Source organism: Streptomyces sp. NPDC044921 (assembly GCF_056432865.1).
Map to the genome: position 1 here is coordinate 115,344 of NZ_JBWKIF010000010.1, position 56,989 is coordinate 172,332.

The following is a 56,989-nucleotide window of genomic DNA, read 5'->3' on the forward strand; positions in this document are numbered from 1 at the left end:
ATCGCGGACGAACCACCGCCGCTGCCCTCGGCCACCTCGGCGATCTCGGTGCGCGACAGCGTGAGGACGTCCACGGCCATCTTGCCGAGGGCACCCGCGGTGAAGGCCAGGCACCCGGCCAGGTCCGCGACCGGCGTCCGCAGCGTGTGCCAGGGCAGGTCCGGCGCCCGCAGGCCGAGTTCGCGGGCGTACGCCGCCGGCAGCGCGGCCGGGTCGGCCGCGCCGTACGCGCCGAAGGCCGCCAACGTACCCGCCGCGCCCCCGAGTTGCACCGGCAGCGCGTCCCGCACCGCCCGCACCCGGTCCCGCGCGTCGAGCACCAGCGACCGCCATCCCGCGGCCTTGAGCCCGAACGTGGTCGGCACGGCGTGCTGCGTGAGCGTCCGCCCGGGCAGCGCCGTGTCACGGTGCTCGGCGGCCAGCCGGGCCAGGGCCTCGGCGGTGCGGCCGAGATCGGCCAGGACGAGCTCCAGGGCGCGCGCCGCCACCAGCATGGCCGCGGTGTCCAGGACGTCCTGGCTGGTCGCACCCCGGTGGACGTACGGGCCGTACGGTTCGCCGACGGCCTTGGTGAGATCGGCGACGAGGGGGATGACCGGGTTGCCGCCGGCCCGTGCCCGCACGGCCAGCGACCGGGCGTCGAAGGCGCCGGAGCGCGCCGCCCCGGTCACCGCCGCGGCCGCCTCGGCCGGAGCCAGGCCCAGCGCCGCCTGGGCCCGGGTCAGCGCGGCCTCCGCGTCGAGCAGGGCCCGCAGGTACGCGTCGTCGCCGGTCGCGGCCGCGACCGGCGAGTCGGCCCACCCGGGGGCGAGCAGGCCGGGATCGCCGGAGGGAGATGTCACTGGAACTCCAGGAAGACCGTCTCGCCTTCGCCCTGAAGGCGGATGTCGAAACGGTACGTGCCGTCCGGTTCCCGCGCGGCGATCAGCGTGTCGCGCCGCCCGTCGGGCACCCGGGACAGCAGCGGATCGGCCGCGAGGACGGCGGCGTCGCCCGGCAGGTAGATCCGGGTGTACAGGTGCACCAGGAGTCCGCGCGCGAAGACGCACACGCTGAGGTACGGGGCGTGCCGTCCACGCGCTCCGGGCCGCAGCGTCCGCGCGTACCAGTGGCCGTTCGCGTCGGTCTGGACGCGGCCCCACCCCGTGAACTCCACGCCGTTGCGGCCCAGGAAGCCGCCCGAGGCCGGGTCGCGCCGCATCGAGCCGTCGGCCGTGGGCAGGTCGCCCCGCGGGTGAGGACCCCACAACTCGATCAGCGCGTCCGGCAGCGGCGCGCCCGCGCCGTCGGTGACGTACCCGTGCACGGTGATCGTGTCCGGGTGCCCGGCGGGCGCGATGTCCTCGCCGCCGCGGAACGGCAGGGCGTGGCCGTAGAAGGGCCCGACGGTGTGCGAGGGGGTGGGCAGCACGCTCTTGGGGCGGCTCGTGTCGGTCCTCGTCACGGCAGCTCAGCGCCCCTCTTCGAGCCAGGTGGCTCGCGGGCCGTCCAGCACGATGTCCCAGTGGTAGCCCATCGAGAACTCCGGCACCGACAGGCTGTGGTCGTACGTCGCGACCAGCCGCTGCCGGGCCGCGTCGTCCGTCACCGACTGGATGATCGGGTCGTAGGGGAACAGTGGGTCGCTCGGGAAGTACATCTGCGTCACCAGGCGCTGGGTGAAGGCCGTGCCGAAGAGCGAGAAGTGGATGTGCGCCGGCCGCCAGGCGTTGAGGTGCTGGCGCCACGGGTAGGGGCCGGGCTGGATGGTGGTGAAGTGGTAGCGGCCCTGGTCGTCGGTGAGGGTGCGGCCCACACCGGTGAAGTTCGGGTCCAGCGGGGCGTCGTGCTGCTCGCGCTGATGGACGTAGCGGCCCGCCGCGTTGGCCTGCCAGATCTCCACGAGCTGACCGCGCACCGGGCGGCCGTCCCGGTCGAGCACCCGGCCGGAGACGGTGATGCGCTCACCGATCGGCTCGCCGGTGTGCTGCCGGGTGAGGTCGTTGTCGGTCTCGGTGATGTCCCGTTCACCGAAGGCCGGGGAGCCCAGTTCCACCATCTCCGGGTCCTCGCTCACGTCGATGGTGACCGGCGGCTGCTTGGGGTGGCGGAGTACCGAGGAGCGGTACGGCGCGTAGTCGCGGCGCGGCTGGTGCTCGACGGGGCCTCCGTCGGCGAGCCGCTTGGCGTAGGCGGCGCGTTCGGCCGCGATCTCCTGGTCGATGTCGTGCTGGGTGAGAGTCATGAGGTCCCCTGGAAGGTTCTTTCGGAGGGCCGCCCGAAGGGGCGCGGGGAACGGCGCGACCGGCCGCGGACGGCCCGCGGCCGCGCGGATCGCCGCGTGCGGACCGCGTCGGCGACGTGGACGTCCTTCACGTCAGGCCCTCCGGGACGGTGAGTGCGGCGGAGGTCCGGGCGGCGACGTCGCCGGCGCTCACCCCCGGCGCGGTCTCGGCCAGGACGAGCCCTTCGGCGGTGACGTCGAGGACGCCGAGGTCGGTGATGATCCGGTTCACGCAGCCCTTGCCGGTCAGCGGCAGCGTGCACTCGGGCAGGATCTTGGGCGAGCCGTCCTTCGCGGTGTGCGTCATGACGACCACGACCGTCCGCGCGCCGTGCACCAGGTCCATCGCCCCGCCGATGCCGGTGACCAGCTTGCCGGGCACGGCCCAGTTGGCGAGGTCGCCCCGCTCCGACACCTGCATCGCGCCCAGCACGGCGACGTCGATGTGCCCGCCCCGGATCATCGAGAAGGACAGCGCGGAGTCGAAGAAGGAGGCACCCGGCAGGACCGTCACCGTCTCCTTCCCGGCGTTGATCAGGTCCGGGTCGACGGCGTCCTCGGTGGGATAGGGCCCGGTGCCGAGGATGCCGTTCTCCGATTCGAGGACGACCTCGACGCCCTCGGGCAGGTGGTTGGGGATCAGCGTGGGCAGGCCGATGCCGAGATTGACGTACTGGCCGTCCCGCAGCTCGCGCGCCGCCCGCGCGGCCATCTCCGCACGCGTCCAGGCCATCAGGACCTCACCGTCCGCTGCTCGATCCTCTTGTCCGCCGCCTGCTCCGGGGTGAGCGCCAGCACCCGCTGCACGAAGATGCCCGGCAGGTGCACGGCGTCCGGGTCGATCGCGCCGACCTCCACGAGCTCCTCCACCTCGGCGATCGTCACCCGCCCGGCCATCGCGGCCAGCGGGTTGAAGTTCCGGGCGGACTTGTTGAAGACCAGGTTGCCGTGCCGGTCGCCCCGGGCGGCGCGGACCAGGGCGAAGTCGGTGCGGATGCCGCGCTCCAGCACGTACTCCGTGCCGTCGAACTCGCGGACCTCCTTGGGCGGTGACGCCAGCGCGATGCCGCCCTGCCCGTCGTAGCGCCACGGCAGCCCGCCGTCGGCGACCTGGGTGCCCACCCCGGCGGGCGTGTAGAAGGCGGGGATCCCGGCGCCTCCGGCCCGCAGCCGCTCGGCGAGCGTCCCCTGCGGGATCAGCTCGACCTCCAGCTCCCCGGCGAGGTACTGCCGGGCGAACTCCTTGTTCGCGCCGATGTAGGAGCCCGTCACCCGGGCGATCCGGCCGGCGGCCAGCAGGACGGCGAGCCCGGACTCCATGGCCCCGCAGTTGTTGGAGACCACCGACAGGCCGGACACCTGACGCTCGTACAGCGCCTGGATCAGCACGTTCGGCACCCCGCTGAGCCCGAAACCGCCCACCGCGAGCGACGCGCCGTCCGGCACGTCGGCCACCGCCTCCCGGGCCGTGGCGACCACCTTGTCCATCCGGAAAGCCCCATCTCTTCCGCGCGCACCCGACCCCGTTAGTCAGGGCACTGAGCATTTCGGCGAGCCGGCCCTCACGCTGCCACCGGAACGCGAAGGGCGTCAAGACCTCGAAGTACGGCCCACCGTCCCCCTCGTGGGCGGCAGACGGCTCTGCGGTCGTCGACTATCGTTCAGTGCACCAACGAATCGACCGAGGGGTGCACTATGGCGGCGGCGGACCTCACCACCCACCCCGGGCACCTGGCCCGGCGGCTGCAGCAGGCGCACTACCTGCTGTGGAACACGATGGTCTCGGAGGAGATCACCTCGCCCCAGTACGCGGTCCTCAACACGCTCGTCGACGAGCCCGGCCTGGACCAGCGCACGGTGGGGGAGCGGGTGGGGCTCGACCGGTCCACGGTCGCCGAGGTGGTCAGCCGGCTCAGCCGGCGCGGACTGCTCGACAAGGTCCGCGACCCCCAGGACGGCCGCCGCGCCCTGCTGCGCCTGACGGAGGCGGGGGCGCGCACGCACCGCAGGCTGACCGTGCGCACCGCCCGGATGAACCAGGTCTTCCTCGCCCCGCTCACCGCCGACGAGCGGACGGTGTTCCTCGACCTCATCCGGCGGGTGGCGGACGCGGCCGAGGGCCTGCGCCACCCGGAGGAGCCCCTGGCCGTGCCCCGCTGAGGGCGGCCGGTCAGGAGGCGTTGGCGTACACCACCCAGACCTGGCCCCGCGCGAAGTTCACCGGGAAGCCGTCGCCGTCGGCGAACGCGGTCCCGTCCGTGGCCTTCGCGCGCTTCCAGGCCACGTCCCAGGCCCGTCCGTCGCGCAGCACGGTCGCCTTCCCGGAGCCGACCGTCTCGGTGTACGGCGAGTTGTTGCCGAGGAAGTCCCGGAAGCCGGACTCGCGGACCTTCACGTACTGCACGACGACGGTCGCCGCCGTCATCCGCGCGCCGTCCGCCGTCGTGGCGGGGGCGCCGTCCATGCCGACCAGCCAGCGGTCGCGGGCGTCGGACCAGGTGAAGGTGAAGCGGGCCGCCGGGTAGCGCACGGTCCGCGAGGCCGTCGCCGTGCCGCCGGCCGGGGCGGGGCCGTAGCGGAAGCCGGTGGTCAGGGCCGCCCGGCCCGGGGCCTCGGGGGCGAGCCGCCCGGGCCGCACGTAGAGGTTGTGCGGGGCGGTCCGGTCACTGCCGCGGTAGAACGCCCCGGGGGCGTCGGACGGGGTCACCGCCCGCAGCGGCGCACGGTCGATCAGCGGCAGGAGCTTCCTCTGCGCGCCGGAGAACACCAGCGTGGGCCGGTGGAACTGGCGCAGCAGCTCCAGGTCGGACTCGCGGGCGCTGCGCACCGGGCCGACGGCCTCCGGCAGCCGCGTCGCGTACACCGCCATCAGCCGGCTCAGACCGCCCTCGACCTGCTCCACGTACACCACGTCCGCGGCGTCGACGCCCGTGTGCGGACGGGCGGAGCCGGCGTTGTCGAGCTTGACGGCGAGCGCGGAGGGCCCGGCCGCCGACGGCGAGGTCCCCCGCTGCGAGGCGCTGGAGGACCCCCGCCCGTCGTCGGGGGTGGCGCCCCCGCCGGTGCATCCCGACGCCAGGGCGGCCGTCACCGTGACGGCCAGCAGCGTCGCCGTCGTCGTGGCGCGCCGTCCGCGCGCCCCTCGTCCCATGCCCACCGTCGCCACCGCGCCCCTGTCGTCGATGTGTCTCGATTGTGCGCTTATCTGACCATCTACGGCCAGACCTGATCCTTGTTGACGGGCTGGTGTCCGCTCCCGTCCGTCGATCGGCGCAAAGGTTCAGCGCGGGGCGCCCGGGTACCCGGACCCCGCCGACCGACCGACGCGCACGCCGACGGAGGGAGCGCGCAGCGATGAGGGCAGTGACCTGGCAGGGCAAACGGGACGTGCGGGTGGAGAACGTGCCCGATCCGAGCATCCGGGAACCCACGGACGCGATCATCCGCATCACCTCCAGCGGTCTGTGCGGATCCGACCTGCACCTGTACGAGGTGCTCACGCCGTTCATGACCCCGGGCGACATCCTCGGCCACGAACCGATGGGCATCGTCGAGGAGGTCGGCGCGGGCGTCCCGGACCTCCAGGTCGGGGACCGGGTCGTCGTCCCGTTCCAGATCGCCTGCGGCACCTGCTGGATGTGCCTGACCGGCCTGCCCACCCAGTGCGAGACCACCCAGGTGCACGGCGAGGGCATGGGCGCCGCCCTGTTCGGCTACACCCGCCTGTACGGCGCGGTGCCGGGCGCCCAGGCCGAGTACCTGCGCGTGCCGCAGGCCCAGTTCGGCCCGATCAAGGTCCCCGAGGGCCCGCCCGACGACCGCTTCGTCTACCTCTCCGACGTGCTGCCCACCGCCTGGCAGGCCGTCGCCTACGCCGACGTCCCGCAGGGCGGCAGCATCGCCGTGCTCGGCCTCGGACCCATCGGCGACATGGCCTGCCGGGTCGCCCAGGTGAAGGGCGCCGGGCGGGTGTTCGGCGTCGACCTCGTCCCGGAGCGGCTGGCCCGGGCCCGCGCGCGGGGCGTGGAGACCTACGACCTGCGGTCCTTCGACAACGAGAAGGAACTCGTCGCCGCGATCCGCGACGAGACCGACGGCCGCGGCCCCGACGCCGTGATCGACGCGGTCGGCACCGAGGCCCACGGCAGCGCGGCGGCCCGTCTGATGCAGAACACCGCCGCGGTGCTGCCGCGCAAGCTGAGCGGCCCGATGTCCGAGCGCTTCAGCGTCGACCGGCTCGCCGCGCTCTACACGGCCATCGACCTGGTACGCCGCGGCGGCACCATCTCGCTCTCCGGCGTCTACGGCGGCATGGCCGACCCGATGCCGATGCTCACGCTGTTCGACAAGCAGGTGCAGATGCGGATGGGCCAGGCCAACGTCCGCCGCTGGACCGACGAGATCATCCCGTACCTGACCGACGAGGACCCCCTCGGCGTGGACGACTTCGCCACCCACCGGGTGCCGCTGTCCCAGGCGCCGCAGGCGTACGAGATGTTCCAGCGCAAGCAGGACGGCGCGGTCAAGGTCCTCATGCAGCCCTGAGCGGCCCCGACCGCCGCGGGGCCCGTCGTCAGGCGCCGAGGATCTCCGCCAGGTCGTAGCGGACCGGCTCCTCCAGCTGCGCGTACGTGCAACTGGAGGGGATCCGGTCCGGGCGCCAGCGGCGGAAGCGGGCCGTGTGCCGGAAGCGCTGCCCGTTCTCCATGTGGTCGTACGCCACCTCGGCCACCCGCTCCGGCCTGAGCGGCACCCACGACAGGTCCTTCCGGCCCGACCAGCGGCTCGGTGCCCCCGGCAGCCGCGCCGACTCGTGGGCGGCCTCCTCCGACCAGGCCGCCCAGGGGTGCCCGGAGACGTCGTCCATGCGCAGCGGCTCCAGCTCCTCGACCAGCTCCGCCCGCCGCCTCATCGTGAAGGCGGCGGACACGCCCACGTGCTGCAGCGTGCCCCGGTCGTCGTACAGGCCGAGCAGGAGGGAGCCCACGACGGGGCCGCTCTTGTGCAGCCGGTACCCGGCCACGACGACGTCCGCCGTCCGCTCGTGCTTGATCTTGAACATGGCCCGTTCGTCCGGACGGTAGCGCCCCGTGGGCGGCTTGGCGACGACCCCGTCCAGACCCGCCCCCTCGTACTGCTCGAACCACTGCCGCGCCACGTCGATGTCCGTGGTCGCCGGCGCGAGGTGCACCGGCGCCGTCACCCCGGACAGCGCCTCACTCAGCCGCTCGCGCCGCTCGGTCAGCGGGGCGTTCATCAGCGACTCGTCCCCGAGCGCCAGCAGGTCGAACACGACGAGCGAGGCCGGTGTCCGCTCGGCCAGGGTCCGTACCCGTGAGTCCGCCGGGTGGATCCGCTCCGTCAGCGCGTCGAAGTCCAGGTGCCCCTCGCGCGCGATCACGATCTCCCCGTCCACCACGCACCGCTCGGGCAGCCGCTCCCGCGCGGCCCCCACGAGCTCGGGGAAGTACCTGGTCAACGGCTTGCCGTTCCGGCTCCCGAGCTCCACCTCGTCCCCGTCGCGGAACACGATCGCCCGGAAGCCGTCCCACTTCGCCTCGTAGTGCATGCCCGCGGGGATCGCCGCCACGGACTTGGCGAGCATCGGCAGGACAGGGGGCATCACCGGCAGATCCATGGCTCGATTCTGCGCCCCTACGGTCCGGTGCGCCCGATATGCGAGGTGCGCGGGCTACGCCTACCGTGACGGACATGGGTGACGCGGTGGAACTGGAGGTGGACGGCCGGACCGTGCGGCTGTCCAGCCCGGACAAGGTCTTCTTCCCGGAGCGCGGTTTCACCAAGCTGGACCTCGCCCGCTACTACATCGCCGTCGGCCCCGGCATCCTGCGCGCCCTGCGCGACCGGCCGACCACCCTGGAGCGCTACCCCGAGGGCGTGGCCGGTGAGAACTTCTTCCAGAAGCGGGCGCCGAAGAACATGCCCGACTGGATCCCGACCGCGCACATCACCTTCCCCAGCGGCCGCAGCGCCGACGAGATGTGCCCCACCGAGGTCGGCGCGGTGGTGTGGGCCGCCCAGTTCGGCACGCTCACCTTCCACCCCTGGCCGGTCCGCCGCGACGACGTCGACCGCCCCGACGAACTGCGCATCGACCTCGACCCGCAGCCCGGCACCGACTACGACGACGCCGCCCGCGCCGCCCACGAACTACGGGCCGTGCTGGACGAGTTCGGCGGACTGCGCGGCTTCCCCAAGACCTCGGGCGGCCGGGGCCTGCACGTGTTCGTGCCCATCGAGCCGCGCTGGACCTTCACCCAGGTCCGGCGCGCCGCCATCGCCGTCGGCCGGGAGATGGAGCGGCGGATGCCGGAGCGGGTCACCATCAAGTGGTGGAAGGAGGAGCGCGGCGAGCGCATCTTCCTCGACTACAACCAGACGGCCCGCGACCGCACCATCGCCTCCGCCTACTCGGTACGGCCCCGCCCGCACGCCCCCGTCTCCGCGCCCCTGCGCTGGGAGGAGGTCGGGGTCGCGCACCCGCGGGACTTCGACCTCGCGACCATGCCCGCGCGCTTCGCCGAACTGGGCGATGTGCACGCGGACATGGACGACCATCGCTATTCCCTGGAAGCCCTGCTCGACCTCGCCCGCCGCGACGAGCACGACCACGGTCTTGGCGACCTGCCGTACCCGCCCGAGTATCCGAAGATGCCGGGGGAGCCCAGACGGGTACAGCCGAGCAGGGCCCGCAAACAGGCGCCTCCTACAACTCCTTGATCCGGATGTCGCGGAACGAGACCACGTCCGTCGTGCCGTGCACCTGGAGCCCGATGTAGCCGGAGGCGAAGCGCCGCCCGTCCGTGCCCGGGTCGTCCGAGCGCGGGGGAGTGAACTCCTGGCCGCCGGTGTTGTCGAACTCGTTGATCAGCACGCCGTTGCGGAAGACCGAGTAGTGCTGGCCCTCCACCCGGATCTCGTAGTCGTTCCAGGTGCCCTTCTGCGTCACGCCCGCACCGGCCAGGCCCACGCGGTCGAAACCGTAGATCGAGCCCGTCTTGTACATGTCGCCGTCGGGCCGGTCGAGCACCTGCACCTCGTGCCCGTACTTGATGGCGACCCACTCGGGCCGGGACTCCTCGGGGTGGTCGTGGACCCACGGGAAGCGGACGAAGACGCCCGAGTTGGCGTTGCCCGTGCCGGGCGCGTCGTCACGCCACTGGAGCTTCAGCGAGAAGTCGCCGTACTTGCGCTGCGGGAACCACAGCATGCCCATGCCCGGCGTCGTGGTGCTGGAGGTGATCGTCCCGTCCGGGTTCAGCCCGAACGAACCGCCGCCCACGTGCTGCCACTTGGCCAGGGACTCCGCGCTGCCGTCGAAGATCGCCCGGTAGCCCTCGGTCTGCCCCGGCCTGCCGATGCCCGACTGGCGGGCGGCCTTGCGGACGGCGTTGTACTCGCGCTGGTCGATCACGCCTTCCTTCAGCAGGGCGTCCAGGACGGACGTGACGTGCTTGAGGAACAGCGCGTGGGACGTCCACTCCTTCTCGTCCTCGATCAGCTCGCCGATCCGGCACCGGTTGTCGGTCACCCGGTTGCGCACCCCTGAGTCGACCGTGCCGACGAACACCGTCAGCCGCTCGTCGTACTCCGGGCAGTCGGGCGCCGGCACCCCGCCGGAGACGACCGTGAAGGTCACCGTGCGGGCCGCCGAGGTGTTGCCGGCCTTGTCGGTCGCCCGGTACGCCACGGTGTGCGCACCGGCCCGGTCCACCACCACCGGCGCCGAGTAGGCCAGGTACGGCCCGCCGTCGAGCGAGTACTCGATCCGCTCGACGCCCGAACCGTGCGCGTCGGTCGCCGTGACGGTCACCCGGGCGCTGTTGACGTACGCCCCGTCGGAGTTCCTCGTGCCCTCCACGGTCACGCCCGTCACCGGCGGGGTGGTGTCCTGCGGCGGCGCCGCGGCGACCGTGAACCGCACGTTCTTCTCCGCCGCCACGTTGCCCGCCTTGTCGGTGGCGCGGTAGCGGATGGTGTGCTCGCCCACCTGGTGCACCATCACGGGCGCGGTGTACGGCTGCCAGGCACCGGAGCCGATCGCGTACTCGATCGTGTTGACCCCGGAGCCGGTGTCGGACGCGGAGACGGTGACCGTCGCCATGTCGATGTACGCCCCGTCCGCGTTCCGCTCGCCGGTCACCGTCGCCGAGGTCTCCGGCGCGGTGGTGTCGTCCGACTGCGGTGCCACGACCGTGAACCGGGTGCTCTTCTCGGCGGAGACGTTGCCCGCCTTGTCGAACGCCCGGTAGCGGACCGTGTGGTCACCGACCTGGTCGACCACCACGGGCGTGGTATAGGGCTGCCAGGCACCCGCGTCGCCGAGCGCGTACTCGATCCGGTCCAGACCCGAGCCGCCCTCGTCGGTGGCGTGCAGCGCCACGCTCGCGGAGCCGACGTACTGGCCCTGCGTGTTCTGCGTGCCGCTGACGTGCGCCGACGCCTCGGGCGCCGTGGTGTCCTCACCCGTGCCCTCGGTCACCGTGAGGATGCCCTGCATCTGGCCGTGGCCGGGGATGGTGCAGTGGTAGAAGTACCGGCCCGGCGTGAGCGTGACCTGGGCGGTGTGCTTGCCGCCCTGGGCGTCGTTCGGGTTGGCCAGGATGTTGAGCTGCACGTCGCTGTTGAACTCGGGGTCGCTGGTCACGAACGTCAGCGTGTGCGGCATGCCCGTGGTGTTGCCGGTGGCCGCGCTGTTCTCGAAGACGATGGTGGCCTGGCCGGCGACCGCCGTCTTCGGCGCCGACAGGTACTTGTCGATGTCGTTGCCGGCCGTCCAGGTGAGCACCTGTTCGGCGGCCGGCGCCTGTGCCTGCCCGGCGGCGGGCATCGCCTGCACGCCGAGCATCACGAGCAGGGCGGCCAGCAGGGCGGCCCAGATTCTTCGGTGCGCCAGATGCCGTGTCACTCGGTCCCCCTCGCCAGCTGACCGGCGGCCGGGGTCGGCCCGCCGCCCTTGTAGACGACCCGCCACAGGGCCGACTTGGAGTCCGAGGTGAAGAAGCCGCGGCCGTAGTCGAGGACGTACAGCGCGCCGTCGGGGCCGAACTTCCAGTCCATCAGGTTCCTGATGCCGTCGTTGCCGATCGGCACGATCTTCTTCAGCGACTCCGCGTGCACCGGCAGACCGCCGTCTCCTTGCGTCTTCGGGTCCATCAGCACCGCGTGGCGCGGCTGGTCGGCGTCGTAGAAGTCGCCGACGAACCACTTGCCGTCCCAGTAGGCCGGCCACTTGACGGTGCTGTCGGCCGCGACCGCGTCGGACCGGTACACCGGCCCGTTCATGGCCGCCTGGCCGCCGCCCTTGAGCCAGGGCAGCTTGTACGTGGCCTCCTCCGGCTTGTAGGAGGGGACCCCGTTCGCGTTCCGCGGGTAGTCCGGCGCGCCGCCCGAGGGCGAGTACCAGATGTTGTTGCCGGTCACCGGCGGCAGGTTGACCAGGCCGTCGTTGTTCGGCGACTCGTTCTTCGGGTGGTCGCAGTCGTACCAGCCCAGCGGCTTGGACGGGTCCGGCAGGTTGCGGTCCCGGTAGGGCTGCTTGTTGCCCATGCAGTACGGCCAGCCGCGGTTGCCCGCCTTCGTGATGGCGGCGAACGTGTCGTACTTGGCCGGGCCCCAGGTCGTCGAGGGCGAGCCCGCGTCCGGTCCGACCCAGCCCGCGTAGAGCACGTCGGTCGACTTGTCGACGAAGATGCGCGCCGGGTTGCGCACGCCCATCACATAGATCTCGCCGCGCGTCTTGCCGCCGCCCTCGTCGGTCTCCTTGCCCGTGAAGAGGTTGCCCTCGGGCAGCGTGTACGTGCCGTCCGGCTCCGGGTGGATGCGCAGGATCTTGCCGTTGAGGTTGTTGGTGTTGCCGGCCGTGCGACGCGCGTCCGCGAACGAGACGCCCTTGTAGTTCGGTTCGGGGTTGTTGCCCGAGTAACCGCCGCTGAAGCCGCTGGAGTTGTTGTCCCCGGTGGCGATGTACAGGTTGCCCTTGGAGTCCCAGGCCATCCCGCCGCCCGCGTGGCAGCAACTGTGGATCTGCACCGGCCACTTCAGCAGGACCTTCTCACTGGCGAGGTCCAGCTTGTCGGTGGCCTGGTCGAGCGTGAACCGGGAGACCCGCCGCTCCGCCATGCGCGTCTCGCGGTTGATCCGCTCGTGCGGCGTGTAGTGCAGGTACACCCACCCGTTCCGGGCGAACTCCGGGTCGAGTTCGATGCCGAGCAGGCCCTCCTCGACCTTGACCAGTTCGTCGCCGCCGCCCTTGTTGCCGAAGACGGTCAGCGCGCCGGCCAGGGTGACCTGTTTGGTCTTCGGGTCGTAGACGTGGATCTCGCCCTTGCCCTTGCCGATGTCGGGGTTGTTCCAGTCGGTGATCACCGGCTGCGAGGAGTCGGCTCCGCCCCGGCCGATGTAGAAGACCCGGCCGTCGGGCGCGGTGACCAGCCCGTGCGGCTCACCGATCTGGTCGTTCCGCCCCGGCTGGTTGGGCTTGGTCAGCCGCTCCGCCGCGTAGTTGGCGTTGATGGCCGCCTTGCAGTCGGCCTGCTCCAGCCGCGTCGTCCACATGAGCGCGCCGCGCAGGTGGGCCCGGAAGTCGGTCTCGTCGTACGACGACACCGTGCCGCCCATGCCCGTGTAGAAGGAACGGCCGCCGTCGTAGTCCCGGCACCAGCTGACCGGGTGGTCCCAGCCGTTGGCGCCCGCGCCCGGCTGGTACGTCGACTCCCGCACCCGGGCCACGGTGTGGACCTCGCCCGACGGGTTCTTCACCCAGTTCAGCCACCTGTCCGGGCGCTTCCACTGCACCGGCAGGTCCTTGGTCGCCGGGTGCCGGCGGTCGCCGACCTCCACGGTCGCCCGCTGCACGGCCGTGGGGCTCGACGCGGCAGGACGGGCCCCGACCAGACCGGTGAACCAGTCCGAGTACGGCTCCGCCCGCGCCGCGTCGTGGATGCCGAGGAACCCGCCGCCGGCCTCCATGTACGCCTCCAGGCCCGCCTCCTGCTCCGGGTCCAGGACGTCGCCACCGCCGGTCAGGAACACGACCGCGTTGAAGCGGCCGAGCCGCGTGCCGTCGGTGAACACCGAGGCGTCGCCCGTCGCCTGCACCTTGAAGCGGCGGTTCGCCGGGCCGGTCAGCCCGATGTCCTCGATGGCCTCGATCGCGGCGTTCACGACCGGGGACTCCTCCCCGGCGGCGGAACCGTGGAAGACCAGCACCCGCACGTTCGCGCCACCCGGCGGCGACTTGATCGACATCGTTGTCAGGGATGGATCCGGATAGGGACGCGCACTCGCGGCGGGGCCCGACAGCAACCCGGCGGTCACGGCACCGGCGGCCAAGGAGGCCGCCCAGACGCGTCTTCTCTTGCTCAGCCCTCGTAAGTGCATGGGCACCTCCTCGGTCGCGGCAACACCGCCAAGGAAGCTAAACCCCTTTGCCCATCCCGCCAATACCTATGACCGGGATGGCACCAACTTTGTCTTGAGTGTGGATAAACGGGAGCGCGGCCGGTACCGTCTCACCGGTTCATCACAGGTACGCCTCCGTGAAAGCCTTACCAGGGTGGGGAGTTCCGCATGGACAGACGCAGCTTCAACCGGCGCGTGCTGCTGGGCGGCGCGGCCGTCGCGACATCGTTGTCCGTGGCGCCGGAGGCCATCAGCGCCGACGGGCCGGCCAAGACGGCACCCGCCGGGGGCGAGGTGAAGCGCATCAGGATGTACGCCGAGAAGCTGGCGGACGGTCAGATGGGCTACGGCCTGGAGAAGGGCAAGGCCACCGTCCCCGGCCCGCTGATCGAACTCAACGAAGGGGACACCCTGCACGTCGAGTTCGAGAACACCATGGACGTGCCGGTCAGCCTGCACGTGCACGGACTGGACTACGAGATCACCAGCGACGGCACGAAGATGAACCGCAGTCACGTCGAGCCGGGCGGCACCCGCACCTACACCTGGCGCACCCACGCCCCGGGCCGCCGCAAGGACGGCACCTGGCGGGCGGGCAGCGCGGGCTACTGGCACTACCACGACCACGTCGTCGGCACCGACCACGGCACCGTGGGGCTGCAGAAGGGCCTGTTCGGGGCGGTCATCGTGCGCCGCAAGGGCGACGTGCTGCCGGACCGCACGCACACGGTCGTCTTCAACGACATGCGCATCAACAACAAGGCGCCGCACTCCGGGCCGAACTTCGAGGCCACGGTGGGGGACCGGGTCGAGTTCGTCGTGATCACGCACGGCGAGTTCTACCACACGTTCCACATGCACGGTCACCGCTGGGCGGACAACCGCACCGGCATGCTGACCGGCCCCGACGACCCGAGCCAGGTCATCGACAACAAGATCACCGGCCCGGCCGACTCCTTCGGCTTCCAGGTGATCGCGGGGGAGGGGGTCGGCGCCGGCGCCTGGATGTACCACTGCCACGTGCAGAGCCACTCCGACATGGGGATGGTGGGACTGTTCCTGGTGAAGAAGCCGGACGGGACCATCCCCGGCTACGAACCGCACGAGCACGGTGACGGGTCGCACCAGCACGGGCGGGAACCGGCGGACGGCGGACACCACCACTGACGGGCGCGTGACGGCTCCCCGGCGGAGACGAGAGCGCTCTCACCCGATGGCGGGCCCGGGGCTATCCTGATCCGCAGCCGCAGGTGAGGAGCCCCGAAGTGACCGACACAGCGCCGCGTCCCACCCTGGAGGCCGTGGCCGCCCGGGCCGGTGTCTCACGGGCCACCGTCTCCCGTGTGGTCAACGGCGGGGACGGCGTGCGCGCCAACCTCGTCGAGCGGGTCCGCAAGGCCGTGGAAGAACTCGGCTACGTGCCCAACCAGGCCGCCCGCTCCCTGGTGACCCGGCGCCATGACGCGGTCGCCGTCGTCGTCGCGGAACCGGAGAGCCGCGTCTTCGCCGACCCGTTCTTCGCGCTCCAGCTGCGCGGCATCAGCAAGGAGCTCACGGCCCACGACAACCAGCTCGTGCTGCTCCTGACGGAGGGCCGGGACGACCACGCCAGAGTCGGCCGTTATCTCGCCGGCGGGCACGTCGACGGGGCGCTCGTGTTCTCCCTGCACCTCGACGACCCGCTGCCGGAGCTGATCCAGCGGGCCGGTGTCCCCACCGTCTTCGGCGGGCGGCCCGGCTGGAGCGGCGGCGACCGCCGCGACGTGGTCTACGTCGACAGCGACAACCGCGGCGGCGCGCGCGACGCCGTCCGCCACCTGGCCGGCCTCGGCCGCACCCGGATCGCGCACCTCACCGGCGCCCTGGACCAGACCTCGGCGGTGGACCGGCTGGACGGCTACCGGGACGTCATGGCGGACGCCGACCCGCGGCTGATCGCCGAGGCGGACTTCACCCCGGCCGGGGGCGAGCGGGCGATGCGCGAACTCCTCGACCGCTGCCCCGACGTGGACGCGGTGTTCGCCGCGAACGACCTCATGGCCTCCGGCGCCCTGCGCGTCCTGCGCGAGTCCGGCCGCCGCGTGCCGGACGACGTGGCCGTCATCGGCTTCGACGACATGCAGCCCGTCGCCGAGCAGACCGACCCGCCCCTGACGACGGTCCGCCAGGACATCGAGGAGATGGGCCGCCTGATGGCCCGCCTCCTGCTGCGCGGACTGGACCGCGGCCACCGCGGCGAGGACGTCACCGGCACGCCCTCCAGCGTCGTCCTGCCGACGACGCTGGTGCGGCGCGGATCGGCCTAGGAGGCGCGGCGCGGCCCGGGCGGCGGGGACCGGCCTAGGCCTGCGGGTCCCGGCTCTGCGGCGGCTCGCTGCGGATCACCGCGAAGCGGGCGCCGTACGGGTCGGTGAGCTTGGCGACGCGGCCGACGCCCGGCACGTCCGTGGCGGGGACGCGCACGGTGCCGCCGCGCTCCTGGGCGACCGCGGCGACGGTGTCCGGGTCGGCGACCTCGAAGTACGGCAGCCAGTGGGGCGCGTGCTCGGCCGGGTCGTCGGCGAGGGGCACGACTGAGCCGAACATGGCTTGCTCGCCCTCCCCGGCGGGGCCGAACGTGGTGTAGGTGCCGCCGGAGAAGTCGACACCGTACGTCTCCAGGCCGAGCACGGAGTGGTAGAAGGCGGCCGCGGCCGGGACGTCCGCCGTGTACAGCTCGACCCAGCACAGCGAGCCGGGTTCCCCGACGACGTCCAGGCCCCGGGTCCGTCCCGGCTGCCACAGGCCGAAGGGCACCCCGGCCCGGTCGGCGAGGATCGCCATCCGCCCCAGGTCCTGGACGTCCATGGGCCGCAGCAGCACCGAGCCGCGCGCCTGCCGGGCCGCCTCGGCCGTGGCGTCCGCGTCCGGCGCCTGGAAGTACACCGTCCAGGAGGGCGGCCCCTGCTCCGGCGTGGTCCGCATGCCCCCGGCGACTGCCCGGTCGCCGAGCCGGAAGAGGCCGTACCCGCCGGCCTCGGGCCCGCCCGGCTGGAACCGCCAGCCGAACAGGGCTTCGTAGAAGGCCGTCGCGCCGTCGCGGTCGGGAGTGCCGAGATCGATCCAGTTCGGAGCGCCGGTGACATACCGGGTGGTGAGCATCCTCGCCCTCCTCGCACAGGGGCCCGTTCGTCCGCTCTGCCGAGTCTCGCACCGCGGGCGGGCGGGCGCCGCGCCGCCGCGCGGCCGGACGCCTGCCGGCCGGTTCCGCGCGCCGCCGTGCGCCGGCGCGTCCGGTGGACGACGATCGACCACGGCCCCGGGCCCGTGCATGACGTGTTGATCCCGCGTTGATCGAACGTTTTGCACCGGCCGGGACGCTTCTGGTCATGCACATCGACACGATCACCTCGCCCGAACTCGCGTGGCAGCGGGAAGCGTTGTGCGCGCAGACCGGGGCGGACTTCTTCTTCCCCGAGCCCGGCAGTTCGGTGCGGGAGGCGAAGCGGATCTGCGGCCTGTGCCCGATCCGCACGGCCTGCCTGGAGTACGCGCTGGAGCACGACGAGCGCTTCGGCGTCTGGGGCGGCATGTCGGAGAAGGAGCGGCTCCAGCTGCGCCGGGCGTCGCGGTAGCCGCACCGGCCGGTGCCTCGCCCCGGTTCCGTGCCTTCTTCACCGCGCGTGAGGCCCCGGCCGCTCGCGGCGGCCGGGGCCTCAGCCCATGGGAGCGGGGGCCGGTGTCAGGCGCCGGCCCGGGCTGCCATGCGGGCCTTGCGCGCGGCCAGCTTCTCGTCGAACTTGGTCGCCTCCGCGTCCAGGCCGCCCAGGAACAGGCCGAGCTCCTCCTGTGCCTTGCGACCCTCGGGGCCCAGGCCGTCGATCTCCATGATCTTCAGGAAGCGCAGCACCGGCTGCAGGACGTCGTCGTGGTGGATGCGCAGGTTGTAGACCTCGCCGATCGCCATCTGCGCGGCGGCGCGCTCGAAGCCGGGGATGCCGTGGCCGGGCATGCGGAAGTCGACGACCACGTCCCGGACGGCCCGCATGGTCAGGTCGGGGGCGAGGTCGAACGCCGCGCGCAGCAGGTTCCGGTAGAAGACCATGTGCAGGTTCTCGTCGGTCGCGATGCGGGCGAGCATGCGGTCGCAGACCGGGTCGCCGGACTGGTGGCCGGTGTTGCGGTGCGAGATGCGGGTGGCCAGCTCCTGGAACGCCACGTAGGCGATCGAGTGCAGCATCGAGTGGCGGTTGTCCGACTCGAAGCCCTCGCTCATGTGGGACATGCGGAACTGCTCCAGCTTGTCCGGGTCGACGGCGCGCGAGGTGAGCAGGTAGTCGCGCATCACGATGCCGTGCCGGCCCTCCTCGGCGGTCCAGCGGTGCACCCAGGTGCCCCAGGCTCCGTCGCGGCCGAAGAGGGAGGCGATCTCGTGGTGGTAGCTGGGCAGGTTGTCCTCGGTCAGGAGGTTGACGACCAGCGCGATGCGGCCGATCTCGGTGACCTTGGACTGCTCCTTCTCCCAGGCCTCGCCGTCCTCGAAGAGGCCGGGGAAGTTGCGCCCGTCGCTCCACGGCACGTACTCGTGCGGCATCCAGTCCTTGGCGACCTGCAGATGCCGGTTGAGTTCCTTCTCGACCACTTCCTCCAGTGCGTACAGCAGCTGAGCGTCGGTCCAGGTGCCGGCGGGGCTGCCGAGGTGGGGAGTGGTGATCGTCATGGACTCTCCAGGGGACATGCGTACGAGCGGTGAGCGGAACTGCTAAACCTACGGCATCGTAGGCTACGTTTCCGTAGGTTACGAGGCCGTAGGTTAAGGACGCCGTAAAGACCGCTGCTCAGCGGTGTCGTACACAGACCGGCGGCGCGGCGCGGACCGGCAGGTCGGCGGCCGGGCAGCGGGTGCGCGCGCTCCTCAGACGTAGAGCTCCCGCAGCCGGACCGAGAGACATGTCACACAGCCTTCGAGCTTCTCGAACTCGCTGATGTCCACGACGACCGGTTCGTACCCGAGGTCGGAGAACAGCTCCGCCGTCTTCGGGGCGCTGGCCGCCATCAGCAGTTTGTCGCCGCCGAGCAGCACGACGTGGGCGCCGGCCTCCTCCGGGACGGGCAGGAAGCGGGCGAACAGCGACGGCGTGTCCATCTTCGGGATGTGGCCGATGACCGTCCCGTCGGGCAGGGCCGTGACCGCCGACTTCAGGTGCAGCACCTTGCTCACGGGCACGGCGACGACCCGGGCGCCGAGCGGCTCGAACGCGGCGCGCAGTTGCTGGACACCGGCGGCGTTGGTGCGTCCGCCCCGGCCGACGTACACGGTGTCGCCGATCTTCAGGACGTCACCGCCGTCCAGCGTGCCCGGCTCCCAGATCCAGTTCACCGAGCAGCCCAGGCCGGCCACGGCCTCCTCGACCCCGGCGGTCTCCGGGCGGCGGGAGTCGGCGCCCGGGCGGGCGATCAGCGCGACGTTCCGGTACACCACGACCGTGTCCTCGACGAACACCGAGTCCGGGCAGTCGTCGGCCGATCCACCTCGATGGTCTCCCAGCCGTGCGTGCGAAGGGCCTGCACGTACGCCTCCCACTGCTCACCCGCGAGGCCGGCGTCGACCCTCTCCCGCTCGATGTGCGTCACGAGCCCTTCGGCGAGGCGCGGGCTGGGGCGGCGGACGAGGGCCTTCTTGCTGGGCACGAGCGTGACTCCGTATCGGATGGGACGTGTCTGGACCACACCGACGGAGTTCCCGGGATCGGCCGGAACCCATCGGGCGTCGGCCGACCATCATGCAGGGCGAACGGGACGGAGCACGACCCCGGGGCCGGAGGGCGCGTGGCCCGGCCCGGGCGGGGACGGCTCCCCGACACGCCGGGGCCTGCGGTGGGTCCGTCCGACCGCAGCCAGCCGGCCGACCAGCCCTCTGCCGGCCGGCTACGACCCCGCGGGGCGGCGAAGAGCCGTCTTCCGCGCCGGGGGAGGGTGACGTGCCGGGCGCGTGGTCGGGTTCCCCCGCTCCGGGGAGACCGCCCCGGTCCCGAGCCCGCCCTGGGCAACGAACAGCCCTGACTCGGTTGTTCTCTGGCCCGGTTGTTCTCTGGTCCGGTTGGCCTCCGGTCTGGGGTGGCCCCCCGTTCGGTTGGCCCTCGATCCGGGTTACCCCTGGCTTGGGCGGCCTTCGGCTTAGGGGCCTTCGGCCTGGGCAGCCTCCGGCCTGAGTGGCCCTAGGGTCCGGTTGGCCTCCGGCCCGGGGCGCCCCCGGGCTCGGGCAGCCCGGGCTCGGGCGCCCCCGGGCTCGCCTGCCCGTCGGCCCGGGGACATCTGGCCCAGTTGGCCTTCGGGTTGGACGGCCTTCGGCTTGGACGGCCTTCGGCTGCGGCTTGGACGGCTCTCGGCCTGGCCGGCCTTCGGATCGGGCGGCCACCGGGTCGATCGCTCACCGGCCTGGGTGGCCCTTGGGCCGGTTGGTCTGCGGCTTGCGCGGCCTTCGGTCCGGTTGGCCTTCGGCCTGGGCGGCCGTGTCCTGGCTGGCTGCCGGCTTGGGTGGCCCTGTCCTGGTCGGCTTCCGGCCCGGGCGGTCGCCGGTGCGGTTGGCTGGCCGTCCGGGTGGTCGCGGACTCGGCGGAGGGCAGGGGCCGGGCAGGGGTTCAGCCCGGGTCGCCGAGCCCCGCTCCGGTCTCGGTGGACCGTCCGTCTCACCCGGTCGCCGTCTTCAGGTCCACCTCCTCCGGCTCGCGCCGCTGCGCCGGTGTCGTGTCGTTCTGCGTGTCCGGCCGGGCGTCGCGGCGCAGGCATTCGATCAGGTACGTGCCCGTGTCGGGGTCGCGGGTGACTCCGTGGGTCTCGCTGGCGAAGCCGGGGAAACGGCGGTCGAAGGACTCCAGCGCGGTGAGGTAGCGCAGCAGCGGGCCGTCCGCCGTGCCGGTGTTCTCGCCGGGCATGAGGACCGGGATGCCGGGCGGCGTGACGGTGACCATGGCGGCGGCGACCCGGTCGGCCGCCTCCGCCAGCGGGAGCCGTTCCGTGCCGCCGCGGATCAGCCGCTGGTAGCACTGCTGGGGCGGGGCGACCGGCTCCGGCAGCTGCTGGAAGGCGGTGTCCAGCAGGTCGACCAGCCGGGCCTCGCGCAGATGGTCGTGCATCTCCTGGCACAGGGCGCGCAGCGTCAGCCCCGCGTAGCGCCGGGGCCGCTCCGCCACGAGCGAGGGCAGCACCCGGTCGAGCGGGGCGTCGCCGTCGTACAGGTCCTTGAAGTCCATCAGGGCGTCCAGCAGCGTGCCCCACTTGCCCTTGGTGATGCCCATGGAGAACAGCACCAGCGTGGTGTAGCTGTCGGTCTTCTCCACGACGATCCCGCGCGTGGCCAGATACGCGGTGAGCACCCGCGCCGGGATGCCCCACTCGGCCATCTCACCGCGCGCGTCGATCCCCGGGCAGGTCAGGGTCACCTTGATCGGGTCGAGCATGCACCAGCCGTCGGTCAGACCGGGGAAGCCGTGCCAGTCGGCACCGGGTTCCAGCTGCCAGCACGACTGCTCCGAGCGCAGCAGCTCCGCCGGGGCCTCGTCGAAGGGCAGGCGCTCCCCGCTCGCCGGGTCGGTCACCTCGCCGGGCTGCCACACCCCGAAGAACCACGGGGGCCGGTCGCCCGCCGCCTCGATGCGCCGTCCGATGCGCACCATCTCCTGGCGGAACCGGACCGCCTCCGTGACCGCCTCGTCGATGAGCCACCGCCCCTGCGGGCCGTCCATCATCGCCGTCGCCACGTCCAGCGAGGCGATCATCGGGTACAGCGGCGACGTCGTGCCGTGCATCATCAGCGCCTCGTTGAACCGGTCGTGCTCCACCGGCGCCCGGGGCGCGGGCCTGACGTGCACCATGGCGCCCTGCGACAGCGCCGCCAGCAGCTTGTGCGTGGACTGGGTCGCGAACACCGTCGGCCGGTCCGGGCCGGGGAAGGCCTCCGCGTCCACGGACATGCCGTAGCGCCCGGCGTAGAGGGGGTGGAAGCGGGCGTACGCGAACCACGCCTCGTCGAAGTGCAGCCGGGGCGTGCCGGCGGCGAACGCCCGGGCCGCCGCCGGCGCGTCGTAGCACAGGCCGTCGTACGTGGAGTTGGTGAACACCGCGTACTGCGCGCGCGAGGACACCGCGTCCGCGGTCAGCGGGTTCGCGGCGATCCGCGCGGCCAGCGACTGCGCCGCGAGCTCGCCCGGCGGCAGCGGCCCGGCGAGCCCGTAGCCGTTGCGGGTGGGGACCAGGTAGACCGGCCGGGCACCGGAGACCACCAGGCCGTGCAGAACCGACTTGTGGCAGTTGCGGTCCACCAGGGCGATCTCGTCGCGGGTCACGCTGAAGTGGCCGACCAGGCGGTTGCACGTGGAGTCGCCGTGCAGCACGAAGTACGTGCGTTCGGAGCCGAAGACCCGCGCGGCGTTGCGCTCCGCCTCGCCGATCGGCCCGGTGTGCTCGAACAGCGAGCCGAGCTCCTCGACCGAGATCGACAGGTCGCTGCGCAGCAACCGCTCCCCGAAGTAGTCGTGGAACGCCCGGCCGACCGGCGACTTGAGGAAGGCGACGCCTCCCGAGTGCGCGGGCGTGTGCCACGAGTGCTCGTGTGCGTCGTCGAAGCGGCGCAGCGCCTTGAAGAACGGCGGGAGCAGGGCGTCCTGGTAGGCGCGCGCGGCGGTGCTGATCCGGCCGGCCAGGAACGCCGGCGTGTCCTCCAGCGGCCACACGTAGCCCACCACCGACTGCGACACCCACAGCGGCAGCTCCCGCAGCCCCTCGTCGGCCATGGCGAGGAACACCGGCAGGTCCCGGAAGCGGTGGCCGATCCGCCGCAGCACCCCGGCCCCGCCCGGTTCCCCCTGCTCCTGGGACGGCAGGTCCCAGGCGACCACCGCGGCGGCCAGACCCGCCTCGGTCCGCAGCACCGCCTCGGCGTCGGCGGCGCTGGCCGCCCACCGGACCTGTAAGCCCCGGGCCCGGATCGCCTCGGCGATCCTCACCCACTGCCCCGCCGTGGCGCCCTCGTCCTGCGGACCCTCCGCCACCGCCATCACAACCGTGCCGTCGGCCATGCCGTTCCCCTTCCCGATGGCCCGCGCCACCCCCGTTCAGTGTTCGCGGAGCCCGCACGCGTGATCGGCGGGCGAACGGTCAAACCACCCCATCGAGGTGCGGTGCGGGCGCCGCGTTGACGCGGGTCAACGGCTCCGTGACCGGCATTCGATCGCAGTACCCGATCAACGGTTGTGCAGATCATTCACCTGGGCGGGGCCGTACCGATCTTCCGGCGGGTCGTTGGTCAGAGCGCTCCGGCCGACACGGCCGGCGACCGATCCAACGGAAGGAAACCGACACAGATGTACGGCACGCGGCGCATGGCGGTAGTGGCCTCGATCGTGGGACTGCTGATGGCCGTTCCCGCCGGCATGGCCACGGCCCATGCCGGTGACGGCGATGCGGGGGCGGGCGGGGTGCTGTCCAACCTCTCCGGCCGGAACTCCTCCGGCCACGCCAACCTCTGCGGGACCGGCAAGGTCGCCCTGTTCAAGGAGCGCACCTGTGTGACCGAGGACGACGGGCGCGGCGGCGGCGACCAGGCGGGCCCCAGCGGCGGCGTCCTGTCCAACCTGCTCTTCGCGCGCAACGCCTCGGGCCACAGCAACAACTGCGGCAACGAGACGGTGGCGGTCTTCAGCAAGACCACCTGCGTCACCGCGGACCGTTCCGGCCGCTGAGCGGTCACACCGACGAGAGGAGAGGGGCCATGGTGTCGCCGACTTCCCTGTGCGTGGGCGTGGTGGCGCCCCTGACGGGCCGGCTGGCCCCTCTCGGGTCCCCGTTGTCGTACGTCCTGCGCCGGCTCGCCCCCCGGCTCGGGCACGTGCGCAGCGGTGGCCGCCGCCACGACGTGACCGTCGTCGTGCGCGACAGCCGCTCCGACCCCGGGGCGGCGCGGCGGGCCGTGCGCGACCTGGCCGGTGCCGACGGCGCGCACATCGTGCTGACGATGGCCGGGACCCAGGTGCTGCCCGCGGTCACCGACGCCTGCGAGGAGGCCGGTGTCCCCTGCGTGTCCACCACCTTCCCGTGGCAGGCCTACCTCCACGCGCGCGCCGCCGGACCCGGGCACCGCTTCCGGTGGACGTACCACTTCGCGTGGGGACTGGACGACATCGCCGCCGTCTTCGCCGACCTGTGGGAGCGCGTCGGCGGCCGGGGCACCGTCGGGTGCCTGTGGAACGACGACCTGCAGGGCACGCTGCTGCGGCACGAGCGGTACGGCTTCGCCCCGGTGACGGCCCCGCGCGGGCACACCCTGGTGGACCTCGGCGCCTACCGGGAGCCGGCCCCCGGCTTCGCCGCGCAGGTCGCCCGGCTGCGCGAGCACGGCGCCGACCTCGTCACCAGCGCCGCCACCGCCACCGACCTCGCCCTCTTCCACCGCCAGGCCCGCGCCGCGGGGGTACGGCCGCGGCTGATCACCTGCTCGCGCTGGCTGACCTACCCGCACACCCACACCACCCCCGCCCCCGACGTCCACGGCGAACTCGGCGACGCGCGCGTGGCCACCCTGGTCTACTGGAGCCCGGACCACCCCTACCGCTCCGCTCTCGACGGCACCACGTGCGCCGAACTCGCCCGTGACTACGAGCGGGACACCGGCGCCGCGTGGCTGCAGCCCCTGGGCCTGGCCCACGCGCTGGTGGAGACCGCCCACCACGTCCTCACCGCCGCCGACGACCCCACCGACCGGGCGTCCGTCGCCGACACCCTCGCCGGTGCGAGGCTCGACACCATCGCGGGCACCCTGGACTGGTCCCGCGGTCCGACGCCCAACATCGCCCTGCTGCCCCTGGTGGGCGGGCAGTGGCAGCCCGGCGCGCGGGGCCCCCGTCTCGCCGTCGTCGGCAACCGGGCCCACCCCGCAGTCCCGGTCACCGGGGAGCTCATGCCGGCCCACTGACCCCCTGCCGCACGAACCGCCGCAGATGCTCCCCGGTGAACGATCCGGCCGCGTCCAGCAGGTGCCGCGGCGTGCCCTCGAACACCACCTCGCCACCGTCCCGGCCGCCGTCCGGGCCGAGGTCGATCACCCAGTCGGCCCGGGCGACGACGTCCAGGTTGTGCTCGACGACGACGACCGTGTTGCCCGCGTCGACCAGCCGGTCCAGCAGGCCGATCAGGCCCTCCACGTCCGCCATGTGCAGCCCGGTCGTCGGCTCGTCCAGCACGTACACCGTGCCCGTGCGGTGCAGCCGCGTCGCCAGCTTGATGCGCTGCCGCTCGCCACCGGAGAGCGTCGACAGCGGCTGCCCCAGCGTCAGGTACGTCAGCCCGACGTCCCGCAGGGCGCGCAGCCGGCGCCGTACGGCCTTGTCCGCGAAGAAGCCGAGCGCCTGTTGGGCCGTCATCTCCAGGACGTCGGCGATGGAGCGGCCCCGCACGGTCAGTCGCAGCACCTCCTCCTTGAAGCGCCGCCCCGCGCAGTCGTGGCAGGTCGTCGTCACCGGATCCATGAAGGCGAGGTCGGTGTGGATGACGCCCCGGCCCTCGCAGGTGGGGCAGGCGCCGTCGGAGTTGAAGCTGAACAGGCCCGCCTCGGCCCCCGTCTCGCGGGCGAAGATCCTGCGGACCGTGTCCATGATCCCCAGGTACGTCGCCGGGGTGGACCGGCCCGAGATGCCGATCGAGGACTGATCGACCACCACGGCCTCCTCGTGCGCGGCGGTGAACTCCCCGACCAGGCTGCTCTTGCCCGACCCGGCGACCCCCGTCACCGCCGTGAGCACACCGGTGGGGAACCGTACGGTCACGTCCCGCAGGTTGTGCCGGGAGGCGCCCTTGACCCACAGTTCGCCGGTGGCCCGCCGCACCTCCTCCTTGACCGCCGGACGCCGGCGCAGACAGCGCCCGGTGAGCGTGTCCGACGCGGCCAGTTCCCCGGGTGTCCCCTCGAACACCACCGTGCCGCCCCCGGCGCCGGCGCCCGGCCCCATGTCCACCACGTGGTCGGCCAGCGCGATGACGTCCGGGTCGTGCTCGACGACCAGCACGGTGTTGCCCTTGTCGCGCAGCCGCAGCAGCAGATCGCCGAGACGGCCCACGTCCCGCGGGTGCAGCCCGACGCTCGGCTCGTCGAAGATGTACGTCATCCCGGTCAGGCTGGAACCGAGGTGCCGCACGGTCTTCAGCCGCTGCCCCTCCCCGCCGCTGAGCGTGGCGGTCTCCCGGTCGAGGCTGAGATAGCCGAGGCCGATCGCCTCGATCCGCTCCAGCGCGGCCACGGCCGCGCCGGCGATGGGCCCGGCCACCGGGTCGTCGATCTCCTTCAGCACGGCGATGAGATCCGTGACCTGCATGCGGGCGCAGTCGGCGATGGACCGGCCGCCGATCCGCGTCGCGAGCGCCGCCGCGTTGAGCCGTGCTCCCCGGCAGGCCGGGCAGACGCCCTCCACCATGAACTCCCGTACCAGGTCACGGGTCTTCTGGCTCATCGCCGACAGGTCCCGCTTCAGGTACAGCCGCTCGAAGCGGTCGGCGAGGCCCTCGTAGTCGGTGATCCAGGTGCCGCCGCTGCCGCTGACGGAGACCTTGCTGCCGGGGCGCCCGCGCAGCAGGAACTCCCGTTCGGCGGCGGTGAACCGGCCCACCGGCTTGTCCGGGTCGAGGTCGGGGCTGTTGGTGTACGTCTGGCCCTGCCAGGTCCCCGCCGCGAACGGCGGGAAGCGGACCGCCCCGTCGGCCAGCGAGCGGTCCGGGTCGAGGATGCGGTCCCAGTCGGGCCCCACGGTGCGGCCGAGCCCGTCGCACTCGGGGCACATGCCCGACGGGTCGTTGAACGAGTACGCCGTGGCCGGTCCCGCGCTCGGGGTGCCGTGCCGGGAGAACAGGACGCGGATCACCGAGGAGACGTCCGTCATGGTGCCGACCGTCGACCGGGAGTGGCCGCCGACCGGCCGCTGGTCGACGACGATCGCGGGGGTGAGGTCCTCCAGGGCGTCCGCGTGCGGCCGTTCGAACTTGGGCAGCCGGTTGCGGACGAACCACGGGTAGGTCTCGTTGAGCTGGCGCTGCGACTCCACCGCGATCGTGTCGAAGACGACGGACGACTTCCCCGATCCCGAAACGCCGGTGAACACGGTCAGCCGGCCCTTCGGGATGCGGAGAGTGACGTCCTTGAGGTTGTTCTCACGGGCTCCGGTCAGGGTGATGAATTCGGGCATGCACCCGACGCTAGGCGGGAAACCCGACAGCTTCTGGCGTGATTTCCTTGAGTTCTCCGTCCTCCAGCAGCAGCCAGCGCGTGATGCCGACCGACTCCAGGAACGGCAGGTCGTGACTGGCCACGATCAGCGCCCCCTCGTACGACTCCAGGGCCGAGGTCAGCTGCCGCACACTGGCCATGTCCAGGTTGTTGGTCGGTTCGTCCAGCAGGAGCAGCTGCGGCGCCGGCTCGGCGAGCATCAGGGCGGCGAGAGCCGCCCGGAAGCGTTCGCCGCCCGACAGCGTCGCCGCCTTCTGGTCGGCCCGGGCGCCCCGGAACAGGAAGCGGGCCAGCCGCGCCCGGACCCGGTTGTTGGTGGCGCCCGGCGCGAACCGGGCCACGTTCTCGGCGACCGTCCGCTCCCCGTCCAGGACGTCGAGCCGCTGCGGCAGGAACCGCAGCGGGACGTGCGCCGTCACCTCGCCCGACTCCGCGGGCAGCTCCCCGGTGATCGTGCGCAGCAGCGTGGTCTTGCCCGCGCCGTTGCGCCCGATCAGCGCGACCCGTTCGGGACCGCGCAGGTCGAGCCCGCCCTGCACCCGGGCGCCGTACCGCAGCACGAGGTCCTGGACGGTCAGCACGGTACGCCCCGGCGGCACGGCCGTGTACGGCAGGTCGACGCGGATCTCGTCGTCGTCCCGCACGGCCTCCACCGCCTCGTCGAGCCGCTCCCTGGCCTCGGCGAGCTTCTCCTCGTGCATGATCCGGTGCTTGCCGGCGGACTCCTGCGCCGCCCGCTTGCGCGCCCCCATGACGATCTTCGGCTCGCGCTTCTGATCCCACATCTTCTGCCCGTACCGCTTGCGGCGGGCCAGTTTCACCTGTGCGTCGGTCAGTTCGCGCTTCTGTCTGCGGAAGTCGGCCTCGGCGACGCGCACCATCCGCTCGGCCGCCTCCTGCTCGGCCTCCAGGGCCTCCTCGTAGGCGGAGTGGTTGCCGCCGTACCAGGCGATCTCCCCGGAGCGCAGGTCGGCGATCTGGTCGACCAGGTCCAGCAGTTCCCGGTCGTGGCTGACCACGACCATGACGCCCGGCCAGGACCGGACGGCCTCGTACAGCCGCCGCCGGGCGTACAGGTCGAGGTTGTTGGTCGGCTCGTCCAGCAGCAGCACGTCGGGCCGGCGCAACAGCAGCGCGGCCAGCCGCAGCAGGACGGACTCCCCGCCCGACACCTCGCCGGTGGTGCGGTCCAGCCCGATGTGGCCGAGGCCGAGCTCGCCGAGCGTGGCGAGGGCGCGCTCCTCGACGTCCCAGTCGTCGCCGACGGTCTCGAAGTGCTCCTCGGCCACCTCGCCCGCCTCGATGGCGTGCAGCGCGGCCCGCCGGTCGGCGATGCCGAGCGCCTCGTCGACGCGCAGGCCGGTGTCCAGGGTGACGTTCTGCGGCAGGTAGCCGACCTCGCCGGCGACGCGCACGGTGCCGTCGGCCGGTGCGAGTTCACCGGCGACGAGCCTCAGCAGGGTCGATTTCCCCGACCCGTTGACCCCGACCAGACCGGTCCGGCCCGGGCCGAACGCGACGTCCAGGCCCTCGAAGACGGGCGTGCCGTCCGGCCAGGTGAACGACAGGGAGGTGACGGTGATGGAAGCGGACATGGTGGCCTCACTCGCGGTTGCTATGAGCAGTCAGGGGCAAACGCGTGTCGAGACACCTGCGACCAGGGAGGAGACTCCACGGGCATGAGAAGAGCCCTGCACCGGGGGACGGCTCGGACGCCGAGGTCGCACGCAGCGCACACACCTCACGGGTGGGGCGCGGTGTCTCAGGACCTCAGACGAGCAACGTCCTTCTCCAATCGACGGCAACAGGACCGCTGTACACCGTAGGAGGGGGTACGGGGGCTGTCAACGCATTAACCGAAGCCGCTCTCCCCGCCCTAGGAGGCCCTGTGTCCCACGGTTCGCTCACGCTGCCGGCCCGGCTGTCGCTGCTGGCCTGGGACAGCGCGCGGCCGCCGGCGGGCGGCGCGGCCCAGCCGGCCGGCCCGGTGCGCGCCGGTGCCCTCGTCGACCTGGCCCGGCGTGGTCTGCTCACCGACGAGGACGGCATCGCCACGCCGGCCGACATGGACGCCCGCAGCGGTGACGCGGTCCTCGACGGACTGCTGGAACTCGTCCACGAGTCGTGCCCGCACTCCTGGCGGACGTGGGTGCGGCTGCGGGCGCGGGTGACCGCCGACGCCGTACGGGAGCAACTCGTGGCCGGGGGGTACCTGCGGGCGGAGAAGAGACGCGTCCTCGGCGTGTTCCCGTCCGTGGAGTACGCGCTGGAGCGAGCCGCCGCGGTGAAGGTGCTGCGGGAGGAGACGCGGGAGGTCCTCCTCGGGCCGCTGCCGGCCGCGGGCGTCGCCGAGCGGGACGCGGCGGTCGCCGTCCTGGCCGACGCGGCCGACCTGCTCGGCACGCGCGCCGGCGAGCGGCGCGTCGAGGAGCTGACCGAGCGGGCGGGAGCGTCGGTGCCCGGACTGGCGAGGATCGTCCGCGAGATGCGTGCGGCGGTGGCCGTGGCCGCGCCGGCACCGGCCTCCCTCTGACCCCCTCGTCGGCATACCCGCGGCGGGTCGAGCGGCGGGCAGGGCGCCCCGGCACGACCACGCCCCGGCACGACCGCGCCGCGGCCTGCCACGCCTCGCACGTCCCCGGTGTTTAGCTGGTCCTGCCCTGCGGGACGCCCTCGGCGCCCGGCTCGTCGAGGAGTCCGGTGCCGCGGCGGCCGCGACGATCAGCGCCGGGCTCGGCCGGGCGCTCGGGGCACCGGACGGAGAGCGGACGGACCCTGACGCCGTGCTCGCCGCCGCCGGCCGATCGCACGGGCCGTGACCGTCCCCGTGACCGCGGACGCCGAGAGCACGGACGTCGGGAGCGGTCGCGCACCGGGCGCGGACGGCGTCGCCCGTGCCGTCCGCGAGGTGCTCGCCGCCGGAGCGGTGGGCGTGACCATCGAGGGCGCGGTCCACGGCGCCGGGCGGGCGGGCCGCCGCGCGGCGTCACCGCACCGCCGGGCCGAGCGGATCGCCGCCGCGCGCGGGGGCCGACGCGGCCGGAGCGCCGCTGTTCGCCACCGCGCGGACCGGGAACGGGCCGCGGCCTTCCGCGCAGCGGGGTGCCGACGGGACCGTCCTCCCCGGGGCCGTCGATCCGGGGACCGTCGCGCAAAGCGTGGCGTGCGTCGACGGGCCGCTCGACGTCATGGCCGGTCCCGGCACGCCGCCGGTCGCCGGACCGGCCGTCGTGGGCGTCGCCCGCGTCAGCACCGGGCCGGGGCTCGCCCGCGCGGCGCACGCCCTGGTCCGCCGGACGGCAGCGGAGCCGGCGGCGGCGGGCCCCTACCGGTCGCCGACCGGCGCACCCGACTACGACGAGGTCAACGCCCTGCTTCCGCAGCCACGTCGACGCTCAGCAGGCGTCCCGCATCAGTTCCGCCAGGTCGTGGTCCAGATCCAGCTGCAGGTGCTCAAGGCCGACGGGCACCAGCTCGCTCGTCGCCTTCAGGAACGTGCGGATCTCGCTCGACCGGACGTGCACCACGGCGGTGCCCTCGGGGGCGTGGAACTCCAGCACCGTGCGGTCGTACCCGTAGGGCCGCACCCGCACGTCACCGTGCCCCTCGGAGCCCTCCATCCCGGCGGCGAGCAGCTCCCGGGAGAAGGTCCAGCACACCTCGACGCCCTCCAGCGTCGCCGGGGCGGGGAAGGTCATGCGGACGGCGAACGGGTCGCGCCGGTCGTAGTGCAGCGTCGCGGGAATGCTCGGCATACGCGGCGCGGCGGCGACGAGACGGGCCTCCACGGGCTGCTCGATGACGATGGACAACGCCTTGCTCCCTTGTGACGGCTGGACGGACACGTCCGGGCGGATGAGGCCGGGCATGGGAAGAGACGACGGAATCGGCCATTCCGTGCACCTGAGTTGGGAGTGACCTCCGTCACCGCGTTCATGCCCGGGACTGCCATGGCTCTCCTCGTGTGCCCCGAACGGCTCTCGTGACGCCTCCCCGGACGCCGGGCACGCCGCCGAGGCCGTCTGGACGGTGCCCGTGCGGTGGGCTAGCTTCCCCGGCCATGAGGCGGATGGGGAGCACGCGACGGTCGGGACGGACAAGACGCGGCGTGATCGCCGCCACGGCGTGCGCGGCGGCCCTGGCCGCCCTGACCGCCGCTCCCGCGGGAGCCGGGGAGCCGGAGCGGCGCGTGCCGCGCTGGGAAGTCAAGGACACCGGCACTCCGGACGTACGGTTCCGCGGCCTGGCCGCCGTCGGCCGGAACACCGCCTGGGCCGCCGGTAACGCCGGCACCGTGCTGCGCACCACCGACGGCGGAGCGACCTGGCGGAACGTCTCGCCGCCGGGCGCGGGGGAGTTGCAGTTCCGGGACGTCGAGGCCTTCGACGCCCGCCGGGCCGTGGTCCTGGCCATCGGCGAGGGCGAGGCCTCCCGCGTCTACCGCACCGATGACGGCGGAGCCACGTGGACGGAGTCCTTCCGCAACACCGACCCGAGGGCCTTCTACGACTGCCTCGCCTTCTTCGACCACCGCCACGGCCTCGCCCTGAGCGACCCCGTGGACGGGAAGTTCCGCATCCTGTCGACCGGCGACGGCGGCCGGACCTGGACGGTGCTCCCGGACCGGGGCATGCCGGCCGCGCTGGAGGGCGAGGCCGGGTTCGCCGCGAGCGGCCAGTGCCTGGTGACGTCGGGGCCGAAGGACGTCTGGCTCGCCACCGGCGGGGCCGCGCACGCGCGCGTGCTGCACTCCGCCGACCGGGGACACACCTGGCGGGCCACCGAGACGCCCCTCCCGGCGGGCGATCCGGCCCGCGGGGTCTTCGCGCTGGCCTTCCGCGACCGGGCCCACGGACTCGCCGTCGGCGGCGACTTCACCCCCGGCCGGCCCTCCCCCCGCGCCGCCGCGCGCACCGTCGACGGCGGCCGCGCCTGGCGCCCCGCGACCAGCCCGCCCGCCGCCTACCGCTCCGGCGTCGCCTGGCTCCCGCACCGCCGCACCGCCGCTCTCGCCGTCGGCCCCACCGGCACCGACCTCACCACTGACGCCGGCCGCACCTGGCGGACCGTCGACACGGGCTCCTACGACACCGTCGACTGCGCCCCGGACCACGGCTGCTGGGCCGCCGGGGAGAAGGGGCGGGTGGCCCGCCTGGAGCACTGAGCGAGCGGTGTGCGGTGAGGGTTGGCAGTGTGGGTACCCGTTCACCGGACGTGAAAGGAAGTGAGCGAGAATGCCACGCGGTTCGAGCCCCAAGCGGGAGCGGCAGTACGAGCACATCAAGGAGAGCGCGAAGGACCGGGGCGAGAGCACCGGCCGCGCCAAGGAGATCGCCGCACGGACGGTGAACAAGGAGCGCGCCCGCTCCGGCGAGTCCAAGACGGCCAGCCGCACCTCCACCAAGGACATGTCGTCCGGCAAGCGCGGCGGGCAGCGGTCGGGGCAGGGCTCCCAGGGCCCCACCTACGACCAGCTGTACCAGGAGGCCAAGCGCAAGGGTGTCGAGGGCCGGTCCAGCATGAACAAGAGCCAGTTGCAGCGCGCGCTGGGCAAGTGAGGCGCACGCCCCGCCGGGCCGGCAGGAGACCCTGGTCCTGCCGGCCCTCGCGTGCCCCGTAGGCTCGGGGCACCATGACGACCGTACGCATCCCCGAGGACTGGCCCGCCACCGAGGAGCAGGCCCGCGCCGCCCAGGACGCGCTGCGCGAGCGGGTGATCCTCGACGAGGCGGGCCCCCCGCCCGGGACCGGCCGGGTGACGGGCGTCGACGTCGCCTACGACGACGAACGCGACGTCGTCGCGGCGGCCGCGGTCGTCCTGGACGCGGCGAGCCTCGACGTCGTCGCCCGCGCCACCGCCGTGGGCCGCATCTCCTTCCCCTACGTGCCCGGGCTGTTCGCCTTCCGCGAGATCCCCACGGTCCTGGCCGCGCTCGACGCCCTGCCGTGCGACCCCGGACTGGTCGTCTGCGACGGCTACGGTCTGGCCCACCCCCGCCGCTTCGGCCTGGCGAGCCACCTCGGCGTGCTGACCGGCCTGCCCACGATCGGCGTCGCCAAGAACCCGTTCACCTTCACCTACGACGACCCGGACACCCCGCGGGGCAGCAGCTCGGCGCTGCTCGCCGGCTCCGAGGAGGTCGGCCGCGCCCTGCGCACCCGGGAGGGGGTCAAGCCGGTCTTCGTCTCGGTGGGCCACCGGATGACGCTGGACGGCGCCTGCGCCCACACCCTCGCCCTGACCCCCGAGTACCGCCTGCCCGAGACCACCCGCCGGGCGGACGCGCTGTGCCGGGAGGCGCTCAGGTCGGCCTACTCGGCCTGACCCTCCACCCGCCAGCGGCCCACCTCGCGGTACTCCGAGTCGTAGATCGCCGATCCGTCGCCGGGGCCGAGCGCACAGTGGTGCACAGCGCCGCCCCAGTATCTGAGGATCCGGCCCAGTTCGCCCGCCGGGTCCTTCGCCAACGCGGGGCCGTCCAGGGAGACTTCCAGAAGGAATCGCATACCTTCAAGGATGTCATTGACCTCCTTGTTGGTACTTTTCGCGCGGTCACCGGGGGCTGGGCCGGGAAAAGTCTCAAGCCGGGGCGAAGGCACGGGCCGGGCGGGGGATCTGAGTACCGGTTTTGAGTACCGGTCTGAGTGCTGGTTCTGAGTACCGGTTCTGAGTACCCGTACGGATGCCCCGCCGACGCCCGCTCGGCAGGCTGGGGCGCATGACAACGCACCGTGCTCCCAAGCCAGTTGCCGGCCCCACCCAGACCGTCGAGCGGGCCGTCACCATCGGGCTGGTCCTCGCCGTGCTGGCGGGGCTCGGCTGGATAGCCGGGATGATCTACACCATCGCCGAGTGGCCCCGGTAGGCCGCGGGGCGCCTCCTCAGCGCACCGACGCCACGCGGAAGCGGATGCCCGCCGCGCGCAGCCGGCCGACGAGCGCGTCGCCCATCGCCACCGCCGTGGTGACCTGGCCCGCCGTCTCCGGCAGTTCGTCGAGGGCCAGGCACAGCGCCGACTCGGCCAGCATCTTCGCCGTCTCGTCGTAGCCCGGGTCCCCGCCGGAAACCTCCGTGTACACCCGTCGGCCGCCGCCCTCGCCCACGAAACGCACGGAGAACCAGCTCCTGGCCCGCTTCTGCGGCCCCGGCCCGTCGCCGGGCTGCACCCGGTCCGACAGCCAGCGCCGTGCCGGCGGCACCTGAGCCGCCGCCACCAGCGCGCCGACCGCCGCCACCCCGCCCAGCGCGACCGGCAGCCGGCGGACGGCCGCGTACTGGCGGTAGCGGAAGTCGGGCCCGTACCGGTCCAGGGCCGCCGCCGAACGCCGCACGATCTGCGGATCGATGGTCGGCATCGGCAGCGCCCACGCCCCGACCTCACGGGCGAACCGCGGCCCGCCCAGCGGTGCCGAGGCGCGCCGGCCCACCAGCCGCGGCTCGTGCCGCCGCCGGTCCCGCGCGGCCGCCGCCATCTCCCGCTGGCGCGCGAACTGGTTGAGCGCGGAGGCGAAGGTGCCGCCCGAGAAGGCCGCGTCGGCGGTGACGAAGCCCTCGACGCTCAGCGGCACGTCCTCCGGCAGCTGCTGCACGGTGAAGTACACGCCCAGGTCGTGCGGGACCGAGTCGAACCCGGCGGCGTGCACCAGCCGCGCCCCGGTCTCCCGCGCGCGGGCGTCGTACCGGACGTACATCAGGTCCACGAACTCCGGCTCGCCGCACAGGTCCAGGTAGTCCGTCCCGGCGTCCGCGCAGGCGGCGACGAGTTCCTCGCCGTGGGTGACGTACGGGCCGACCGTGGTGGCCACCACGCGCGCCTGTTCGGCGAGGGCGCGCAGGGAGGCCGGGTCGGACACGTCCGCCCGCAGCACGCCGACCCCGGCGTCCCCGGGCAGCCGCTCCCGCAGCCGCGCCAGCTTCTCCTCGTCGCGGCCCGCGATGGCCCAGCGCAGCCCCCCGGGCGCGTGACCGGCCAGGTACTCGGCGGTGAGCGCGCCGGCGAAACTGGTGGCTCCGAAGAGCACGATGTCGTACGGACGGTCCGTCCTGTTTTGCCTGCTCATGACACCCCTCGGTCGTGCAGCGCGTGCCGCTGTCGCCGGCCGAGGCTAGCGTGAGCGGTGCGGAGCCCGACGACGAGCCCGGAGGAACGCGATGGCGGCGCCCTGGAACATGGGGAAGGCCTACCGGGTGATCGCGCCGAAGCGGCCGACGGCGGAACTGGACGGGCGCTGACCCGTACGGCACATTGCTAAGCGCTTGCTCGTTCAGCTCTTGTGCGGAGTGGAACGCGTTCTTAGCATCATCGGTGTTACATCACTTGTGTCACAGCACTGGGGGCTGGATGACCACGGCAAGGACGCCGGCACACGGCCCGCTGACCGGCGTGCGCGTCGTCGAGCTGGCCGGCATCGGGCCCGGCCCGTTCGCCGCCATGCTCCTGGCCGACCTCGGCGCCGACGTCGTGCGCGTGGACCGGCCCGGCGGCCCGGGACTGGCCATCGACCCGGCGTGCGACGTCACCAACCGCAACAAGCGCTCGGTGGTCGTCGACCTGAAGGCCCCGGACGGCCCCGGCCAGGTGCTCGACCTGACCGCACGCGCCGACATCCTGGTCGAGGGCTACCGCCCCGGCGTCGCCGAACGCCTCGGCGTCGGACCCGAGGACTGCCACGCCCGCAACCCGCGCCTGGTGTACGGCCGGATGACCGGCTGGGGCCAGGACGGCCCGTTCGCCCCGCGCGCCGGACACGACATCGCCTACATCGCGCCCACCGGCGTCCTCGGCCTGATCGGCCGCCCCGAGGAACCGCCGCCGTTCCCCGCCAACCTGCTCGGCGACTTCGCGGGCGGCTCCCTCTACCTCGTCGTCGGTGTCCTCGCCGCCCTGCACCACGCGCGGGCGACCGGGACCGGCCAGGTCGTGGACGCCGCCATCGTCGACGGCACCGCCCACCTCGCCACGATGATCCACGGCATGCTCGCCGCCGGCGTCTGGCAGGACCGCCGCGGCGCCAACCTCCTGGACGGCGGCTGCCCCTACTACGGCACGTACGAGACGGCCGACGGCCGCCACATGGCCGTCGGCGCCCTGGAGCCGCAGTTCTACGCGGAGTTCCTCGCCCTGCTCGGCATCGGGGACCGGTCCGCCGCGCGCACGGACGCCGCCCGCTGGGGCGATCTGCGCGAGGAGGTCGCCGCCCGCTTCAAGAGCCGTACCAGGGACGAGTGGACGGCCGTCTTCGACGGCACCGACGCGTGCGTGGCGCCCGTGCTGTCGCTGCGCGAGGCCCCCCACCACCCGCACCTGGCCGCCCGCGGCACCTTCACCGACCACGGCGGCATCACCCAGCCCGCCCCGGCCCCCCGTTTCTCCGCGACCCCGACCACCGTCCGCAGCGGCCCGGCCCGGCCGGGCGCCGACACGGCGGACGTCGCCCGGGAGTGGGACGTCCCCGGGCTGCTGCAAGCGTCCCGCACCCCTCAGCGAAAGGCCTCCCCGTGAGCACCGAAGCGTACGTGTACGACGCGATCCGCACCCCCCGCGGACGCGGCAAGGCCAACGGCGCCCTGCACGGCACCAAGCCCATCGACCTGGTCGTCGGGCTCATCCACGAGATCCGCGCCCGGTTCCCCGCCCTGGACCCGGCCGCCGTGGACGACATCGTGCTCGGCGTCGTCGGCCCGGTCGGCGACCAGGGCTCCGACATCGCGCGGATCGCGGCGATCGCGGCCGGGCTGCCCGACACCGTCGCCGGCGTCCAGGAGAACCGCTTCTGTGCCTCGGGCCTGGAGGCCGTCAACCTGGCCGCCGCCAAGGTGCGTTCCGGCTGGGAGGACCTCGTCCTCGCCGGCGGTGTCGAGTCGATGTCCCGGGTGCCGATGGCCTCCGACGGCGGCGCGTGGTTCAACGACCCGATGACCAACCTCCAGGTCAACTTCGTGCCGCAGGGCATCGGAGCCGACCTCATCGCCACCATCGAGGGCTTCTCCCGCCGGGACGTCGACGAGTACGCCGCGCTCTCCCAGGAGCGGGCCGCCACCGCCTGGAAGGAGGGGCGCTTCGACCGGTCCGTCGTCCCGGTGAAGGACCGCAGCGGCCTCGTCGTCCTCGACCACGACGAGCACCTGCGCCCCGGCACCACCGCCGACTCCCTCGCCAGGCTGAAGCCGTCCTTCGCGGACATCGGCGAGCTCGGCGGCTTCGACGCCGTGGCGCTCCAGCAGTACCACTGGGTGGAGAAGATCGACCACGTCCACCACGCGGGCAACTCCTCGGGCATCGTCGACGGCGCCTCGCTCGTCGCGATCGGCTCCAAGGAGGCCGGCGAGCGCCACGGCCTCACGCCCCGCGCGCGGATCGTCTCCGCCGCCGTCTCCGGCTCCGAGCCCACCATCATGCTCACCGGCCCCGCCCCCGCCACCCGCAAGGCCCTCGCCAAGGCCGGCCTGACCATCGACGACATCGACCTCGTCGAGATCAACGAGGCGTTCGCGGCGGTCGTGCTGCGCTTCGTGAAGGACATGGGCCTGTCCTTGGACAAGGTCAACGTCAACGGCGGCGCCATCGCCCTCGGCCACCCCCTCGGCGCCACCGGCGCGATGATCCTCGGCACCCTCCTCGACGAGCTGGAGCGCCAGGACAAGCGCTACGGCCTCGCCACGCTGTGTGTCGGCGGCGGCATGGGCGTCGCCACCATCGTCGAGCGCATCTGACCCCCTCCCGACGGATCACACGGAGCACCTCCACATGAGCACTGAGCCCACCACCATCCGCTGGGAGCAGGACCGCACCGGCCTCGTCACCCTGGTCCTCGACGACCCCAACCAGTCCGCGAACACCATGAACCGGGCGTTCCGCGACTCACTCGCCGCCGTCACCGACCGGCTGGAGGCCGAGAAGGACACCATCCGGGGCGTCATCGTCACCTCGGCCAAGAAGACCTTCTTCGCCGGCGGGGACCTGCGCGACCTCATCCGCGTCACGCCCGAGACCGCCCAGGAGCTGTTCGACGGCGGCATGGCCATCAAGCGGGACCTGCGCCGCATCGAGACCCTCGGCAAGCCCGTCGTCGCCGCCCTCAACGGCGCGGCCCTGGGCGGCGGTTACGAGATCGCCCTGGCCTGCCACCACCGGATCGCCCTGGACGCGCCGGGCTCGAAGATCGGCTGCCCCGAGGTCACCCTCGGCCTGCTCCCCGGAGGCGGTGGCGTCGTCCGCACCGTCCGCCTGCTGGGCATCGCCGACGCCCTGCTGAAGGTCCTCCTCCAGGGCACCCAGTACAGCCCGCGCCGCGCCCTGGACAACGGCCTCGTCGACGAGGTCGCCACCACCCAGGAGGAACTCCTCGCCAAGGCCAGGGCGTTCATCGACGCCCACCCCGAGTCGCAGCAGCCCTGGGACCGGCCGGGCTACAAGATCCCCGGCGGCACCCCGGCCGACCCCAGGTTCGCGGCCAACCTGCCCGCCTTCCCGGCCACCCTGCGCAAGCAGACGGGCGGCGCCCCCTACCCGGCCCCGCGCAACATCCTCGCCGCGGCCGTCGAGGGCGCCCAGGTGGACTTCGAGACCGCGCAGGTCATCGAGGCCCGCTACTTCGTCGAACTGGCCGCGGGCCAGACCTCGAAGAACATGATCCAGGCGTTCTTCTTCGACCTCCAGGCCGTCAACTCCGGCGCCAACCGCCCTCAGGGCGTCGAGCCCCGCAAGGTCGGCAAGGTGGCCGTCCTGGGCGCCGGCATGATGGGCGCCGGCATCGCCTACTCCTGTGCCCGCGCCGGCATCGACGTCGTGCTGAAGGACGTGTCCCTGGAGGCCGCCGTCAAGGGCAAGGGCTACTCCGGGAAGCTGTGCGCCAAGGCCGTCGCCAAGGGCCGCACCACCCAGGAGAAGGCCGACGCGCTGCTGGCCCGCATCACGCCCACCGCCGAGGTCCAGGACCTGGCCGGCTGCGACGCGGTCATCGAGGCCGTCTTCGAGGACACCTCCCTCAAGCACAAGGTGTTCCAGGAGATCCAGCACGTCGTCGCCCCCGACGCGCTGCTGTGCTCCAACACCTCCACCCTGCCCATCACCGCCCTCGCCGAAGGCGTCGAGCGCCAGGCCGACTTCATCGGGCTGCACTTCTTCTCGCCGGTCGACAAGATGCCGCTCGTGGAGATCATCAAGGGCGAGCGCACCGGCGAGGAGGCCCTGGCCCGCGCCTTCGACCTGGTCCGGCAGATCAACAAGACGCCGATCGTCGTCAACGACTCGCGCGGCTTCTTCACCTCCCGCGTCATCGGGCACTTCATCAACGAGGGCGTCGCGTTGGTCGGCGAGGGCATCGAGCCGGCCTCGGTCGAGCAGGCCGCGGCCCAGGCCGGCTACCCGGCCAAGGTGCTGTCGCTGATGGACGAGCTGACGCTGACCCTGCCCCGCAAGATCCGGGCCGAGACGAAGCGCGCGGTCGAGGAGGCCGGCGGCACCTGGACGCCCCACCCCGCCGAGGCCGTCATCGACCGCATGGTCGACGAGTTCGGCCGCACCGGCCGCAGCGGCGGCGCCGGCTTCTACGACTACGACGAGGACGGCAAGCGCACCGGCCTCTGGCCGGGCCTGCGCGAGCACTTCACCCGGCCCGGCCACCGGATCCCGTTCGAGGACATGCAGGAACGCATGCTGTTCTCCGAGGCGCTGGACACCGTCCGGCTGCTGGAGGAGGGCGTGCTGACCTCCGTCGCCGACGCCAACATCGGCTCCGTCTTCGGCATCGGCTTCCCGGGCTGGACCGGCGGCGTGCTCCAGTACATCAACGGCTACGACGGAGGACTGCCCGGGTTCGTGGCCCGCGCGCGGGAACTCGCCGAGCGCTACGGCGACCGGTTCACCCCGCCTGCCCTGCTCGTCGAGAAGGCGGAGAAGGGGGAGCGCTTCAGCGACTCAGCGCGCGGCTGACCCACCGGACGGACCGGCCAGCCACTCGCCCAGCTCTTCCCTCAGCGAACGCTGGAACGCGGTGAGGAGCGCCTGCACCACCAGGGGGTGCATGTGCGCCGACAGGGACCGCACGTCCCGCGCGTCGCGCTCCGCCACCTCGCCGCGGAAGAGCTGGGAGAGGTCCCGGGCCGCGGCGCGCGCGTGTTCGAGGAGGACCTTGCGCGCCGCGAAGATCGCCTCCGGGGAGAGCGGCACGTCCAGCAGTCCGGCGCCCAGCCGGAGCAGGCCGAGGTCGGCCTCGTAGCCGCCCTCGGCGGGCCGGACCACGCCCATCGCCACCAGCCGCTCGACGTCCTCCTCGCCCAGCGGCCGCCCGGCCCGCCGCGCCAACTCCTCCCGGGTGACCGTCTCCACGGTGTCCGGCGCCCAGGACGCCACCACCGCCCGGTGGACGGCCAGGTCGTGCGCGCTCAGGTCCGGGGGGAGCTGCCGCAGGTACCGCTCGATGCCGGCCAGTGTCATGCCCTGCCGCTGCAGCTCCTCGATCAGCGCCAGCCGGGCCAGGTGCTCCCGCCCGTAGTGCCCCACGCGCCGGGGGCCGAGCACCGGCGGCGGCAGCAGCCCCTTCGTGCCGTAGAAGCGGACCGTGCGCACCGTGACACCGGCCCGGGCGGCCAGCTCGTCGATGGTGAGGGTCGGCTCCTCGGCGTCGGTCGTCATGTGCAGCAGTATCGCTGTCCCACCCGTGCTGTGACACCTCACCCGCGGCGGTCGATGACCATGCGGTGAACGACGGTCGGCCGTTGTGCGTGTCCCTGGTGGACCTTGTGAGAAGTCACGCTCTGTGACGCCGGTCACCGTGTGCGACCCGAGGCGTATGGGAAGGTGCTGCCCTGGTCTGTGCCGCGTCACAAGGGTGGTGCGGGCCAGCGCACTGTACGGACCCCGGACCCACGACGTCCGGGGCGATCCAGGAAGTGGAACCACCCGTGAGCAAGGACGCCGTGAACACGGCTGCGGCCACGCCGCGTACCGATGCGGCCCAGGTGCCCGCGGACGCGGGCGACGCCGGCTACAGCAAGGACCTCAAGGCCCGCCACGTCAACATGATCGCCATCGGCGGTGCGATCGGCACCGGGCTCTTCCTGGGGGCGGGCGGCCGGCTGCACAACGCGGGCCCGGCGCTCGCGCTGGCCTACCTGGTCTGCGGCGTCTTCGCCTTCTTCGTCGTGCGGGCCCTCGGCGAGCTGGTCCTGTACCGCCCCTCCTCCGGCTCGTTCGTGTCGTACGCCCGCGAGTTCCTCGGCGAGAAGGGCGCCTACGTCGCCGGCTGGATGTACTTCCTGAACTGGTCGACCACCGGCATCGCCGACATCACCGCGATCGCGCTCTACACGCACTACTGGAGCCTGTTCACCGACATCCCGCAGTGGGTGCTCGCGCTGATCGCCCTCGCGGTGGTGCTGGCCGTGAACCTGATCTCGGTGAAGATCTTCGGCGAGATGGAGTTCTGGTTCGCGATCATCAAGGTCGCGACGCTCGTCGGCTTCATGCTCATCGGCATCTTCCTGCTCGCCACCCAGCACGAGGTGGGCGGCCAGACCCCGGGCCTGAGCGTCATCACGGACAACGGCGGCGTCTTCCCGCACGGCATGATGCCGGTCGTCCTCGTCATGCAGGGCGTCATCTTCGCGTACGCCGCGCTGGAGCTGGTCGGTGTCGCCGCGGGCGAGACCGCCGAGCCGGAGAAGGTCGTCCCGCGCGCGGTGAACTCGATCATGTGGCGCGTCGGCCTGTTCTACGTCGGCTCCGTCGTCCTGCTCGCCCTGCTGCTGCCCGGCTCGGTCTACTCGGCCGACCAGAGCCCCTTCGTCACGGTCCTGTCGAAGATCGGCGTCCCGGCCGCGGGCGACGTGATGAACCTGGTGGTCCTCACGGCCGCCATGTCCTCGCTCAACTCGGGCCTGTACTCCACGGGCCGCATCCTGCGCTCCATGGCCATGGCCGGCTCGGCGCCGAAGTTCACCGCCCGGATGAACCGCAGCCAGGTCCCCTACGGCGGCATCCTGCTGACCTGCGGAGTCTGCGTACTCGGCGTCGGCCTGAACTTCCTGGTGCCGGCCCAGGCCTTCGAGATCGTGCTGAACGTCGCCTCCCTCGGCATCATCAGCACGTGGGTGATCATCATGATCTGCCACCTGGTCTTCGTCCGCCGCGCCAAGGCGGGCCTGGTCGCCCGCCCCTCCTTCCGCCTCTTCGGCAGCCCGGTCACGGAGACCGCCACGATCGCCTTCCTGCTGGCCTGCCTCGGCATGATGTGGAACGACCCGGAGGTCGGCCGCAAGACGCTCCTGCTCATCCCGCTGATCGCGATCATGCTGGTGGCGGGCTGGTACGGCATCCGCCGCCGGGTCTCCCGGACGACGGACCAGGAGCTGTCGCAGCTGACGAAGTAGCGGCCCGGGCCGATGTCGGTGGCCTCGCCTACGGTGGCGTCATGCCGGAGATCCATTGCGTCCGGGGTGACGCCACCGCCCCGTCGGCGAAGGGCGTCAAGGTCATCGCCCACGTCTGCAACGACGCCGGGGGCCGGGGCAAGGGCTTCGTCCTCGCGGTGTCGCGCCGCCGGCCCGGCCAGCGTCCCGGTGCGCTACGAGGCGATCGACCGGGCCCTGGGGACCGTCGCGGCCAAGGCCCGCGCGCTCGGCGCCTGCGTGCACATGCCCCGGATCGGCTGCGGCCTCGCCGGCGGTTCATGGTCCCGGGTCGAGCCGCTGATCGAGGAGCGGCTGGTGCGCCGGGGCATACCGGTGAGGGTGTACGACCACGGGCCGTGAGGGCCGGGCTCAGCCCTCGCCGCCGAAGGCCCCGGCCGGGCAGTCCGCCAGGCGCCGGGTGAGGGTGCCGCCGGGGTCCAGGCGGGGGTTGAAGATCGCCACGTCGAGGCCCACCGCCGGGCCGGAGGACAGCGCCGTGCGCAGGACGGTCTCCAGTTCCTGCCAGGTCAGGCCGTCCGGCTGGCGGTAGTCGACGGCGGGCATCAGCGCGTCGTCCAGCACGTCGACGTCGAGATGCACCCAGTACCCGGGGCCCGTGCCGTCGCCGCTGAGCAGCCCGACCGCCCGGCGGGCCGCCTCGGCCGCCCCGAGGGCGCGCACGGTGTCCAGTTCCATCGCGTGCAGCGCGTCCGGCAGCGGCTGCATCCCGGACGCCGCCGACTCCTCCGCGTCCCGGAAGCCCAGGGCGACGACGTCCCCGTCCCGCACGAGCGGGCCCCGGCCCTCCAGATCGGCCAGGACGCGCGGGCCTCGCCCGGTGGCCAGGGCGAGTTCCATCGAGGCCACCTCGCCGGCCGGCTCGGCCTCCGGCTGGTAGAAGTCCGTGTGCCCGTCGAGGAACAGCAACCCGTGCCGGTCCCGGCGGCGCAGCGCGAGCAGGGTGCCGAGCAGCACACTGCAGTCACCGCCGAGCACGAGCGGGAACCGGCCGCCGTCGAGGACACCGCCCACGGCGTCGGCCAGCGCGGCCGAGTACGCCGCGATGCCGCCCGGGTTCAGCACCCCGGTCTCCGCTTCCCGCTCCGGGTCGTACGGCGGCGGCTCGACCCGGCCCGCGGCGTCCGCGCCCAGCGCCTTGGCCAGCCCCGCGCCGAGCAGCGCCGACGCCAGGTCCTCGACTCCCGTCGGGCGCAGCCCCAGGACGGACGGTGCCTCAATGATTGCCACGTTCCGCACGCCCGGCTCCTTCGTCGGCAGCCCTCACGGCACGCCGCCGGGCCCATACGTCCGGCGCGTATGGGCCCACCGTAGACCGCCCGGCGCGGCGCGGCGCGTCAGTGCCGGTGCCCGGCACCCTCCCCGCGGCCGCCGTGCTCGTGCGCCCCGTTGGTCGCCGCGATCTTCTTCCACGACTTCGGCTGCGTCACCGTCTTGGCCGCCTTGGCGACCGCCGCCGCCCGGGCCGCCGGCACCCCCGGCTTGGACGGCTGGAACAGCCACGTGTCGAACAGGGCGGCCAGCGGCTTGCCGGACACCTCCTCGGCGTAGCGCCGGAAGTCGGCGACGGACGCGTTGCCGTGGGCGTACTTCCGCGGCCAGCCCTGGAGGATCGTGAAGAACGCCTCGTCGCCGATCGCGTTGCGCAGCGCCTGCACGGCGAGCGCGCCCCGGTCGTAGACGGCGATGTCGAACTGCTCGTCCGGGCCGGGATCCCCGGGCCGCACCGTCCAGAACGGGTCGTCGGCCGGGTGCGCGGCGTACACGTAGTCGGCGAGTTCCTGCGCGGTCCCCTCGCCCTCGTGCTCGGACCACAGCCACTGCGCGTACCGCGCGAATCCCTCGTTGATCCAGATGTCCTTCCAGCCCTTGAGGGACACCACGTCCCCGTACCACTGGTGGGCCAGCTCGTGGACGACGAGGGACACGTTCGACCCGTTCGCGAAGTTCCGGGGGCTGTAGAACGGCCGGGTCTGGGTCTCCAGGGCGTACCCGGTGTTGGTGTTCGGGACGTACCCGCCGAGGGCGTTGTACGGGTAGGGCCCGAAATAGCCGCTCAGCCAGTCCACGATCTCGCCGCTGCGCTCGATGCTCGCGCGGGCCGCGCCGGCGTGGTCGCCGAGGTCCTTGCTGTAGGCGTTGACGACCGGGATGCCGCCCTCGGTCGTGCCGGTGGTGAGGTCGAACTTCCCGACGGCGAGCGTCGCGAGGTACGTGGCCTGCGGCTTGTTGGAGCGCCAGTTCCAGCGCGTCCAGCCGAGTCGTGAACTCCTCGACTGCAGCGTGCCGTTGGAGATCGCCTGGGTGCCGTCCGGGACCAGCACGGACACGTCGTAGGTGGCCTTGTCGAGCGGGTGGTCGTTGCTCGGGAACCACCAGGCGGCCGCCTCCGGCTCGTTGGCCGCGACACCGCCGTCGGGGGTGCGGTGCCAGCTGGTGAAGCCGTAGGCCCGCTTCGACGACGGCACGCCGTGGTAGCGCACGACGACCGTGACGGACGCGCCCTTGGCCAGCGGGGTCTTCGGCGTGATCTCCAGCTCGTGCTCGCCGGAGGTCGTGAAGGAGGCCTTGACCCCGTTGACACGCACCTCGTCGACGTCCAGCAGGAAGTCGAGGTTGAAGCGCGACAGGTCCTGGGTGGTGCGGGCCACCAGGGTGGCCGTGCCCTCCAGTTCGTCCGTGGCCGGCTGGTACTTCAGCCGGAGGTCGTAGTGGGAGACGTCGTATCCGCCGTTGCCGTAGGCCGGGTAGTAGGGGTCGCCGATACCCGGCGCGCCGGGGGAGTGGGGGGCGGCCGACGCCGGGATCGCCAGCAGGAGAACGGCCGCCGCCAGGGCTCCCGGCACGATGATTCTGCGGTGCACGCAAGGCTCCAAGTCGTAGGTGCCGAAGTCTGTCCGGAGCCTATTGACTCCCTGTGCCTCTGGTCATGTCCATGGCCCCCGCTGTCACACGATCGCCATTCGGCCGACATGGGACACCCGCCCCCGGAGCACTTCCGGACACGCCGGTCCGTCAGCGGCCCTCTTCTGAACAGGAGTTCACCGATGTACCGTCCGGCGCATGCCGAAACGCACGCGCTTCACGACCTGGAGACCGCTCGCGACGGCGGCCACGGCCGCCCTGATGGCCACCCTGCTCACCCCGGCGGCCGCCCAGGCCGCCCCCAGCGGGAGCGAGCCCGTCCACTCCTACGAGAACGCCATCCGCGAGGCCGTCTGGGTGGACACCGGACTCGACGGCGACGGCGACGGAAGGGCCGACCGGGTCGCCGTCGACATCGTCCGCCCCCGCGAACCCGCCGCCCGGGGCCGCAAGGTCCCCGTCATCATGGACGCCAGCCCGTACTACTCCTGCTGCGGGCGCGGCAACGAGAGCCAGAAGAAGACGTACGACGGACACGGCGACGTCGTGCGGATGCCGCTGTTCTACGACAACTACTTCGTCCCGCGCGGCTACGCCGTCGTCGGCGTCGACCTGGCCGGAACCAGTCGCTCGGACGGCTGCGTCGACGTCGGCGGCCGCTCCGACGTCCGGTCGGCCAAGGCCGTCGTCGACTGGCTGAACGGCCGCGCCAAGGCCTACACCACCCGCACCGGCAGCACCCGCGCCCAGGCCGGCTGGACCAACGGCCGCACCGGCATGATCGGCAAGAGCTGGGACGGCACCATCGCCAACGGCGTCGCCGCCACCGGCGTGGAGGGCCTGGAGACCATCGTCCCGATCAGCGCCATCTCCTCCTGGTACGACTACTACTTCCAGCAGGGCGCCCCGCTGTACGACTCCGGCCCCGACTGGCTCTCGAACTACGTCAACAGCCCCGACGCCCGCGCCACGTGCGCAGCCGTGCAGCGCAAGCTCGTCGACGGCGCCCCGCGCAGCGGCGACCTGACCCCGCTGTGGGCCGAGCGCGACTACGTGAAGGCCGCGCGCAAGGTCAAGGCCAGCGTCTTCCTCGTCCACGGCCTGCAGGACCTCAACGTCCGCATGAAGCACGTCGGCCAGTGGTGGGACGCCCTCGCGAAGAACGGCGTCGACCGCAAGATCTGGCTGTCGCAGACCGGCCACGTCGACCCCTTCGACTTCCGGCGCGCGGAATGGGTCGAGACCCTGCACCGCTGGTTCGACCACGAGCTCATGGGCTACGCCAACGGCATCGACCGCCAACCCATGGCCGACATCGAACGCGCGCCCGACCAGTGGACCACCTCCCGGACCTGGCCGCCGAGCGGCACCCGCGCCGCCACCCTGCGCCCCGGCCCGGGCACCCAGCACGGCGTCGGCACCCTCGGCCTGCACCGCCGCCACGGCACCGCGACCGTCACCGACGACCCCGCGCTGAGCGAGACCGACTGGGCCGCGCGCATCGACCGGCCGACACCGGAGAAGGCCGGCTTCGTCACCGGGCCGCTCACCCGCGACCTGCGCCTGTCCGGCTCCTCCGAGGTGACCGTCACCGCCACGCCCTCCACCCCGACGGCCCACCTCTCCGCCGTCCTCGTGGACATCGGCCCCGCGACCATCCGCGACTACGCCGACCCGGGCGAGGGCATCACCACGCTCACCGACCGCACCTGCTGGGGCGCGAGCACCGCCGGCGACAGCGCCTGCTTCAAGGAGACGAGGGCGAAGACCGCCGACGTCGACTACACGATCGTCAGCCGCGGCTGGGCCGACCTGGGCAACCACGCCTCCGACTCCAAGGGCGCCCCCCTCACCCCGGGCAAGCGGTACACGATCACCCTCGACCTGGCGGCCACCGACCACGTCGTGCCGAAGGGCCACCGCCTGGCGCTGATCGTGGCCGGCACCGACAAGGACCTCATCGACCCTCCCGCCGACCGGCCGACCCTGAAGCTCGACCTCGCCCGCACCTCGGCACGCGTGCCGTTCGCCGGCGGGGCCGCCGCCTTCGCCCGCGCCACCGCGGGCGCCGCGTCCGCCGTGCCCGGCGCCTCCCTCCTGGACGGCGTACGGGAGCCGCGCACCACCCACCGCGTCCCGGGGGGAACCCAGTGATCCGCGTCCGCGCCCTGACCCTGACCGCCGCTGCGCTCGCCGCGTCCCTGGTCGCCGTCCCGGCCGAGGCGAGCGTCCCGGACTCACCGCCGCGCACCGGTTTCGAGCAGACGAACGGCGCCCGCTGGACCACCCAGCCCGAGGAGCGGGACTTCCTCCGGGCCGTGGACCGGGCGAGCAGCCGTGTCTCCGTGTCCCGCTTCGGCACGACCGAGCAGGGCCGGCCCCTCCAGCTCGTCCGGATCGGCACCCGGCCCACTCCGAACAAGGTGCTGCTCGTCTGCAGCCAGCACGGCGACGAGCCCTCCGGCCGCGAGGCCTGCCTCACCACGATCCGCGACCTCGCGTACGCCCGGGACAGCCGCACCCGGCGCTTCCTGGAGCGCACCACGGTCCTCGTCGTGCCCACCGCCAACCCCGACGGCCGGGCCGCCGGCACCCGCGGCAACGGCGACGGCGTCGACATCAACCGCGACCACCTCGCCCTGAAGACCGCCGAGGGCCGCGCCCTGGCCGCCGTGATCCGCGACCACCGCCCGGACCTCGTCTACGACCTGCACGAGTACGGCGCCACACCGCCGTACTACGACAAGGCCCTGTTCGACCTCTGGCCGCGCAACCTCAACACCCACGACGCGGTCCACGAGGAGGCGCGGACCCTGTCCGAGGCGTACGTCCGGCCCGCCGCGCGGCGGGCGGGCCACTCCACCGGCACCTACGGCATCTGGACCGACCCCGGGACGGGCGAGCCGATCCGGCAGGTCGCCGGGGACGGGCAGGAGCGCATCCTGCGCAACATGTCCGGTGTGAAGCACTCGGTCGGCCTGCTCATCGAGAGCCGCGTCGACCCGCTCACCGACGCCGAGAAGGCCGACGAGGCGCTGAACAACCGGCGCCGGGTCACCTCGCAACTGGCCGCTCTGCAAGGCCTGTTCGCCTACTCCGACGAGCGCCGCGGCCGGATCGAGGCGGCCACGGGCCGGGCCCGTCTCGCCGGGTACGCCACCAGCGGCCCCGTCTACGTCGGCGGCGCCGACAACGACCCGCCCGAACCGGCCGACGTCATCGCGGACCCGCCCTGCGGCTACCGGCTCACGGCCGCCCAGTTCGCCGAGGTGGGCGACGAACTCGCCCTGCACGGCGTGCGCGTACGCAAGGACGCCGAGGGCGTGCTCGTGCCCGTGCGCCAGTCGCTGCGGGCGCTCGTCCCCCTGCTGCTCGACGACCGGGCCGAGTACCACCTCACAAGAGGTTCACGCGAAACAAGGTGCTGAGGGGGGTGAAAATCCGCCACACGTGGTAGCAGCGTTACGGAGGAACCGATTCTCCCAGCTGTTTCGATGAAAGGTGCCGCCTGTGACGCGAGAACGACCAAGCGACAAGGACTCCCACGAGGGAGCCGCGCTGCCGGGGTCGGAAGCGGGCCTGCCCGGCCGGAACCGGCCGCAGACCGACCGCATCGTCTTCGGCGTCACAGCGGTGCTCACCCTCGCCTTCGTGGTCTGGGGCGCCGCGGCGACCGACTCGCTCGAAGACGTCTCCACCAGCATGCTCAGCGGCCTGATGCACAACGGCGGCTGGGCGTTCATGCTGGCCGCCTCCGGCTTCGTCGTGTTCGCCCTGTGGCTCGCGGTCAGCCGCTACGGCCGTATCCACCTGGGTGCCGAAGGCGAGGAGCCGGAGTTCCGCACGGTCTCCTGGGTCGCCATGATGTTCAGCGCCGGCATGGGCATCGGCCTGATGTTCTACGGCGTGAGCGAGCCGCTGTCGCACTACACGACGGCACCGCCGGGCACCGACCCGGCCGACTCCGGCGAACGCATGGAGACGGCCATGGCGACCACCCTGTTCCACTGGACGCTCCACCCCTGGGCGATCTACGCCGTGGTGGGCCTCGCCATCGCCTACAGCACCTTCCGCAGGCGCAGGCGGCAGACCATCAGCGCCGTGTTCACCCCGCTCATCGGCACGAAGAACGCGAACGGCGCCGCCGGGCGGGTCATCGACATCCTCGCGATCGTCGCGACCGTCTTCGGCTCCGCCGCCTCCCTGGGGCTCGGCGCGCTGCAGATCGGCTCCGGTGTGCAGGAGCTGGACTGGATGGACGAGGTGAGCACCGGGCTGCTCGTCGTGATCATCGCGGTGCTGACCCTGGCCTTCGTCGCGTCCGCGGTGTCGGGCGTGGAGAAGGGCATCCAGTGGCTGTCCAACACGAACATGGTTTTGGCGCTCGTGCTCGCCCTGTTCGTGTTCGTCGCCGGGCCGACCGTCATCGTCCTGGACCTGCTGCCCACCTCGGTCTTCGCCTACCTCGGCGACCTGCCCCAGCTGGCCGGGCGCACGGAGGCCAGCGGCGGCGAGGGCGTCGCGGACTGGCTGGGCAGCTGGACCGTCTTCTACTGGGCGTGGTGGATCTCCTGGACGCCCTTCGTCGGCATGTTCATCGCCCGCATCAGCCGGGGCCGCACCATCCGGCAGTTCGTCGGCGGTGTCATCCTCGTGCCCAGCACGGTCAGCCTGATCTGGTTCGCCGTCTTCGGCGGCTCGGCGATGAAGCTGCAGGAGCAGGGGCGGCTGGGCAAGGAGACGACCCCCGAGGGCCAGCTCTTCGGCGTGCTCCAGCAGTTCCCGGTCGCCACCGTGACCAGCCTGCTCGTGATGGTTCTGGTGGGCATCTTCTTCGTCTCGGGCGCCGACGCCGCCTCGATCGTCATGGGCAGCCTGTCGCAGAAGGGCGCGCTCGAACCGGGCCGTCTGGTCGTGGTGTTCTGGGGCGTGGTCACCGGCGCCGTCGCCGCGATCATGCTGATGGTCGGCAGCGGGCAGGGCGACGCCCTGACGGGCCTGCAGAACCTCACGATCCTCGCGGCGGCACCGTTCGTCGTCGTCATGACCTTCATGTGCGTCGCCCTCATGCGCGACCTGCGCCGCGACCCGGTCATCGTGCGCGAGCAGATGGGGTCCGAGGCCGTCGAGCAGGCCGTGATCGAGGGGCACAGGAAGTACGACGGCGAGTTCGAGTTCCGCGTCGGCCCGGGCCGCGGCCCGGACGTCGAAGGGGATCCGATCGGCAAGCACTGACCCGAGGGTCCAGGGCGCCCCGGCACTTCCACCCGGGGCGCCCCGGCCGTCCCCGCCGGCCCTCCCTCAGCCGGTGACCAGCCGCGCCGCCTCCCGCGCGCACCCCCACGCCACCGTGACACCCGCGCCCCCGTGGCCGTAGTGGTGCACCAGCGGCCGGCCGTCCGGCAGGGCCGCGCGCTCCAGGCGGACCGCCGGGCGGGCGGGGCGCAGCCCGACCCGGTGTGCCAGCACCCTCGCCCCGGCGACCTCCGGGCGCAGCGCCGCGCAGCGCTCGACGATCGCCGCGGCCGTCGCGGGGTCGGGCTCCAGGGACCACGCGTCCTCTTCCGCGGTACCGCCGAGGACGAGTCCGCCCGGCTGCGGGAACAGGTAGGCGTACTCCCCGGCCGCGTCACGGGAGACCAGCCACGTGTCGATCCCGGGGTTCTCCACGACGACCAGCTGGCCGCGCACCGGCCGCACCGACGGGTCGGGCACCAGCTCCCGGGCCGCCAGTCCCGTGCAGTTGACCACGACCGGCGCGTCGGCCTCCGCGAACGAGCGCACCGCACGCGCCTCGACCACCCCGCCCGCCGCTTCGAACCGCTCCCGCAGCCACGCCAGGTGCACCGGCATGTCGATGAGCGGCAGCCGGGCCCGCACGCCCGTACCCGCGTACTCCCCGGCCGTGCTCGCCCGCAGCCCCGGCACCCACGCCGCCAGCCAGCCGGCCACCTCGTCGAGCCGGGTCTCGCCCAGTACCCCTTCGACCATGCGTACGCCGGTCCGCCCGGGCCGCCCGGCCAGTTCCTCGTACACCTCCAGCGACCGCAGGGCCCACGCCCGCGCCTGCCCGGCGGGCTCGATCCGGTACGGCCACCACAGCGCACCGGCAACGGCGGAGGTGGTCGCCTCGGCGGCGTCCCGCGTCCACAACCGCACCCGCCGCCCGCCCTCGGCGAGGACCACCGCGGTCGTCAGCCCGACGACCCCGCCACCGACGACCACGACCTCGTCACTCTGTTCGCCTGCCATGGCCGGACCGTAGCGGAATCGGTCATGCCGTGCTCACATCACGCCGCGTGTGGGGATACTCACCCCATGTGCGCCGAGTACGCCCAGTACACGACCTTCGGCCTGGCACCCGCGATGCGGGCCGGCGGAGTTCTGACGGACGGTGGTTACCAGGTCCACCGGGACTTCCTGGACTTCATCGTCGACGGACGCCCGCTGCTGTTCCGGCTCTCCGACCTCGACGCGGTCTCCCCGCTCGCCTCCGACGTCCCACCCGCGATCTTCACCGCCCAGGTCCGCAGCCTGCTCCTGGAGAGCCCGGCCCCGCTGCCGGGCGGCCGGTACATCGTCTACGGCTGCCCGGAGTGCGAGGACCTGGCCTGCGGCGCCGTCACCGCGGTGATCCACCGCGACGGCGAGGACGTCATCTGGCGGGACTTCGCCTGGCAGACCGACGAACACGCCGACCTCGAACGCAACGGCTACCAGGGCATCGGCCCGTTCCGCTTCCGCGGCGGCGCGTACCGCACGGCCCTGACCGCGCTGCTCGACGGCTCCGCCCCGGACCCCCGCCGCCGCGTCCTGCTGATCGGTGCCCGCGTCGCCGTCCTGCCCAGGCTCGCCGCCGCGTTGCGCACCATCGGCGTCGGCGCCGACATCGCCCACGACGCCCGTGCGGTGCCCGCCGAGGAACTGCGCGGCTACGGCGCCGTCGCCTTCGCCCCGGGCACCGGCGAGCGGGAACGTGCCGCCGTCCGCCGCGCCTTCGCGCACGCCCGGGTCCCGGTCGCGTACGTCGACGGTCTCGCCCCGATCGTCCCCCTCCTCGTCGCGCAGATCGAACACGCCCTGGACCGCAGCCCGGCCGCGCAACGCCGCCTCACCGCCCTGACCGCCTACGGCGACGGCGCGGACGTCGAGGTCACCTCCACCTGCCGGGTCACCCTCACCGCGTACCGCGTCGACCGGCTCTCCCGCACCCACACCCACGACCTCTTCGACGGCGTCCTGGAACCCGGCCGCCACCGCCTCGCCCTGGAGGCGAAGGCGCTCAAGGGGCGGTCCTTCCTCGTCGCCCGCACCACCGGAAGCGTCCTGGCCACCGCCGTGACCCACGGAGCGGCCCACTAGGATCGGCGCTCTGATGACTGCCACCCTCGTCGCCAAGAACCTTGCCGCCGGCCACGGCGACCGCGCCCTGTTCACCGGGCTCGACCTCGTCGTCGCGCCCGGCGACGTCATCGGCCTGGTCGGCGCCAACGGCGCGGGCAAGTCCACCCTGCTGCGGATGCTCGCCGGTCTCGCCGCCCCCGAGCAGGGCGAACTGCGCCTGTCCCCGCCGACCGCCACCGTCGGCCACCTGCCCCAGGAGCCCGACCGCCGGCCCGGCGAGACGGTCCGGGCGTTCCTGGCCCGCCGCACCGGCGTCGCCGAGGCCCAGCGGCTCATGGACGAGGCGACGCAGGCCCTGGTCGACGAGGTACCGGGCGCCGACGACGCCTACGCCACGAGCCTGGAGCGCTGGCTCGGCCTCGGCGGCGCCGACCTCGACGAGCGCGCCGAGGAGGTCACCGACTCCCTCGGCCTCGCGATCGACCTGGACCAGCCGATGACCTCCCTGTCCGGCGGCCAGGCCGCCCGCGCCTCACTCGCCTCCCTCCTGCTGTCCCGCTACGACGTCTTCCTCCTCGACGAGCCGACCAACGACCTCGACCTGGACGGCCTGGAGCGCCTCGAACGCTTCGTCGGTGGCCTGCGCGCCGGCACGGTGGTGGTCAGCCACGACCGCGAGTTCCTCACCCGCACCGTCACCAAGGTCCTCGAACTCGACCTCGCCCAGGGCGAGATCAACCTCTACGGCGGTGGCTACGAGGCCTACCTGGAGGAGCGGGACGTCGCCCGCCGGCACGCCCGCGACGAGTACGAGGAGTACGCCGACAAGAAGGCGGCCCTCCAGGACCGCGCGCAGACGCAGCGCTCCTGGATGGACAAGGGCGTGAAGAACGCGCGCCGCAAGGCGGGCGGCGACAACGACAAGATCGGCCGCAAGTTCCGCAGCGAGGCCAGCGAGAAGCAGGCCGCGAAGGCCCGCCAGACCCAGCGCATGATCGAACGACTGGACGTCGTGGAGGAGCCCCGCAAGGAGTGGGAACTGCGCATGGAGATCGCCTCGGCGCCCCGCTCGGGCGCCGTCGTCGCGACCCTGCGGGACGCCGAGGTGCGCCGCGGGGGCTTCGTCCTCGGCCCGGTGTCCCTCCAGATCGACTGGGCGGACCGGGTGGCGGTGACCGGCGCGAACGGCGCCGGCAAGTCCACGCTGCTCGCCGCCCTGCTCGGCCGCGTCCCGCTGGACGCCGGGCACGCCGCGCTCGGCTCGGGCGTCCTGCTCGGCGAGGTCGACCAGGCCCGCGAGCTGTTCCACGGCGAGCAGACGCTGCTCGACGCCTTCCGCGCGGCCGTCCCGGACACCGAACCGGTCGAGGTTCGCACCCTGCTGGCCAAGTTCGGCCTCAAGAGCGATCACGTCCTGCGCCCCGCGGCGACCCTCTCCCCGGGCGAGCGCACCCGGGCCGCCCTGGCGCTGCTCCAGGGCCGGGGCGTCAACCTCCTGGTCCTCGACGAGCCGACGAACCACCTTGACCTGCCGGCCATCGAGCAGCTGGAGTCGGCCCTCGACGCCTACGAGGGCACCCTCCTGCTGGTCACCCACGACCGCCGCATGCTGGACGCCGTGCGCGTCACACGCCGCCTGGAGGTGGCGGACGGCAAGGTGACCGAGCGCTAGGCAGCGGCCAGCCGCCGTGCGAGGGAGGGGTGGTCGACGACGAACCCCTCCTCGTCGAACTCCAGGTCGCCGCGGACGTCACCGGAGGCGAACCGGACCCGTCCCGGCCGCAGATGCGTGTACGTCTGCCGCGACGGCCGCACCGTCAGGTCCGGCACGGACACCCGGGCCATCAGGAGCTCCAGCTCGCCCGGTCCGCGCAGGAGCCCGTGCCGCAGCACCGGCATGGAGGTGGTCAGCGGGGACAGCCCGAGAGCGCAGTCGAGGGCCCCGTCGACCTCCTGGAGCCGCTCGCCGTCCACGGTCCACCCGCCCCCGCCGTCGTGGAGCAGGTCGAGCGCGCGGCTGCCGGCGGCGGAGTCGACCGTCACCCGCAGCCGACGGGTGACGAACCCGTCGGCGGTGTCCAGGTCGTACGTGACCCAGTAGGGCTCCGGCGCGGTCCCGACGGCCCGCCCGCGCGCCCGCAGCACGCCGTCCCGCACCTGGGCCCAGGCGGTCTCGAACCCCCGGCTCGCGAGCACTTCCCAGGTGAGGACGCGTGCAGCGGACATAACGCCCAGTGTAGAACCGCCCCCGCGAAGCCGTCAGCGACGGCCGTTCCCGGGATCGGCCAGACCGGCCCGGCGCAGGGCGTCGGCCATCGCACTGTTCGCCGGCGCCGCCGCCTGCCGCGACCCGCCGCCCTGGCGCTGCTGCGGCGGACGCCCGCCGCGCTGGCGGCGCTCCCCGGAGCCGTCGCCCTTCCCGCCCTGCGGGGCCGCCTCGTCGTCCAGGCGCAGCGTCAGCGAGATCCGCTTGCGCGGGATGTCGACGTCGAGCACCTTCACCTTGACGATGTCGCCCGGCTTGACCACGTCCCGCGGGTCCTTGACGAACGTCCTGGACATGGCGGACACGTGCACCAGGCCGTCCTGGTGCACGCCGACGTCGACGAACGCCCCGAAGGCGGCGACGTTGGTCACGACGCCCTCCAGGACCATGCCGGGAGACAGGTCGGAGATCTTCTCGACGCCCTCCTTGAAGGCGGCCGTCCTGAAGGCCGGACGCGGGTCGCGGCCCGGCTTCTCCAGCTCTCTGAGGATGTCGGTCACCGTCGGCAGGCCGAACGACTCGTCGACGAAGTCCTGCGGCCTCAGCGAGCGCAGCACCGCCGTGTTGCCGATGAGCGCGGCGACCTCCTGCCCGGTCGTCTTCACCATGCGCCGGACCACCGGGTAGGCCTCCGGGTGCACGCTCGACGCGTCCAGCGGGTCGTCGCCACCGCGGATGCGCAGGAAGCCCGCGCACTGCTCGTACGCCTTCGGGCCGAGCCGCGCCACCTTCTTCAGCTGGCCGCGGGAGGTGAACGGGCCGTTCTGGTCGCGGTGCGCCACGATGTTCTCGGCGAGGCCGGAGGTGATGCCGGAGACCCGGGCGAGCAGCGGCGCGGAGGCCGTGTTGACGTCCACGCCCACGCCGTTCACGCAGTCCTCCACCACCGCGTCCAGCGAACGCGACAGCTTCACCTCGGACAGGTCGTGCTGGTACTGGCCGACGCCGATCGACTTCGGGTCGATCTTCACCAGCTCGGCGAGCGGGTCCTGGAGCCGGCGGGCGATCGACACGGCACCGCGCAGCGACACGTCCATGTCGGGCAGCTCCTGCGAGGCGAACGCCGACGCCGAGTACACCGACGCGCCGGCCTCCGAGACCATCACCTTCGTGAGGTTCAACTCCGGGTGCTTGGCGATGAGTTCCCCGGCGAGCTTGTCGGTCTCGCGCGAGGCCGTGCCGTTGCCGATGGCGATCAGCTCGACCGCGTGCTCCTTCGCCAGCCGGGCCAGCCTGGCGATGGCCTCGTCCCACCGGTTGGCCGGGACGTGCGGGTGGATGACGTCGGTGGCGACGACCTTGCCGGTCGCGTCGACCACGGCGACCTTCACGCCGGTACGGAAGCCGGGGTCCAGGCCGAGCGTCGCGCGCGTGCCCGCCGGGGCGGCGAGCAGCAGGTCGCGCAGGTTCGCCGCGAAGACCCGCACCGCCTCGTCCTCGGCGGCCGTGCGCAGCCGCAGTCGGAGGTCGATGCCCAGGTGGACGAGGATGCGGGTGCGCCACGCCCAGCGGACCGTGTCCGCCAGCCACTTGTCGGCGGGGCGGCCCCGGTCGGCGATCCCGAACCGGTGCGCGACGATCCCCTCGTACGACGACGGGCCGTCCGTCGGCTCCTCGGGCTCCAGGACGAGGTCGAGGACCTCCTCCTTCTCCCCGCGCAGCAGCGCCAGGACGCGGTGCGAGGGCAGCTCGGTGAACGGCTCGGCGAAGTCGAAGTAGTCGGCGAACTTCGCGCCGGCCTCCTCCTTGCCCTCCCGCACCTTGGCGGCCAGCCGCCCGCGCACCCACATGCGCTCGCGCAGCTCGCCGATCAGGTCGGCGTCCTCGGCGAACCGCTCGGTGAGGATCGCCCGGGCGCCGTCGAGGGCCGCCTGCGGGTCGGCCACGCCCTTGTCCGCGTCGACGAACGCGGCGGCCGCGGCGAGGGGCTCGACGGTCGGATCGCCGAGCAGTCCGTCCGCCAGCGGCTCCAGACCCGCCTCGCGCGCGATCTGCGCCTTGGTGCGCCGCTTGGGCTTGTACGGGAGGTAGATGTCCTCCAGGCGCGCCTTCGTCTCGGCGCCCCGGATCCGGGCCTCGAGCTCGCCGGTGAGCTTGCCCTGCTCGCGCACCGAGTCCAGGATCGCGGCCCGCCGCTCCTCCAGCTCCCGCAGGTAGCGCAGGCGC

Annotated in this window: 45 protein-coding genes and 4 pseudogenes (2 of these 49 only partly in view); 25 read left to right on the forward strand and 24 right to left on the reverse strand. The window is 73.0% G+C overall.

Annotated features, from left to right (window positions below; all coding sequences use genetic code 11):
* The 5 genes from pcaB to AC07DA_RS17765 all read right to left on the reverse strand — a co-directional run.
* A protein-coding gene (gene pcaB, locus AC07DA_RS17745; protein WP_479129081.1) for a 3-carboxy-cis,cis-muconate cycloisomerase crosses the window boundary here: on the reverse strand, positions 1 to 842 show its 5' portion. 454 nt of this gene lie to the left of the window's left edge; only the first 842 of its 1,296 coding nucleotides appear in the window; the start codon lies at positions 840 to 842; the stop codon falls past the left edge of the window.
* A complete protein-coding gene (pcaG, locus tag AC07DA_RS17750) occupies positions 839 to 1,444 on the reverse strand; it encodes a protocatechuate 3,4-dioxygenase subunit alpha (protein WP_479129082.1) in 606 nt (201 codons plus the stop codon). The genes pcaB and pcaG overlap by 4 nt, the downstream gene beginning before the upstream one ends.
* Positions 1,445 to 1,450: 6 nt before the next feature.
* Entirely contained in the window at positions 1,451 to 2,224 is a 774-nt protein-coding gene (gene pcaH / locus AC07DA_RS17755; protein WP_479129083.1) for a protocatechuate 3,4-dioxygenase subunit beta, read from the reverse strand.
* Positions 2,225 to 2,351: 127 nt separating this feature from the next.
* Complete coding sequence (locus AC07DA_RS17760; protein WP_479129084.1) at positions 2,352 to 2,996, reverse strand: 3-oxoacid CoA-transferase subunit B; 645 nt, start codon at positions 2,994 to 2,996, stop codon at positions 2,352 to 2,354.
* Complete coding sequence (locus AC07DA_RS17765) at positions 2,996 to 3,751, reverse strand: CoA transferase subunit A (RefSeq protein ID WP_479129085.1); 756 nt, start codon at positions 3,749 to 3,751, stop codon at positions 2,996 to 2,998. Before AC07DA_RS17765 ends, AC07DA_RS17760 begins: the two co-directional genes overlap by 1 nt.
* Positions 3,752 to 3,958: 207 nt before the next feature.
* Between AC07DA_RS17765 and AC07DA_RS17770 the strand changes: the two genes are divergently transcribed.
* A complete protein-coding gene (locus tag AC07DA_RS17770; RefSeq protein WP_479129086.1) occupies positions 3,959 to 4,423 on the forward strand; it encodes a MarR family winged helix-turn-helix transcriptional regulator in 465 nt (154 codons plus the stop codon).
* Positions 4,424 to 4,433: 10 nt separating this feature from the next.
* Here the strand turns inward: AC07DA_RS17770 and AC07DA_RS17775 are convergent, their stop codons facing one another.
* Positions 4,434 to 5,414, reverse strand: coding sequence for a DUF3048 domain-containing protein (locus tag AC07DA_RS17775; RefSeq protein ID WP_479129087.1), 981 nt, complete (start codon positions 5,412 to 5,414; stop codon positions 4,434 to 4,436).
* A gap of 203 nt (positions 5,415 to 5,617) precedes the next feature.
* Here AC07DA_RS17775 and AC07DA_RS17780 point away from each other — a divergent pair, with 203 nt between their 5' ends.
* Entirely contained in the window at positions 5,618 to 6,808 is a 1,191-nt protein-coding gene (locus AC07DA_RS17780) for a zinc-dependent alcohol dehydrogenase (protein ID WP_479129088.1), read from the forward strand.
* A 28-nt stretch (positions 6,809 to 6,836) separates the two neighbouring features.
* Here AC07DA_RS17780 and AC07DA_RS17785 read toward each other — a convergent pair whose 3' ends face one another.
* Positions 6,837 to 7,901 carry an ATP-dependent DNA ligase gene (locus AC07DA_RS17785; protein WP_479129089.1) on the reverse strand — a complete coding sequence of 355 codons (1,065 nt, stop codon included), beginning with the start codon at positions 7,899 to 7,901 and terminating at the stop codon, positions 6,837 to 6,839.
* Positions 7,902 to 7,975: 74 nt separating this feature from the next.
* Between AC07DA_RS17785 and ligD the strand changes: the two genes are divergently transcribed.
* Complete coding sequence (ligD, locus tag AC07DA_RS17790) at positions 7,976 to 9,004, forward strand: non-homologous end-joining DNA ligase (protein ID WP_479129090.1); 1,029 nt, start codon at positions 7,976 to 7,978, stop codon at positions 9,002 to 9,004.
* Here the strand turns inward: ligD and AC07DA_RS17795 are convergent.
* Together AC07DA_RS17795 and AC07DA_RS17800 are read right to left on the reverse strand one after the other, a co-directional pair.
* Entirely contained in the window at positions 8,991 to 11,132 is a 2,142-nt protein-coding gene (locus AC07DA_RS17795) for an OmpL47-type beta-barrel domain-containing protein (RefSeq protein WP_479129220.1), read from the reverse strand. The two genes, ligD and AC07DA_RS17795, sit on opposite strands and share 14 nt — an antisense overlap.
* Before the next feature lie 56 nt (positions 11,133 to 11,188).
* Entirely contained in the window at positions 11,189 to 13,666 is a 2,478-nt protein-coding gene (locus tag AC07DA_RS17800) for a ThuA domain-containing protein (protein WP_479129091.1), read from the reverse strand.
* Between the two features lie 189 nt (positions 13,667 to 13,855).
* On the opposite strand from AC07DA_RS17800, the gene AC07DA_RS17805 reads away from it, so the two are divergent.
* Together AC07DA_RS17805 and AC07DA_RS17810 are read left to right on the forward strand one after the other, a co-directional pair.
* A complete protein-coding gene (locus AC07DA_RS17805; protein ID WP_479129092.1) occupies positions 13,856 to 14,854 on the forward strand; it encodes a multicopper oxidase domain-containing protein in 999 nt (332 codons plus the stop codon).
* A 98-nt stretch (positions 14,855 to 14,952) separates the two neighbouring features.
* Entirely contained in the window at positions 14,953 to 15,993 is a 1,041-nt protein-coding gene (locus AC07DA_RS17810; RefSeq protein ID WP_479129093.1) for a LacI family DNA-binding transcriptional regulator, read from the forward strand.
* A gap of 34 nt (positions 15,994 to 16,027) precedes the next feature.
* On the opposite strand, the gene AC07DA_RS17815 is transcribed toward AC07DA_RS17810, so the two are convergent.
* Positions 16,028 to 16,828 (reverse strand): VOC family protein, encoded by an 801-nt coding sequence (locus AC07DA_RS17815; RefSeq protein WP_479129094.1) that lies wholly within the window; start codon positions 16,826 to 16,828, stop codon positions 16,028 to 16,030.
* A 227-nt stretch (positions 16,829 to 17,055) separates the two neighbouring features.
* Between AC07DA_RS17815 and AC07DA_RS17820 the strand changes: the two genes are divergently transcribed.
* On the forward strand, positions 17,056 to 17,301 hold the full coding sequence (locus tag AC07DA_RS17820) for a WhiB family transcriptional regulator (protein ID WP_479129095.1): 246 nt from the start codon (positions 17,056 to 17,058) through the stop codon (positions 17,299 to 17,301).
* A gap of 107 nt (positions 17,302 to 17,408) precedes the next feature.
* Here AC07DA_RS17820 and AC07DA_RS17825 read toward each other — a convergent pair whose 3' ends face one another.
* From AC07DA_RS17825 to AC07DA_RS17835, 3 genes and pseudogenes are all read right to left on the reverse strand, one after another.
* A complete protein-coding gene (locus AC07DA_RS17825; protein WP_479129096.1) occupies positions 17,409 to 18,386 on the reverse strand; it encodes an acyl-ACP desaturase in 978 nt (325 codons plus the stop codon).
* Between the two features lie 195 nt (positions 18,387 to 18,581).
* Positions 18,582 to 19,357 (reverse strand): annotated as a pseudogene (ddaH, locus tag AC07DA_RS17830) (dimethylargininase).
* Positions 19,358 to 20,355: 998 nt separating this feature from the next.
* Entirely contained in the window at positions 20,356 to 22,743 is a 2,388-nt protein-coding gene (locus AC07DA_RS17835) for an Orn/Lys/Arg family decarboxylase (RefSeq protein ID WP_479129097.1), read from the reverse strand.
* Between the two features lie 285 nt (positions 22,744 to 23,028).
* On the opposite strand from AC07DA_RS17835, the gene AC07DA_RS17840 reads away from it, so the two are divergent.
* On the forward strand, positions 23,029 to 23,406 hold the full coding sequence (locus AC07DA_RS17840; RefSeq protein WP_479129098.1) for a hypothetical protein: 378 nt from the start codon (positions 23,029 to 23,031) through the stop codon (positions 23,404 to 23,406).
* Positions 23,407 to 23,435: 29 nt separating this feature from the next.
* The gene (locus AC07DA_RS17845; RefSeq protein ID WP_479129099.1) at positions 23,436 to 24,635 is read left to right on the forward strand and encodes an ABC transporter substrate-binding protein; all 1,200 of its coding nucleotides are present in this window, start codon (positions 23,436 to 23,438) and stop codon (positions 24,633 to 24,635) included.
* On the opposite strand, the gene AC07DA_RS17850 is transcribed toward AC07DA_RS17845, so the two are convergent.
* Together AC07DA_RS17850 and AC07DA_RS17855 are read right to left on the reverse strand one after the other, a co-directional pair.
* Entirely contained in the window at positions 24,619 to 26,895 is a 2,277-nt protein-coding gene (locus tag AC07DA_RS17850) for an ATP-binding cassette domain-containing protein (protein ID WP_479129100.1), read from the reverse strand. The genes AC07DA_RS17845 and AC07DA_RS17850 overlap by 17 nt on opposite strands.
* Positions 26,896 to 26,905: 10 nt before the next feature.
* The gene (locus tag AC07DA_RS17855; protein ID WP_479129101.1) at positions 26,906 to 28,531 is read right to left on the reverse strand and encodes an ABC-F family ATP-binding cassette domain-containing protein; all 1,626 of its coding nucleotides are present in this window, start codon (positions 28,529 to 28,531) and stop codon (positions 26,906 to 26,908) included.
* Between the two features lie 293 nt (positions 28,532 to 28,824).
* On the opposite strand from AC07DA_RS17855, the gene AC07DA_RS17860 reads away from it, so the two are divergent.
* The 3 genes and pseudogenes from AC07DA_RS17860 to AC07DA_RS17870 all read left to right on the forward strand — a co-directional run.
* Positions 28,825 to 29,469: a GOLPH3/VPS74 family protein gene (locus AC07DA_RS17860; protein WP_479129102.1), complete on the forward strand. Its 645-nt coding sequence runs from the start codon at positions 28,825 to 28,827 to the stop codon at positions 29,467 to 29,469.
* A gap of 294 nt (positions 29,470 to 29,763) precedes the next feature.
* Positions 29,764 to 29,928 (forward strand): annotated as a pseudogene (locus tag AC07DA_RS17865) (hypothetical protein); the annotation flags it as partial.
* A gap of 166 nt (positions 29,929 to 30,094) precedes the next feature.
* Positions 30,095 to 30,184, forward strand: a pseudogene (locus tag AC07DA_RS17870) (isocitrate lyase/phosphoenolpyruvate mutase family protein); the annotation flags it as partial.
* Positions 30,185 to 30,331: 147 nt separating this feature from the next.
* On the opposite strand, the gene ssgD reads toward AC07DA_RS17870, so the two are convergent.
* A complete protein-coding gene (gene ssgD, locus AC07DA_RS17875) occupies positions 30,332 to 30,748 on the reverse strand; it encodes a spore wall synthesis regulator SsgD (protein ID WP_479129103.1) in 417 nt (138 codons plus the stop codon).
* 257 nt (positions 30,749 to 31,005) lie between these two features.
* Here ssgD and AC07DA_RS17880 point away from each other — a divergent pair, with 257 nt between their 5' ends.
* The 3 genes from AC07DA_RS17880 to AC07DA_RS17890 all read left to right on the forward strand — a co-directional run bounded on the left by AC07DA_RS17880 (position 31,006) and on the right by AC07DA_RS17890 (position 33,261).
* Positions 31,006 to 32,100 (forward strand): WD40/YVTN/BNR-like repeat-containing protein, encoded by a 1,095-nt coding sequence (locus AC07DA_RS17880; protein WP_479129104.1) that lies wholly within the window; start codon positions 31,006 to 31,008, stop codon positions 32,098 to 32,100.
* Positions 32,101 to 32,170: 70 nt separating this feature from the next.
* Positions 32,171 to 32,494 carry a plasmid stabilization protein gene (locus AC07DA_RS17885; protein WP_479129105.1) on the forward strand — a complete coding sequence of 108 codons (324 nt, stop codon included), beginning with the start codon at positions 32,171 to 32,173 and terminating at the stop codon, positions 32,492 to 32,494.
* A 74-nt stretch (positions 32,495 to 32,568) separates the two neighbouring features.
* Entirely contained in the window at positions 32,569 to 33,261 is a 693-nt protein-coding gene (locus tag AC07DA_RS17890; protein WP_479129106.1) for an endonuclease V, read from the forward strand.
* Here AC07DA_RS17890 and AC07DA_RS17895 read toward each other — a convergent pair.
* Positions 33,249 to 33,443, reverse strand: a complete 195-nt coding sequence (locus AC07DA_RS17895; RefSeq protein WP_479129107.1) for a hypothetical protein — start codon at positions 33,441 to 33,443, stop codon at positions 33,249 to 33,251. The two genes, AC07DA_RS17890 and AC07DA_RS17895, sit on opposite strands and share 13 nt — an antisense overlap.
* A 212-nt stretch (positions 33,444 to 33,655) precedes the next feature.
* On the opposite strand from AC07DA_RS17895, the gene mmpA reads away from it, so the two are divergent.
* The gene (gene mmpA, locus AC07DA_RS17900; RefSeq protein ID WP_479129108.1) at positions 33,656 to 33,802 is read left to right on the forward strand and encodes a morphogenic membrane protein MmpA; all 147 of its coding nucleotides are present in this window, start codon (positions 33,656 to 33,658) and stop codon (positions 33,800 to 33,802) included.
* A 16-nt stretch (positions 33,803 to 33,818) separates the two neighbouring features.
* On the opposite strand, the gene AC07DA_RS17905 is transcribed toward mmpA, so the two are convergent.
* Entirely contained in the window at positions 33,819 to 34,997 is a 1,179-nt protein-coding gene (locus tag AC07DA_RS17905; protein ID WP_479129109.1) for a saccharopine dehydrogenase family protein, read from the reverse strand.
* Positions 34,998 to 35,278: 281 nt separating this feature from the next.
* On the opposite strand from AC07DA_RS17905, the gene AC07DA_RS17910 reads away from it, so the two are divergent.
* From AC07DA_RS17910 to AC07DA_RS17920, 3 genes are read left to right on the forward strand one after another with little or no spacing between them, the layout of a single operon-like run.
* A complete protein-coding gene (locus AC07DA_RS17910) occupies positions 35,279 to 36,439 on the forward strand; it encodes a CaiB/BaiF CoA transferase family protein (protein ID WP_479129110.1) in 1,161 nt (386 codons plus the stop codon).
* Positions 36,436 to 37,650: an acetyl-CoA C-acetyltransferase gene (locus tag AC07DA_RS17915; protein WP_479129111.1), complete on the forward strand. Its 1,215-nt coding sequence runs from the start codon at positions 36,436 to 36,438 to the stop codon at positions 37,648 to 37,650. The genes AC07DA_RS17910 and AC07DA_RS17915 overlap by 4 nt, the downstream gene beginning before the upstream one ends.
* 34 nt (positions 37,651 to 37,684) lie before the next feature.
* The gene (locus AC07DA_RS17920; RefSeq protein WP_479129112.1) at positions 37,685 to 39,871 is read left to right on the forward strand and encodes a 3-hydroxyacyl-CoA dehydrogenase NAD-binding domain-containing protein; all 2,187 of its coding nucleotides are present in this window, start codon (positions 37,685 to 37,687) and stop codon (positions 39,869 to 39,871) included.
* Here AC07DA_RS17920 and AC07DA_RS17925 read toward each other — a convergent pair.
* Positions 39,857 to 40,573, reverse strand: a complete 717-nt coding sequence (locus AC07DA_RS17925; protein ID WP_479129113.1) for a MerR family transcriptional regulator — start codon at positions 40,571 to 40,573, stop codon at positions 39,857 to 39,859. The two genes, AC07DA_RS17920 and AC07DA_RS17925, sit on opposite strands and share 15 nt — an antisense overlap.
* A gap of 269 nt (positions 40,574 to 40,842) precedes the next feature.
* Between AC07DA_RS17925 and AC07DA_RS17930 the strand changes: the two genes are divergently transcribed.
* Positions 40,843 to 42,309, forward strand: coding sequence for an amino acid permease (locus AC07DA_RS17930; RefSeq protein ID WP_479129114.1), 1,467 nt, complete (start codon positions 40,843 to 40,845; stop codon positions 42,307 to 42,309).
* Positions 42,310 to 42,350: 41 nt separating this feature from the next.
* Positions 42,351 to 42,690, forward strand: a pseudogene (locus AC07DA_RS17935) (macro domain-containing protein).
* 9 nt (positions 42,691 to 42,699) lie between these two features.
* On the opposite strand, the gene AC07DA_RS17940 reads toward AC07DA_RS17935, so the two are convergent.
* Entirely contained in the window at positions 42,700 to 43,587 is an 888-nt protein-coding gene (locus tag AC07DA_RS17940; protein ID WP_479129115.1) for an arginase family protein, read from the reverse strand.
* Between the two features lie 98 nt (positions 43,588 to 43,685).
* Positions 43,686 to 45,212 carry a M1 family metallopeptidase gene (locus tag AC07DA_RS17945; RefSeq protein WP_479129116.1) on the reverse strand — a complete coding sequence of 509 codons (1,527 nt, stop codon included), beginning with the start codon at positions 45,210 to 45,212 and terminating at the stop codon, positions 43,686 to 43,688.
* Positions 45,213 to 45,411: 199 nt separating this feature from the next.
* On the opposite strand from AC07DA_RS17945, the gene AC07DA_RS17950 reads away from it, so the two are divergent.
* From AC07DA_RS17950 to AC07DA_RS17960, 3 genes are all read left to right on the forward strand, one after another.
* Positions 45,412 to 47,367, forward strand: a complete 1,956-nt coding sequence (locus tag AC07DA_RS17950) for a Xaa-Pro dipeptidyl-peptidase (protein ID WP_479129117.1) — start codon at positions 45,412 to 45,414, stop codon at positions 47,365 to 47,367.
* Entirely contained in the window at positions 47,364 to 48,641 is a 1,278-nt protein-coding gene (locus AC07DA_RS17955; RefSeq protein ID WP_479129118.1) for a M14 family metallopeptidase, read from the forward strand. Before AC07DA_RS17950 ends, AC07DA_RS17955 begins: the two co-directional genes overlap by 4 nt.
* An 82-nt stretch (positions 48,642 to 48,723) precedes the next feature.
* Positions 48,724 to 50,448 carry a BCCT family transporter gene (locus tag AC07DA_RS17960; protein ID WP_479129119.1) on the forward strand — a complete coding sequence of 575 codons (1,725 nt, stop codon included), beginning with the start codon at positions 48,724 to 48,726 and terminating at the stop codon, positions 50,446 to 50,448.
* 66 nt (positions 50,449 to 50,514) lie between these two features.
* Here AC07DA_RS17960 and AC07DA_RS17965 read toward each other — a convergent pair whose 3' ends face one another.
* Positions 50,515 to 51,465 carry an FAD-dependent oxidoreductase gene (locus AC07DA_RS17965; protein WP_479129120.1) on the reverse strand — a complete coding sequence of 317 codons (951 nt, stop codon included), beginning with the start codon at positions 51,463 to 51,465 and terminating at the stop codon, positions 50,515 to 50,517.
* A 66-nt stretch (positions 51,466 to 51,531) separates the two neighbouring features.
* Between AC07DA_RS17965 and AC07DA_RS17970 the strand changes: the two genes are divergently transcribed.
* Together AC07DA_RS17970 and AC07DA_RS17975 are read left to right on the forward strand one after the other, a co-directional pair.
* Entirely contained in the window at positions 51,532 to 52,575 is a 1,044-nt protein-coding gene (locus AC07DA_RS17970; protein ID WP_479129121.1) for an oxidoreductase, read from the forward strand.
* Positions 52,576 to 52,588: 13 nt separating this feature from the next.
* Positions 52,589 to 54,229, forward strand: a complete 1,641-nt coding sequence (locus tag AC07DA_RS17975; protein WP_479129122.1) for an ABC-F family ATP-binding cassette domain-containing protein — start codon at positions 52,589 to 52,591, stop codon at positions 54,227 to 54,229.
* Here the strand turns inward: AC07DA_RS17975 and AC07DA_RS17980 are convergent.
* Both AC07DA_RS17980 and AC07DA_RS17985 read right to left on the reverse strand, forming a co-directional pair.
* Positions 54,226 to 54,783 (reverse strand): putative glycolipid-binding domain-containing protein, encoded by a 558-nt coding sequence (locus tag AC07DA_RS17980; RefSeq protein WP_479129123.1) that lies wholly within the window; start codon positions 54,781 to 54,783, stop codon positions 54,226 to 54,228. The genes AC07DA_RS17975 and AC07DA_RS17980 overlap by 4 nt on opposite strands.
* A 33-nt stretch (positions 54,784 to 54,816) precedes the next feature.
* Positions 54,817 to 56,989, reverse strand: the 3' portion of a protein-coding gene (locus tag AC07DA_RS17985) for a Tex family protein (protein WP_479129124.1). The gene runs 200 nt beyond the window's last position; the window shows 2,173 of its 2,373 coding nt (coding positions 201–2,373); its start codon lies beyond the right edge, outside the window; the stop codon is at positions 54,817 to 54,819.

Bases quoted from the DNA above. Each gene is read 5' to 3' on its own strand.
- pcaH (WP_479129083.1), bottom strand. From the start codon at position 2,224: ATGACTCTCACCCAGCACGACATCGACCAGGAGATCGCGGCCGAACGC.
- AC07DA_RS17760 (WP_479129084.1), bottom strand. From the start codon at position 2,996: ATGGCCTGGACGCGTGCGGAGATGGCCGCGCGGGCGGCGCGCGAGCTG.
- AC07DA_RS17765 (WP_479129085.1), bottom strand. From the start codon at position 3,751: ATGGACAAGGTGGTCGCCACGGCCCGGGAGGCGGTGGCCGACGTGCCG.
- AC07DA_RS17770 (WP_479129086.1), top strand. From the start codon at position 3,959: ATGGCGGCGGCGGACCTCACCACCCACCCCGGGCACCTGGCCCGGCGG.
- AC07DA_RS17775 (WP_479129087.1), bottom strand. From the start codon at position 5,414: ATGGGACGAGGGGCGCGCGGACGGCGCGCCACGACGACGGCGACGCTG.
- AC07DA_RS17780 (WP_479129088.1), top strand. From the start codon at position 5,618: ATGAGGGCAGTGACCTGGCAGGGCAAACGGGACGTGCGGGTGGAGAAC.
- AC07DA_RS17785 (WP_479129089.1), bottom strand. From the start codon at position 7,901: ATGGATCTGCCGGTGATGCCCCCTGTCCTGCCGATGCTCGCCAAGTCC.
- ligD (WP_479129090.1), top strand. From the start codon at position 7,976: ATGGGTGACGCGGTGGAACTGGAGGTGGACGGCCGGACCGTGCGGCTG.
- AC07DA_RS17795 (WP_479129220.1), bottom strand. From the start codon at position 11,132: ATGCTCGGCGTGCAGGCGATGCCCGCCGCCGGGCAGGCACAGGCGCCG.
- AC07DA_RS17800 (WP_479129091.1), bottom strand. From the start codon at position 13,666: ATGCACTTACGAGGGCTGAGCAAGAGAAGACGCGTCTGGGCGGCCTCC.
- AC07DA_RS17805 (WP_479129092.1), top strand. From the start codon at position 13,856: ATGGACAGACGCAGCTTCAACCGGCGCGTGCTGCTGGGCGGCGCGGCC.
- AC07DA_RS17815 (WP_479129094.1), bottom strand. From the start codon at position 16,828: ATGCTCACCACCCGGTATGTCACCGGCGCTCCGAACTGGATCGATCTC.
- AC07DA_RS17820 (WP_479129095.1), top strand. From the start codon at position 17,056: ATGCACATCGACACGATCACCTCGCCCGAACTCGCGTGGCAGCGGGAA.
- AC07DA_RS17825 (WP_479129096.1), bottom strand. From the start codon at position 18,386: ATGACGATCACCACTCCCCACCTCGGCAGCCCCGCCGGCACCTGGACC.
- AC07DA_RS17835 (WP_479129097.1), bottom strand. From the start codon at position 22,743: ATGGCCGACGGCACGGTTGTGATGGCGGTGGCGGAGGGTCCGCAGGAC.
- AC07DA_RS17840 (WP_479129098.1), top strand. From the start codon at position 23,029: ATGTACGGCACGCGGCGCATGGCGGTAGTGGCCTCGATCGTGGGACTG.
- AC07DA_RS17845 (WP_479129099.1), top strand. From the start codon at position 23,436: ATGGTGTCGCCGACTTCCCTGTGCGTGGGCGTGGTGGCGCCCCTGACG.
- AC07DA_RS17850 (WP_479129100.1), bottom strand. From the start codon at position 26,895: ATGCCCGAATTCATCACCCTGACCGGAGCCCGTGAGAACAACCTCAAG.
- AC07DA_RS17855 (WP_479129101.1), bottom strand. From the start codon at position 28,531: ATGTCCGCTTCCATCACCGTCACCTCCCTGTCGTTCACCTGGCCGGAC.
- AC07DA_RS17880 (WP_479129104.1), top strand. From the start codon at position 31,006: ATGGGGAGCACGCGACGGTCGGGACGGACAAGACGCGGCGTGATCGCC.
- AC07DA_RS17885 (WP_479129105.1), top strand. From the start codon at position 32,171: ATGCCACGCGGTTCGAGCCCCAAGCGGGAGCGGCAGTACGAGCACATC.
- AC07DA_RS17890 (WP_479129106.1), top strand. From the start codon at position 32,569: ATGACGACCGTACGCATCCCCGAGGACTGGCCCGCCACCGAGGAGCAG.
- AC07DA_RS17895 (WP_479129107.1), bottom strand. From the start codon at position 33,443: ATGCGATTCCTTCTGGAAGTCTCCCTGGACGGCCCCGCGTTGGCGAAG.
- mmpA (WP_479129108.1), top strand. From the start codon at position 33,656: ATGACAACGCACCGTGCTCCCAAGCCAGTTGCCGGCCCCACCCAGACC.
- AC07DA_RS17905 (WP_479129109.1), bottom strand. From the start codon at position 34,997: ATGAGCAGGCAAAACAGGACGGACCGTCCGTACGACATCGTGCTCTTC.
- AC07DA_RS17910 (WP_479129110.1), top strand. From the start codon at position 35,279: ATGACCACGGCAAGGACGCCGGCACACGGCCCGCTGACCGGCGTGCGC.
- AC07DA_RS17920 (WP_479129112.1), top strand. From the start codon at position 37,685: ATGAGCACTGAGCCCACCACCATCCGCTGGGAGCAGGACCGCACCGGC.
- AC07DA_RS17925 (WP_479129113.1), bottom strand. From the start codon at position 40,573: ATGACGACCGACGCCGAGGAGCCGACCCTCACCATCGACGAGCTGGCC.
- AC07DA_RS17950 (WP_479129117.1), top strand. From the start codon at position 45,412: ATGCCGAAACGCACGCGCTTCACGACCTGGAGACCGCTCGCGACGGCG.
- AC07DA_RS17965 (WP_479129120.1), bottom strand. From the start codon at position 51,465: ATGGCAGGCGAACAGAGTGACGAGGTCGTGGTCGTCGGTGGCGGGGTC.
- AC07DA_RS17970 (WP_479129121.1), top strand. From the start codon at position 51,532: ATGTGCGCCGAGTACGCCCAGTACACGACCTTCGGCCTGGCACCCGCG.
- AC07DA_RS17975 (WP_479129122.1), top strand. From the start codon at position 52,589: ATGACTGCCACCCTCGTCGCCAAGAACCTTGCCGCCGGCCACGGCGAC.
- AC07DA_RS17980 (WP_479129123.1), bottom strand. From the start codon at position 54,783: ATGTCCGCTGCACGCGTCCTCACCTGGGAAGTGCTCGCGAGCCGGGGG.